41 protein-coding genes, 10 pseudogenes and 1 other annotated feature (2 of these 52 running past the window's edge) are annotated in these 57,671 nt (G+C 59.8%); of the genes and pseudogenes, 41 read left to right on the forward strand and 10 right to left on the reverse strand.

Features of this window, described 5'->3' with window-relative positions:
- The 29 genes and pseudogenes from A2G06_06650 to A2G06_06790 all read left to right on the forward strand — a co-directional run.
- Window positions 1-2,441: the 3' portion of a valine--tRNA ligase gene (locus A2G06_06650; protein ID ANA40045.1), read on the forward strand. It extends 223 nt beyond the left edge of the window; only the last 2,441 of its 2,664 coding nucleotides appear in the window; its start codon lies off the left edge, out of view; it ends in the stop codon at window positions 2,439-2,441.
- Between the two features lie 306 nt (window positions 2,442-2,747).
- Window positions 2,748-5,035: pseudogene (locus A2G06_06655) on the forward strand (diguanylate cyclase).
- A 58-nt stretch (window positions 5,036-5,093) separates the two neighbouring features.
- Window positions 5,094-5,872: pseudogene (locus tag A2G06_06660) on the forward strand (peptidase A24).
- A 12-nt stretch (window positions 5,873-5,884) separates the two neighbouring features.
- Window positions 5,885-7,458, forward strand: a pseudogene (locus A2G06_06665) (two-component sensor histidine kinase).
- A 35-nt stretch (window positions 7,459-7,493) separates the two neighbouring features.
- A complete protein-coding gene (locus A2G06_06670) occupies window positions 7,494-8,861 on the forward strand; it encodes a histidine kinase (GenBank protein ID ANA40046.1) in 1,368 nt (455 codons plus the stop codon).
- A gap of 97 nt (window positions 8,862-8,958) precedes the next feature.
- Entirely contained in the window at window positions 8,959-9,549 is a 591-nt protein-coding gene (locus A2G06_06675; GenBank protein ANA41617.1) for a pilus assembly protein PilE, read from the forward strand.
- A gap of 360 nt (window positions 9,550-9,909) precedes the next feature.
- The gene (locus A2G06_06680) at window positions 9,910-14,889 is read left to right on the forward strand and encodes a hypothetical protein (GenBank protein ANA40047.1); all 4,980 of its coding nucleotides are present in this window, start codon (window positions 9,910-9,912) and stop codon (window positions 14,887-14,889) included.
- A gap of 1 nt (window position 14,890) precedes the next feature.
- Window positions 14,891-15,370 carry a hypothetical protein gene (locus A2G06_06685; protein ANA40048.1) on the forward strand — a complete coding sequence of 160 codons (480 nt, stop codon included), beginning with the start codon at window positions 14,891-14,893 and terminating at the stop codon, window positions 15,368-15,370.
- 34 nt (window positions 15,371-15,404) lie between these two features.
- The gene (locus A2G06_06690) at window positions 15,405-15,734 is read left to right on the forward strand and encodes a hypothetical protein (protein ID ANA40049.1); all 330 of its coding nucleotides are present in this window, start codon (window positions 15,405-15,407) and stop codon (window positions 15,732-15,734) included.
- Between the two features lie 2 nt (window positions 15,735-15,736).
- The gene (locus A2G06_06695; GenBank protein ANA40050.1) at window positions 15,737-16,972 is read left to right on the forward strand and encodes a hypothetical protein; all 1,236 of its coding nucleotides are present in this window, start codon (window positions 15,737-15,739) and stop codon (window positions 16,970-16,972) included.
- Between the two features lie 7 nt (window positions 16,973-16,979).
- The gene (locus A2G06_06700; GenBank protein ID ANA40051.1) at window positions 16,980-17,657 is read left to right on the forward strand and encodes a hypothetical protein; all 678 of its coding nucleotides are present in this window, start codon (window positions 16,980-16,982) and stop codon (window positions 17,655-17,657) included.
- 218 nt (window positions 17,658-17,875) lie between these two features.
- Window positions 17,876-17,971, forward strand: a binding site (cyclic di-GMP riboswitch class I).
- Window positions 17,972-18,217: 246 nt separating this feature from the next.
- Complete coding sequence (locus tag A2G06_06705; GenBank protein ANA40052.1) at window positions 18,218-18,418, forward strand: transcriptional regulator; 201 nt, start codon at window positions 18,218-18,220, stop codon at window positions 18,416-18,418.
- Window positions 18,419-18,438: 20 nt separating this feature from the next.
- Window positions 18,439-19,494 (forward strand): pilus assembly protein PilM, encoded by a 1,056-nt coding sequence (locus A2G06_06710; GenBank protein ID ANA40053.1) that lies wholly within the window; start codon window positions 18,439-18,441, stop codon window positions 19,492-19,494.
- Window positions 19,488-20,063 carry a fimbrial protein gene (locus A2G06_06715; GenBank protein ANA40054.1) on the forward strand — a complete coding sequence of 192 codons (576 nt, stop codon included), beginning with the start codon at window positions 19,488-19,490 and terminating at the stop codon, window positions 20,061-20,063. The genes A2G06_06710 and A2G06_06715 overlap by 7 nt, the downstream gene beginning before the upstream one ends.
- A 37-nt stretch (window positions 20,064-20,100) precedes the next feature.
- Entirely contained in the window at window positions 20,101-20,697 is a 597-nt protein-coding gene (locus A2G06_06720; protein ANA40055.1) for a pilus assembly protein PilO, read from the forward strand.
- The gene (locus A2G06_06725) at window positions 20,681-21,226 is read left to right on the forward strand and encodes a pilus assembly protein PilP (protein ID ANA40056.1); all 546 of its coding nucleotides are present in this window, start codon (window positions 20,681-20,683) and stop codon (window positions 21,224-21,226) included. The genes A2G06_06720 and A2G06_06725 overlap by 17 nt, the downstream gene beginning before the upstream one ends.
- Window positions 21,227-21,235: 9 nt before the next feature.
- A pseudogene (locus A2G06_06730) lies at window positions 21,236-23,922 on the forward strand (pilus assembly protein PilQ).
- Window positions 23,923-24,660: 738 nt separating this feature from the next.
- Window positions 24,661-25,842 (forward strand): chorismate synthase, encoded by a 1,182-nt coding sequence (locus A2G06_06735; protein ID ANA40057.1) that lies wholly within the window; start codon window positions 24,661-24,663, stop codon window positions 25,840-25,842.
- Window positions 25,808-26,353, forward strand: coding sequence for a shikimate kinase (locus A2G06_06740; protein ANA40058.1), 546 nt, complete (start codon window positions 25,808-25,810; stop codon window positions 26,351-26,353). Before A2G06_06735 ends, A2G06_06740 begins: the two co-directional genes overlap by 35 nt.
- Window positions 26,350-27,437, forward strand: a pseudogene (locus A2G06_06745) (3-dehydroquinate synthase). Before A2G06_06740 ends, A2G06_06745 begins: the two are co-directional and overlap by 4 nt.
- Complete coding sequence (locus A2G06_06750) at window positions 27,434-28,555, forward strand: hypothetical protein (protein ANA40059.1); 1,122 nt, start codon at window positions 27,434-27,436, stop codon at window positions 28,553-28,555. Before A2G06_06745 ends, A2G06_06750 begins: the two are co-directional and overlap by 4 nt.
- Window positions 28,534-28,896, forward strand: coding sequence for a GTPase (locus A2G06_06755; GenBank protein ID ANA40060.1), 363 nt, complete (start codon window positions 28,534-28,536; stop codon window positions 28,894-28,896). The genes A2G06_06750 and A2G06_06755 overlap by 22 nt, the downstream gene beginning before the upstream one ends.
- A 29-nt stretch (window positions 28,897-28,925) precedes the next feature.
- Window positions 28,926-29,378 carry a 3-dehydroquinate dehydratase gene (locus A2G06_06760; protein ID ANA40061.1) on the forward strand — a complete coding sequence of 151 codons (453 nt, stop codon included), beginning with the start codon at window positions 28,926-28,928 and terminating at the stop codon, window positions 29,376-29,378.
- Between the two features lie 3 nt (window positions 29,379-29,381).
- Window positions 29,382-30,449, forward strand: a complete 1,068-nt coding sequence (locus tag A2G06_06765; GenBank protein ID ANA40062.1) for an integrase — start codon at window positions 29,382-29,384, stop codon at window positions 30,447-30,449.
- 49 nt (window positions 30,450-30,498) lie between these two features.
- The gene (locus tag A2G06_06770) at window positions 30,499-30,978 is read left to right on the forward strand and encodes an acetyl-CoA carboxylase, biotin carboxyl carrier protein (GenBank protein ANA40063.1); all 480 of its coding nucleotides are present in this window, start codon (window positions 30,499-30,501) and stop codon (window positions 30,976-30,978) included.
- A 30-nt stretch (window positions 30,979-31,008) separates the two neighbouring features.
- Window positions 31,009-32,349 carry an acetyl-CoA carboxylase biotin carboxylase subunit gene (locus tag A2G06_06775; GenBank protein ID ANA40064.1) on the forward strand — a complete coding sequence of 447 codons (1,341 nt, stop codon included), beginning with the start codon at window positions 31,009-31,011 and terminating at the stop codon, window positions 32,347-32,349.
- Between the two features lie 3 nt (window positions 32,350-32,352).
- Window positions 32,353-32,751: a glycine cleavage system protein H gene (locus A2G06_06780; protein ANA40065.1), complete on the forward strand. Its 399-nt coding sequence runs from the start codon at window positions 32,353-32,355 to the stop codon at window positions 32,749-32,751.
- A 78-nt stretch (window positions 32,752-32,829) separates the two neighbouring features.
- On the forward strand, window positions 32,830-33,651 hold the full coding sequence (locus A2G06_06785) for a futalosine synthase (protein ID ANA40066.1): 822 nt from the start codon (window positions 32,830-32,832) through the stop codon (window positions 33,649-33,651).
- Window positions 33,652-33,686: 35 nt separating this feature from the next.
- Window positions 33,687-36,086 carry a diguanylate cyclase gene (locus A2G06_06790; protein ID ANA40067.1) on the forward strand — a complete coding sequence of 800 codons (2,400 nt, stop codon included), beginning with the start codon at window positions 33,687-33,689 and terminating at the stop codon, window positions 36,084-36,086.
- Here the strand turns inward: A2G06_06790 and A2G06_06795 are convergent.
- On the reverse strand, window positions 36,064-36,516 hold the full coding sequence (locus A2G06_06795; protein ID ANA40068.1) for an NUDIX hydrolase: 453 nt from the start codon (window positions 36,514-36,516) through the stop codon (window positions 36,064-36,066). The two genes, A2G06_06790 and A2G06_06795, sit on opposite strands and share 23 nt — an antisense overlap.
- Window positions 36,517-36,587: 71 nt before the next feature.
- A pseudogene (locus A2G06_06800) lies at window positions 36,588-36,877 on the reverse strand (hypothetical protein).
- Window positions 36,878-37,155: 278 nt separating this feature from the next.
- Here A2G06_06800 and A2G06_06805 point away from each other — a divergent pair.
- The 3 genes from A2G06_06805 to A2G06_06815 all read left to right on the forward strand — a co-directional run bounded on the left by A2G06_06805 (window position 37,156) and on the right by A2G06_06815 (window position 40,760).
- Window positions 37,156-38,574 carry a phosphoglucomutase gene (locus A2G06_06805; GenBank protein ANA40069.1) on the forward strand — a complete coding sequence of 473 codons (1,419 nt, stop codon included), beginning with the start codon at window positions 37,156-37,158 and terminating at the stop codon, window positions 38,572-38,574.
- A 156-nt stretch (window positions 38,575-38,730) separates the two neighbouring features.
- Window positions 38,731-39,588 (forward strand): iron-sulfur cluster assembly scaffold protein NifU, encoded by an 858-nt coding sequence (locus tag A2G06_06810; GenBank protein ID ANA40070.1) that lies wholly within the window; start codon window positions 38,731-38,733, stop codon window positions 39,586-39,588.
- Window positions 39,585-40,760, forward strand: coding sequence for a cysteine desulfurase NifS (locus tag A2G06_06815; GenBank protein ANA40071.1), 1,176 nt, complete (start codon window positions 39,585-39,587; stop codon window positions 40,758-40,760). The genes A2G06_06810 and A2G06_06815 overlap by 4 nt, the downstream gene beginning before the upstream one ends.
- Before the next feature lie 123 nt (window positions 40,761-40,883).
- Here A2G06_06815 and A2G06_06820 read toward each other — a convergent pair whose 3' ends face one another.
- The 6 genes and pseudogenes from A2G06_06820 to A2G06_06845 all read right to left on the reverse strand — a co-directional run bounded on the left by A2G06_06820 (window position 40,884) and on the right by A2G06_06845 (window position 46,026).
- Window positions 40,884-41,318: a histidine kinase gene (locus tag A2G06_06820; GenBank protein ID ANA40072.1), complete on the reverse strand. Its 435-nt coding sequence runs from the start codon at window positions 41,316-41,318 to the stop codon at window positions 40,884-40,886.
- 24 nt (window positions 41,319-41,342) lie between these two features.
- The gene (gene livF, locus A2G06_06825; protein ID ANA40073.1) at window positions 41,343-42,047 is read right to left on the reverse strand and encodes an ABC transporter ATP-binding protein; all 705 of its coding nucleotides are present in this window, start codon (window positions 42,045-42,047) and stop codon (window positions 41,343-41,345) included.
- A gap of 27 nt (window positions 42,048-42,074) precedes the next feature.
- Window positions 42,075-42,794: an ABC transporter ATP-binding protein gene (locus A2G06_06830; GenBank protein ANA40074.1), complete on the reverse strand. Its 720-nt coding sequence runs from the start codon at window positions 42,792-42,794 to the stop codon at window positions 42,075-42,077.
- Window positions 42,795-42,804: 10 nt separating this feature from the next.
- Window positions 42,805-43,876 (reverse strand): annotated as a pseudogene (locus A2G06_06835) (branched-chain amino acid ABC transporter permease).
- 15 nt (window positions 43,877-43,891) lie between these two features.
- Window positions 43,892-44,757: pseudogene (locus tag A2G06_06840) on the reverse strand (branched-chain amino acid ABC transporter permease).
- A 111-nt stretch (window positions 44,758-44,868) separates the two neighbouring features.
- A complete protein-coding gene (locus tag A2G06_06845; protein ID ANA40075.1) occupies window positions 44,869-46,026 on the reverse strand; it encodes a branched-chain amino acid ABC transporter substrate-binding protein in 1,158 nt (385 codons plus the stop codon).
- Between the two features lie 399 nt (window positions 46,027-46,425).
- Here A2G06_06845 and A2G06_06850 point away from each other — a divergent pair, with 399 nt between their 5' ends.
- The 8 genes and pseudogenes from A2G06_06850 (at window position 46,426) to A2G06_06885 (ending at window position 55,500) form a co-directional block, all read left to right on the forward strand.
- Complete coding sequence (locus A2G06_06850; GenBank protein ANA40076.1) at window positions 46,426-48,264, forward strand: 3-octaprenyl-4-hydroxybenzoate carboxy-lyase; 1,839 nt, start codon at window positions 46,426-46,428, stop codon at window positions 48,262-48,264.
- A 37-nt stretch (window positions 48,265-48,301) separates the two neighbouring features.
- Complete coding sequence (locus tag A2G06_06855; GenBank protein ID ANA40077.1) at window positions 48,302-48,766, forward strand: hypothetical protein; 465 nt, start codon at window positions 48,302-48,304, stop codon at window positions 48,764-48,766.
- 178 nt (window positions 48,767-48,944) lie between these two features.
- Window positions 48,945-50,048: a pyridine nucleotide-disulfide oxidoreductase gene (locus tag A2G06_06860; protein ID ANA40078.1), complete on the forward strand. Its 1,104-nt coding sequence runs from the start codon at window positions 48,945-48,947 to the stop codon at window positions 50,046-50,048.
- On the forward strand, window positions 50,048-51,868 hold the full coding sequence (locus A2G06_06865) for a DNA mismatch repair protein MutL (protein ANA40079.1): 1,821 nt from the start codon (window positions 50,048-50,050) through the stop codon (window positions 51,866-51,868). The genes A2G06_06860 and A2G06_06865 overlap by 1 nt, the downstream gene beginning before the upstream one ends.
- Before the next feature lie 8 nt (window positions 51,869-51,876).
- Window positions 51,877-52,812, forward strand: a complete 936-nt coding sequence (locus A2G06_06870) for a tRNA (adenosine(37)-N6)-dimethylallyltransferase MiaA (protein ID ANA41618.1) — start codon at window positions 51,877-51,879, stop codon at window positions 52,810-52,812.
- Between the two features lie 12 nt (window positions 52,813-52,824).
- On the forward strand, window positions 52,825-53,049 hold the full coding sequence (locus tag A2G06_06875; GenBank protein ID ANA40080.1) for an RNA-binding protein hfq: 225 nt from the start codon (window positions 52,825-52,827) through the stop codon (window positions 53,047-53,049).
- Window positions 53,050-53,090: 41 nt separating this feature from the next.
- Window positions 53,091-54,203, forward strand: coding sequence for an AI-2E family transporter (locus A2G06_06880; GenBank protein ID ANA40081.1), 1,113 nt, complete (start codon window positions 53,091-53,093; stop codon window positions 54,201-54,203).
- Window positions 54,200-55,500, forward strand: a pseudogene (locus tag A2G06_06885) (FeS-binding protein). Before A2G06_06880 ends, A2G06_06885 begins: the two are co-directional and overlap by 4 nt.
- Before the next feature lie 92 nt (window positions 55,501-55,592).
- Here the strand turns inward: A2G06_06885 and A2G06_06890 are convergent.
- Window positions 55,593-56,624, reverse strand: a complete 1,032-nt coding sequence (locus tag A2G06_06890) for a cytochrome C (protein ANA40082.1) — start codon at window positions 56,622-56,624, stop codon at window positions 55,593-55,595.
- Between the two features lie 169 nt (window positions 56,625-56,793).
- On the opposite strand from A2G06_06890, the pseudogene A2G06_06895 reads away from it, so the two are divergent.
- Window positions 56,794-57,440, forward strand: a pseudogene (locus A2G06_06895) (hypothetical protein).
- An 86-nt stretch (window positions 57,441-57,526) separates the two neighbouring features.
- Here the strand turns inward: A2G06_06895 and A2G06_06900 are convergent.
- Window positions 57,527-57,671: the 3' portion of a PEP-CTERM sorting domain-containing protein gene (locus A2G06_06900; protein ANA40083.1), read on the reverse strand. 467 nt of this gene lie beyond the right edge of the window; the window shows 145 of its 612 coding nt (coding positions 468-612); the start codon falls outside the window, past its right edge; its stop codon occupies window positions 57,527-57,529.

A 57,671-nucleotide genomic window follows, 5' to 3' on the forward strand; every position in this document is an offset into this window, starting at 1 on the left:
GCTACGAGGTCCTCTGGATGCCCGGCACCGACCATGCGGGCATTGCGACCCAGAACGTGGTGGAACGCCAACTGGCGGGCGAGGGGACGAGCCGCCACGAGTTGGGGCGCGAGGCATTCATCGAGCGGGTCTGGAAATGGAAGGCCGAGTCCGGCGGCCAGATCATCGGCCAGTTGAAGCGGCTCGGCGCATCCTGCGACTGGGGGCGCGAGCGCTTCACCATGGACGAAGGGCTTTCCCGCGCTGTGCGCGAGGTCTTTGTCCGTCTTTACGAGGAAGGGTTGATCTACCGGGACAACCGTCTCATCAACTGGTGTCCCCGCTGTCACACGGCCCTGTCAGACATCGAGGTGGAGCACGAGGACAAGGCGGGAAATCTCTGGCACATCCGCTATCCCGTGGTTGGCGAGCCCGGCCGCTTCGTGGTGGTGGCCACGACCCGTCCCGAAACCATGCTCGGCGATACCGCCGTGGCGGTTCACCCCGAGGATGAGCGCTATGCCGACCTCGTCGGCAAAAAGGTGCTGCTCCCCCTCGTGAACCGGGAAATACCGGTGGTGGCCGACGAGTACGTGGATCGGGAGTTTGGTACCGGCGTGGTAAAGATCACCCCGGCCCACGATTTCAACGATTTCGAGGTGGGGCGCCGTCACAATCTGGACCTGCTCAACGTCTTCGACGAATCGGCCGTGGTTAATGCCGCCGGGCACCAGTACGAGGGGATGGAGCGTTTCGCCGCCAGAAAGCGGGTGGTGGAAGACCTGGAAGCGCTGGGGCTTCTGGAGAAGATCGACGATCATGCCCACGCGGTGGGGGGCTGCTATCGCTGTAAGACGGTGGTGGAGCCGTACCTGTCCCTCCAGTGGTACGTGAAGGTCGGTCCCCTGGCCGAACGGGCCCTGGCCGCGGTGAAGGACGGGCGGACCCGGATCGTTCCCCAGCAGTGGGAGAACACCTATTACGACTGGATGGAGAATATCAAGGACTGGTGCATCTCGCGCCAGATCTGGTGGGGGCACCGGATTCCGGCCTGGTATTGCGACCACTGCGGCGAAACCACGGTGGCCAAAATCGATCCGACAGTCTGCGCCGCGTGCGGCAGCGACGAGATCCGTCAGGAAACCGACGTGCTCGACACCTGGTTCTCCTCTGCCCTGTGGCCCTTTTCGACCATGGGCTGGCCGGACCGGACGCCGGAGCTTGCGGCGTTCTATCCCACCTCGTGCCTGGTGACCGGTTTCGACATCCTCTTCTTCTGGGTGGCGCGGATGATGATGATGGGGCTTCACTTCATGGACGAGGTGCCCTTCAGCGACGTATACATCCATGCCCTGGTGCGCGATGCCCAGGGCCAGAAGATGAGCAAGTCCAAGGGAAATGTCATCGACCCCCTGGTGGTCATCGACCAGTACGGCACCGACGCCTTCCGGTTCACCCTGGCGGCCTTTGCCGCCCAAGGGCGCGACATCAAGCTGGCCGAGGAGCGGATTGCCGGCTACCGGAATTTCGTGAACAAGATCTGGAACGCCTCCCGGTTCGCCCTCATGAACCTGGAGGGGTTCGAGCCCGATACGGTGGACCCGGCGACACTCGACCTGTCCAATGCGGATCGCTGGATTCTGCATCGGCTCAACGCTGCCGCCGCCGAAACCGCCGAGGCGCTGGAGGCATACCGCTTCAACGATGCGGCCGGAACCCTCTACCGGTTCACCTGGAGCGAATTCTGCGACTGGTACATTGAGCTGGCAAAGGACGATCTCTACCGGGGCGACGACGCACGCAAGGAAACGGCGCGGTATATCCTCTGGCTCGTGCTGGAAAATCTCCTGCGGCTGCTGCATCCCTTCATGCCCTTCATTACCGAAGAGATCTGGCAAACACTGCCGGGCGCACGTCCCGCACCGAGCATCATGGTGGCCGGCTATCCGCGTCCCGCGCCCGAGCGCGACTTCCCCGAAGGCGCCGCAGAGATGGAGCTGGTCATGGAGGTGATCCGCGGCATCCGGAACATCCGGGGCGAGATGGATGTGGCTCCGTCGCGGGAGATAGCCGCCATCCTCTCCTGCGGTTCCGTTGAGAGCCTGCATCTGCTCAAACGCAACGAGGTCTACGTCATGAGTCTCGCGCGCCTCTCCGACCTGGCCATGGGGCAGGGGCTCGAACGGCCCGCCGACGCAGCGGTTCAGGTGGCCGGAGACGTGGAGATCGCGGTTCCCCTCAAAGGGCTCGTTGACGTTGAGGAAGAGGAAAAGCGTCTCCTCAAGGAGATCGGCAAGCTCGACAAGGAAATCGAGATGTTCGGCCGGAAGCTTGAGAACCCCTCCTTTGTGGAGCGGGCGCCGGCGGACGTGGTGGCCAAGGAGCGGGAAAAGCTGGCCGAGGTGACCCAGAAGAAGGATGTGCTCCTGGCCAGTCTCGAAAAAATACGAAAACTGGCCTGAAGTTACGCTATAACGCCGCCGGGTCCGTTGGTGACCGGCGGCGTTTTTCATGGGGTGCCTTTTCGCCGCGTGGGACAGTTGCCGGCGCGGGTCAAGATGGTGACATGCGTTGTCAATAATCTCGTGGAGATCGCGGGTGCCGGTTACCCCATAGCCGTGGCAAACATGCCGATGTCACGGATTATTTGTTCCGTTCGTTGTGTCGCTCCTGTTTTTGGATGGAATTTTGCATTTATTTAAGCTTTTATGGTTGCGGCCCCGTGCGCATGACCGACAGAACAAAGTCAGGATAATCTTCCGGGTCCCATGGCGAATCTCAAGCGATATAACGACGGCCTGTTCAAGCTTGACCTCTGGATCAGGCGACTGCTGACCATTGGTGAGTCGGGCGCGCTCTACACGGCCCTCTGCGATGGTGTCTGCGATATCGTCGGAGCCGGGACCGCTGTGTTTACCACCATCGACATCCAGGCCGGCACCCTGACCTACATGGCCGCGTCCGGGGGCTGGAATGCCATGGTGAAAGGGCTGGCGGTCCCCATGAAGAGCGGGAATCTGTGTGCATCGGTGGCCGCCTGCGGTACTCCCCTGCGGATCGACCGGATATCCTCCCGCGCTGACTCCTGCGAACTCCTGCAGGTGATGGACATGGATGCGGCGCTGCTGGTCCCCGTCCTTGAGGAAGGGAGAGTGACGGCCTGTCTGTCCGCGTTCCGGGTAGGCAATCCCTTTGATCAGATCGACGAGCAGCTTCTGCAGCAGTATGCCCACACCGCAGCCATGGTACTGCGCACCGTTCACCTCATGGTCGACCTGCGGCGCCATGCCGCCATGCTCGAAGAGGAGAACGATGAGCGGACCAGGGCCGAGCAGAAGCTGGCCGAGACCAACGTCTTCCTCAATTCCGTGGTTGACGGTGTGGCCGAGCCCATGGTGGTGGTCGGGCTCGATCGCCGTGTCATCATGACGAACCGGGCGGCTCGCGACTTTTTCCAGATAGCCGAGGCCGGCAGTGACGAGGCCTGCCATCGGCTCATTCACCATCGCGATACCCCCTGCGTCAGAGACGAGGGGATGCGATGCCCCCTGCTCGATGTGCGGACGGCGAAGCGTCCGGTCATCGCAACCCAGGAGCATCGGGACCGGAGCGGGGACAAGCGCGTGGTGGAGGTCATGACGTCCCCGCTGCTCGGCAGCGATGGCACAGCCATCGGGATCATCGAGGCGTTCCGGGATATCACGGATCGTCGCCAGGCCGAGGAAACCATCCGGCAGATGGCGTACTACGACTCACTCACCGGGCTGCCCAACCGCAGGCTCTTCAACGACCGGCTCCGCCAGTCCCTTGCCCTTGCCCAGCGGAGCAAGCGTCTTCTGGCAGTGCTGTTTCTCGACCTGGACCGGTTCAAGCTGATCAACGATACCCTCGGGCATGCGGTGGGAGACAAGCTTCTCATGCAGGTGGCCAAGCGCCTCAAGGGGGTCTGCCGCCGCGACGGCGACACCGTGGCCCGGCAGGGCGGCGACGAATTCATCATCAATCTGTCGGTCATTTCCGACGTGAAAGATGCCCTGAAAGTGGCCCAGAAGATCATAGACAGCCTGCGGACCCCCTTCGTGATCGATGGACACGAGTTGTTCATCACCACGAGCATCGGTATCAGCGTGTTTCCCTATGACGGCCGCACGAGCGACGCTTTGGTGAAGAACGCCGATTTTGCCATGTACCGGGCCAAGGAGCAGGGGCGAAACAACTGCCAGCTCTACACCCCCGAGATGAACAGCAAGGCATTCGAGCGGCTTTCCCTTGAAAACGATCTGCGCAAGGGGCTTGAGCGGGAAGAGCTGGTTCTCTACTATCAACCCAAGGTCAACGTTGACGACGGCAAATCTCCTGCATGGAGGCCCTGGTCCGCTGGCAGCACCCCACCCTGGGGCTCGTGCCGCCGGCGCGCTTCATTCCCCTGGCGGAAGAAACGGGGCTCATCGTTCCCCTGGGCGAATGGGTGTTGAGGACCGCGTGCCGCCAGAACCGGGAATGGCAGAAGGCCGGCTACCCACCCATGCAGGTGGCGGTCAACATCTCTCCCCGCCAGCTCCAGCAGGGAAGCTTGGTGGAGGTGGTGGAGCGGGCCCTCTCCGACTCGGGGCTCGCCCCCCGGTGGCTCGTTCTGGAAGTGACGGAGAGCATCATGATGGACGGTACCGAAAGCACCTTGGCCACCTTCCGCGTGCTGGAGCGAATGGGAATCCATATCGCCATTGATGATTTCGGTACTGGATATTCATCCCTGCACTATCTGAAAAAGTTTCCGATCCATGCCCTGAAGATCGACCGTTCGTTCATTCGCGACATCACAACGAACCCTGACGACGAGGCAATTACCAGCGCGGTGATCACCATGGCAAAGGGGCTCAATCTGAAAGTGGTTGCCGAAGGTGTTGAAACCGTGGAGCAACTGGAAGTGCTGCGGGCGCTGCAGTGCACCCACATGCAGGGACATCTCTTCAGCCGCCCCGCGCCGGCGGAGCAGTTCGCGCCGGTCTTCGGCCGGGCTGCGGGCGCCTACCTCGGTTTTGGAACCTGGTGTTGACGGGGCCGGGCGGGAACAGGGCGACAAGGCCCAGGCAGGCTGTGTTACCGGTTAATCTATGACCTTGCCAATTGTGTTCTATATCTTTTCCTTTGTCCTCGGGGCAGTGGTCGGCTCATTCCTGAACGTCTGCATCTATCGGCTGCCAACGGGTGAGTCGGTGGTGTTCCCCCCTTCCCGCTGTACCTCCTGCGGGACGCGGATTCGTCCCTGGGACAACATCCCGCTTCTGAGCTGGCTCATCCTGCGCGGATCATGCCGCGCCTGCGGTGCGAAGATATCGGCCCGCTATCCCCTGGTGGAACTCATCAACGGCCTGCTCTGCCTTGCCCTGTTCCTCAAGTTCGGGCCGACCCTGACCTTTGCGGCCCTCTTCGTATTCTGCTCCGCCCTGGTGGCGATCACCTTCATCGACCTCGACCATCAGATCATCCCCGATGTCATCAGCCTGCCCGGAATCGTCCTCGGCTTTGCCCTGTCATTTGTCCTTCCCTGGCTCGGCTGGCTCAACTCTCTCATCGGCATCGTGGCGGGGGGCGGGAGCCTCTTGCTGGTGGCCTGGCTCTACGAGCGGCTGACGGGCAAGGAGGGAATGGCGGCGGAGATATCAAGCTCCTTGCCATGATGGGGGCCTTTCTCGGCTGGCGGGCAGTGCCGTTCATCATTTTTGCCAGTTCTCTGGTGGGCTCGATCATCGGGCTCACCGTCATGATGCTCCAGAAAAAAGACAGCAAGCTTGCCATCCCGTTCGGCCCGTTTCTGGCGCTGGGGGCACTTCTCTACATCTTTTTCGGCAAGGCGATCATTCTCTGGTACCTGAGCATCGGCGCCCGGTAGCGAGGTGCACCCGTGAGGCGTCTGCGCTTCAGTCTCAGCTTTCTGATCCTCTCTTCCCTTACGTTCCTCCTGGTTCTCACCTGGCTCCTCCTGAGCCTGATCTCCTTCAAAACCGCCGAAAGCGACCTTCTCCGCCAGAAAAGCGACAAGGCGCGCATCCTGCTCGCTTCCTTTACGGCGCTGGTTCCACCGTCGCTGGACGGGATCGGTCCTTCGGCGGCCGGCGTGCTTGCCCGCCAGTTGGCGGGTGAGCCGGAATTCACGGCCCTGACCGTCGTGCGGGGTGATGGAACGCCGGTGTTCGGCCTGGGGAGCGGTTCACCCGTTGACGAGCGCTTGGCGGCCTGTCTTCGCGACGGCGCCGAATCGGCCTGGTTCCCTGCGGGGGAAGGCGTTCTCATCCGCTATGCCCCGATCGTCAGTGACGGGGCGACCGTTGGCGCGGCCAGGCTCATCCTTTCCCTGGCAGGGGAGCGGCAGATGCTCGCCCATTCGCGTCACCTGTTCCTCGCCTACTTCGCCCTCGATTTCCTTCTCCTCCTGGCTGTGGGGTCACTGCTGCTTTCCCGCTTTATCATCATTCCCATGCGCAAGCTCCTGGCCGCAACGGAGCGGATCGGCGCCGGCGACTATCACCATAAGGCCGTGGCTCCGGGGAGCCGTGAGATAGCCGAACTGGCCGATTCATTCAATCAGATGGTGGACGCCTGCGGGTCAAGGACGAAGAGGCGGCGCGCCACGTGGCGTCGCTGGAGCGGGCCAACCGGGAGCTCAAGGAGGCCCGCGAGGAAACCCTCAGATCCGAAAAAATGGCGTCGGTGGGAATGCTGGCCGCAGGAACGGCCCACGAGATCGGCACCCCGCTGGCAGCCATCATGGGGTACGTATCGCTCTTGCGGGATGATGAATCCCTTGATCCGGAAAGGGCCGACTATCTTCGCCGGATCCTACAGGAGGCCGAACGGATCGACCGGATCGTCCACGACCTGCTCGATTATGCCCGCCCCGCGCCCCTTGCCGCCGAAGAGGTTGACGTGGCCTGCCTGGTGTCTGAAACTGTGGAGATGGTGAGTCGGCAGGGGGCCCTTAAGCGGGTGCAGGTGCACATCGGGGCAGGCGAGGAAAACGCAGCGGCCGTGACCGACCCCCATCAGCTCCAGCAGGTTCTGATCAACCTGCTGATCAATGCCCGCGACGCCATGCCCGCTGGTGGACGCCTGGATGTCACCGTGTCGTCCGGAATGTTCACGCCGCCGGCGGGGCTCACCGATAACGGTCCCTGGACTGTCATGGCCGGACGGCGCAAGGACGACTTCGGCGGGGTGTTCCGCACGCCGTTTGCCGGGGACGGAAGCGAGGCGCCGTGCATCCGGATTGCCGTGACCGACACCGGATCCGGGATCGCACCCGAGCACCTGGAGAGGATCTTTGATCCCTTTTTCACCACCAAGGAGCCGGGCAAGGGGACTGGGCTGGGCCTGTCCATCTCGGCCAGGATCATCGACTCCCTGGGTGGGAGAATGACCGTCGAAAGCACGGTAGGGGAGGGGACGCGGTTCGAGGTATGGCTTCCGGTCTCGAAATGAAATGAAATCCACTGGGTTATGGACAGGGGCATGAAATGAAAAAGCGGATACTGGTCGTCGATGACGAAGAAAACATGCGGCACATGCTGTGCGCCATGCTCCGCAAACAGGGCTACGAGGCCGTGGAGGCCACCGATGGCGAAGCGGCCCTGGCCCAGGCATCTGCTGCTGCCTACGACTTCATCCTCTGCGACATCCGGATGCCGGTCATGGACGGCGTTGGGTTCCTGCGGGCCTTTCAGCAGGCCGGACTCCCCGGCACCGTTATCATGATGTCCGCCTACGGTACCGTGGATGCGGCCATTGCCTGCATGAAGGAGGGGGCCTACGATTACGTTTCGAAACCCTTTAAAAATGATGAGATCCTCCTGGTCCTCAGGAAGGCGGAGGAGCGCGAGCGCCTCAAGAGTGAAAACCGGCGGCTGCGGGAAGTGGTCGGGCGGGAGTATTCGTTCGGCAGCATTGTGAGTCGCAACCCGCGCATGCGCGAGATCTTCAACCTTATCCGCAAGGTGTGCGACGTGCGGACCACCGTCCTCATCCTCGGCGAGTCGGGAACGGGCAAGGAACTGGTGGCCCGGGCCATCCACCACAACGGCAGCCGCAGCGACAGACCCTTTGTGGCGGTCAACTGCGGGGCCATCCCCGAAAGCCTTCTGGAGTCGGAACTGTTCGGTCACGTGCGCGGTGCCTTTACCGACGCATCGTCGGACCGGGCCGGACTTTTCGAGGAGGCCAACGGCGGGACGCTCTTTCTCGACGAGATCGGTGAAATGCCCCTGGCGCTCCAGGTGAAGCTTCTGCGCGTGCTGCAGGAGGGTGAGGTTCGACGGGTGGGCGGGGCCAAGGCCCTGCGCGTCGATGTCCGGATCCTTTCCGCCACTTCCCGGGATCTGGCCCGGGATGCCGCGGAGGGACGCTTTCGCGAGGATCTCTTTTTTCGCCTCAACGTGTTCAGCATTACCCTGCCTCCCCTGAGGGAGCGGTTGGAAGACATTCCGCTGCTCGTGAACCACTTCCTGCACAAGTATGGCGAGTCTTTCGGCAGGTCCGGAATGGTCGTGTCGCCGGACGCCATGAAGCTGCTTGCCGCCTATGGCTGGCCCGGCAATGTGCGTGAACTGGAAAACTGCATCGAGCGCGCATTCATTCTCAGCGAAGGAGAAATCCTCGATAGTGGAAGCCTGCCCGATGTCGTGCGGGGGGACTCGGCTGGAACTCCTTCGGGGTTCCGTCTCCCCGAGGACACCCTTTCCATCAAACAGGCCGAAGAGTATCTAGAGCGGGAATTCATCCGCAGGGCCCTGGCCAAGACCGGCGGGAACCGGACCCAAGCCGCGCGCTTGCTGGAAATCAGCCATCGGGCGTTGCTCTATAAGCTTAAGGAGTTTGGTATCGAGTAAAGTAAAAAATATTAATAAAATGTTGTAAATGTAAGAGGGCTGTGCAATTATTGCAAAGTCCTTTTTTTGTCACAAGGAGGTGACCGGGATGAGCGGGATGGTTAACCGCACCATTCTGCCCCCAGGGAAGGGGGATAGGGGGGCGGGTGGTTTCACGCTGCTCGAACTGCTCGCGGTGGTGGCGATCATCTGTGTCCTGAGCGTGATTGCCGTTCCCGCGTTCAGCAGCCTGTACGCCGACTGCTGCCTCAAGGCGGCGGTCTGGGAGATCAAGGATCTGTTCAAGGATGCCAAGCTGTTGAGTATCCAGGGCAAGTCGTGCTGCATCGAATTCGATCCCCCCCGCGGGCGGGCGATGCTTTACTCCGGCAGGGGGGAGGATGGACAGTGGGGTACCGGCGATGAGCAGTTTGTCAGAGAGGTTCGCCTCTCCGACAAAGGGGGCGGCCTCAGCTTCGGTTACGGAGAGCGGGGGCCTGTCCTCAAGCCCAACAAACTCACCGCAACCGATGACGGAGTTGCATTCACAGGCAACCGGTTTTACAGCGCTGAAGGGGTTGTCGGTACGGGCGGCGGCATCTATATCCAATCCGCCACGTCCGGCAGTGCCGTGGCAATGATCTTCAATACGTCTGATTTTTCCTGCAAGCTGTACCACTGGGACGGGTCGGAGTGGATCAGGAAGTGACATAAATCGTGTACCGGGAACACTGGGGCTATGCAAAAATTGCATAGCCTTTTGTGTTATTATGGAATCTGTTGGGTAATAGCATGTAATTGCTGATGCTTGGTGGCATTGTTTCTTGGCGCGCTCCTTGCTAATATGATCGATGGATCGTTGCGGCTAGCCCGTCCTGCCGGGAACGGGGGGGGTGAATTGCTACTGCTCGAGAGGTCGAATATGCGCTTTAGTTTCAAGAACCAGGGGACTGTCCGGACTATCTTCGGGGCAGCATTTCTGTTTATGGCGCCGGTTGTCGCCAATGCTGCGTCGATGGGAGATTACTGCGTCCAACCGGCGTTCATAGCCGCCACTGTTCCGCCGCAAGTGCTGTTCAGCATGGGGAAAGACCACAAGTACTACTTCCCCGCATTCAATGACGCCTCTGACGTGGATGGCGACGGCAAACTTGACACTACCTATGACCACAGCATCACATACTATGGATACTTTGATCCCTACAAGTGTTACACCTATATGACCTCCGGGGGCGAAGCAAATACGTTTATTGCCACCGGCGACACCTATGATCCGGTAAATCAGTCTGTTGATGCAAAGTACTGCACAGGTACTAATGCCGGCAAATGGAGTGGAAATTTTCTGAATTGGCTCACCATGTCGCGGGCCGACATCATCAAAAGAGTCCTTTACGGTGGTTACCGTACCACTGACAATTCATCTTCGACTTCAGCAGTCATTTCAGGCGAGAATATTCCCCAGGATGGCCATAGCTGGGCTAAGGAGTATGTTGGAAGCGACGCCACGAAGCTTTTTCCTGGTGCCGTCACCAACAACCGCGCCCTTTTCTGCGTTACCAGCAACGGTGCCTCCTCGAAACCGGTGTCTCAACTGCGTGTCATCCCCGATGTTACGGCGGTGACCGGCGTGACAGTGTCAGGGGGGCTCCGTGCATGGCATTGGGTGAACGTTGAGGGAAACGGCAACATATGTTCGGTGTCAGCCATAGACAAAAATGGTGACGGTGTGGCTGACAGCCATGCCAGCCTCGTCCCCACCAGCCAGCGCTTCGACATCAACGTCAAGGCATGCGGTGATCTGCTCGGCTACGAACTGGCTTCGGGTAAATGCGCCGCTTATGGCTCTAATTACAAACCAGTGGGTGTTCTGCAGTCCTATGGTGAGCGCAAGGCTCCCGGAGCAGGCAAGGTCTGTTCAAAGGACATGGCAACGCCCTGCAGTTCCAACAGCCAATGCTCTTCCATCAACAAGGGGGCATGCATTGATCAGGTGAATATGTACTTCGGGCTCATGACGGGTTCGTTCAAAAACCCGAAGGCAGGAGGAGTCCTCCGCAAAAACATCTGGAGCTTCCTGAACGAGGTGAACTCCTCTGCGGGTAACTTCCAGACTTCTAATACCGACCAGAAGGGACTCATCATACAGTCCATCGAGAGCATGAAATGTCCAACTACCTATCCTATTTCCCAGCGATGGGGGAATCCGACGGGCGAGATTCTGTATGAGGGACTCCGTTATCTGAAGGGGTTGCAATCCCCGACGCCTCAGTACGTAGCCGGCATAAGCGACGGTAGCGACGACGGGCTGAGCCTCACCATGCCCGCGTGGGATGCCCCGGAAGCAATATTCCCCATCTGCTCGCAGCGGTTCATTCTCCACTTAAGCGACATTTACAACAGCTTCGATACGGACCAGATACCGGGGACAGCTTTTTCCTCTTTCTCAAACAGCGCGGGCAATCTGCCCAACTTCGATCTCGGGGCCCTTGCCGACAGAATATTCGTCAATGAAAACAAGCCCTCCACGTCAATCACCGCCATGGTGGGGCAGAGTGGGACTACGGCGGGTGCGAATACCGATGGCACCTGTTCCGAAAAGACACTCACCGGTTTCGCCTCTGTCCGCGGGATCTGTCCTTCGGAACCGGACCTCGAGGGGGGGTATTCCCCTGCAGCAGTTGCACTTTACGGGCACAACAACATGAATGTAGCAACCTTCGCGGTTGGCTTCAATTCGCTTGTCCCCGAAATCACAGTGAAGACGTTATCGGGCTCCTTTGCAACGATAGTCCCCTATGGTAAGTCCGTCTCCACCGACAGCAGCCTGGGATGGAGTTGCTCTACCGCGAACTTCACATTTGCAGTCGACGCTTCGGCAAACGGAAAAGGGGTTGTTATTACCCCCAAAAACACCACTGGCAAATGTCCGACTCTTCAGATGGTCCGCACTTACGTGGTTGATACCCCGCTGTATCACTCGGGAACCAGTGATCTGAAATACATCAAGTTCAAGTCGAGCTTCGATGACGTAGGTGGCGGCGACTTTGACATGGACGTGCTTGCCGACTACACCATCTGCGCCGGGTCGATCAACACATCCGATCCCCTTTACACCAGTGGGAAATGCCCGTCGCTCTCCAGCGATCAGGTATCGATCAAGGTTGAACGGGTTTACTCCCAGGCCGGCAATGCAGCGGCATTCGGTTTCACTGTCGCGGGTGCAGGTTCGGCAAACGGGACCTACCTCATCGCGGAGCATACGGGGAGCAATCGGCCATGGGGGGCGGGCATCTCAACCACAAGTGCCACGCGAATCTTCACGGCTAGTGGCGAAAGTGGGAAACTCCCCGAAAATCCGCTCATGCTTGCCGCCAAATATGGCGGATTCAAGGATTCCGACGGGGATGGCCTTCCTTATATGGACGCAACCTGCGGTACCGCCAATCCGAATCCACGCTGTGCCGAGTGGGACGAAAAGGGCGACGGACTTCCCGATACCTATTTTCCGGTCAATAATCCCAACGAAATGGAGAGAAAGCTCAAGGAGGCCTTTGACGCCATCCTCGCACGTACTGCATCGGGGACAGCCGCTTCGATTCTCTCCAACAGCGAAGGAAGCGGTGCCAATATACTCCAGGCCATATTCTTCCCCAAGAAGATCTACGAAAATCAGACTGAAATATCCTGGTCCGGAGAGATGTACAATCTCTGGTACTATATAGATCCCCGCATATCGGGGAGCACCATTCGGGAGGACGACGACTATGTTCCTGCCTCGTCGCCTCCTCCTGACAATGACCACGTTCTCAATATAGGAACGGCGAACGTGATCAAACTCGCCTTTAACAGCGCCGCCAACCAGACGCTCATGACGAGGATCAGGCCCGATGGCTCACAGGAAACAGTGTCCCCCGACGATCCCGAATTCGGCCTCAAAAGTATCTGGAGCGCAGGAAAGCTGCTGTGGGGACGTTCTGCCGCAAGCCGGAAAATCTATACGCAACTTGCAGGCACGCTGGTGGATTTCACGGCCCTTACTACGGCTTCGGCCTCCACGCAGCAGTATCTTCAGGCATCAAGCCAGGCCGAGGCCAATAATATCATCAGCTTCGTCAAGGGGGACGAGCCTGCGGGGTACCGTAAGCGTAGCGTAACGATCGGAGGAGCCACGAACGTCTGGAAACTTGGAGATATCGTTTCTTCCACGCCACGCCTGCAGTCGACACAGCCGATCGGCAGCTACCAGCTTTCGTCTCCTCTGGGCTATGACGATTTAACGTACAAGAGCTTCACGGAAACAACCGGATACCAGAATCGGGGCATGGTCTATGCCGGGGCCAATGACGGAATGCTTCATGCTTTCAAGCTCGGCAAATTGACCGTAAAAGGCCCTGGCATTACCGGCAATATCAAGGCAACTCTCTCGGGCAACAAGCTGGGAGAGGAACAGTGGACGTTCATTCCGCGCAATGTGCTGCCCTACCTCAAGTATCTCGGTGACGTCAATTACAAGGAAAACAATCATATCTACTATGTGGATGGTACGACCCAGATCTTCGATGTAAGCACCGGCATCCCCGCTGGCTGCACGGAATCCAATTACTGGCAGTGCCCAAAGGCGAGCGACGGGTCGAGCTGGAGAACCTACCTTGTCGGCGGAATGGGGATCGGAGGCGCCTCACGGAAACTCGGCGATGCCGCATGCACTGATAAGACCGCTGCCGGCACATGCGTTAAGACACCGATTCTCGATCCGGCGGACAACACCAAGGGGCTCGGATTTTCGTCGTATTACTCTCTTGATGTGACAGGCCAGTACTTCGGCACCGACCCGAACACCAACACCCTTCAGAATCAGCCGAGCCTCAAATGGGAGTTCAATAGTCCGCAACTCGGGTTCACTACCACCGGGCCGGCGATCGTTCGCCTCAATGCCCGGACCTATGATGCGGCAAAGGGAAAATATGTATCGGATCGGACTAAGAACGGTCGGTGGCTGGTCGTATTCGGCTCAGGCCCCACCGGTCCCATCGATACGACGCTCAGGCAGTTCAAGGGAAAATCCGACCAGAACCTCAGGCTCTTTGTGTACGACCTCGAAAGGGGGTCCACGGCGGGCAATTACTGGGTCATCGATACCGGCATCACCGAGGCGTTTGCCGGATCCCTCAACAGCGCAGTGGTCGATACGGACCGTCCAAACAAAAATGCCGATGGGTATTATCAGGACGATGCCCTGTATGTCGGATACGTGCAGAAAGCGTCCGACGGTAGCTGGACCAACGGTGGAGTGCTTCGGGTGATCATTCCCGACAGTGTCAGCCCCGATGACGTCGGCTTCAACCCCTCGACCCAGTGGAAGGTGTCGAAGGTTATCGACGGAATCGGTCCCGTAACGTCATCGGTGGCAAAGCTGCAGGGCAAGAATCTCTATCTCTTTTTCGGCACGGGACGTTACTTCTTCAACGGGGACGATGCCAACGCCACGACCCGCCGCCTGTTCATGGTAAAAGAACCCTGCTACAAGGCCACGGTGATCCATGACGACAACACCAAGACTGTCTTTGATATCGACGATTCATCCAGTTCCACCTGTGCGGCCGCTCCCCTCACGCTCTCTGATCTGACCGACCGGACGGCTGGCACGGCAAACGAATCTGTCGACAAAGGCTGGTACATCACTCTTGATCAGGGGGAGAGAGTCATTACGGACCCTGTCGCTACCGTTAACGGATCGATTTTCTACACTACATTCGTGCCCGAGCCGGATATCTGCAAGTTCGGCGGGACCTCCTACCTGTGGGCAGTGAAGTTCGATTCAGGATACCAGCTTGATGAAAGCGCCAAGGTTGGGAAAGTGCTCATTCAGGCTTCAACCGGGGGGTTTGAGGAGGTAGATCTGGCAACCGCGATGGCAGGGACGAACAGCAAGCAGGGACGGCGCATGAATGAGGGGATTATCGGCAAGCCGGCTTCCGATGCACCGCCGATCATTTCCAAGGCGGGGCTCAAGCCGGTCAAGAAAATACTCCATATCAAGGAGCGGTGATATGAGACAAGGGGGCTTCTCCCTTGTTGAACTGGTGGTTGTCATGGGGATCGCAATGGTTCTGATCGCTATCGGCACCCTTCAGTTCAATGAATACAGTCGTAAAAACGCCATCGAGAGTCAGGCGAAAAAGCTCCAGGCCGATCTCCTCAGGACAAAGGCAGATGCCCTTCTCCAAAGAAGAGACCGGGCAGTGACATTTTCTTCGTCCCAGTATTCCATCTACTCATCCTCCGTTACAACGGTAGGCCCGGTGCAACAGGTCGCGGTGAAAAATGCCATTTCGTCTGATATCGCCGGACAGCTAGTGTTCGAGAAGTCAGGGCTGGTTACCGATCCGTCCATGGCCAACAGAGCAATCTGTGTGGGGCCGAGCGGTAATCGGGCAGCAGTCGATAGCGTGGTCATCACGGATACGCAAATACGGATTGGGAAATGGAGTGCCGGCAACTGTGAAATGGCAAACATTACGCTCAAATGATAGCGGCTTCACGCTCCTTGAAGTGCTTGTCGCCATGGTCATCATGGTGGTTGGGCTGTTGGGGCTCCTTCAGGCGGTGAATGTCTCGATGGAGCATAATCTTCGGAACATGGCGCGTGATGAGGCATCCAGAATTGCGGACGAACGAATGAATTCGCTGCTTGCCCGTCCCTTCGACAAAATTTCCTCAACTTACTCGCCGGAATTCGTCCCGAGCAGGATTCGCGGCGTCAGCAAAAACTACACCGTAGAGAAGAAAAGCACAGAGGTCGGGGGATCATCGCTCCAATTGGAAGTGCTGGTTTCGTGGGCCTATAAAGGAACGACCCAACAACAGGAACTCGTCTCCCTCAAGACGCGCTGAACATGGAAGGACGTCAGATGTTGAAAGAGCGGGGTTTCTCACTTGTCGAGCTGATAGTGGTCATGGCTATTTTTATGGTCGTCATCATCATCAGTGGTAATGCATTCGAGCGTATTCTTCTCCATTCGGGGCAACTCGGCAAGTCAGCCCAGTCGGAAATCGAGGGGGTCATCGGGCTCGAAATCTTCAGGAGGGACATCGAAGTGGCGGGATTCGGCCTTCCTTGGTCTTTCCAGGACGCGCCAACGGCCTATGAAGAGGTGAGTGTCGATCCTGATGAAATAATAAAAGATTTTGATCCCGCAACTCTTAACGACATCCCTCCGGCTTTACCCAGGGCAGTGGTCGACGCTACGATTCCCGGCGCAAACAAGATCATTGACGGAAGTTCCGACACGAATTCCGGTACCGATTATCTTGTCATCAAGTCAGCCGCCCTGTCCGCTCCTCCCGATGCCGGAAGGTTCTCCTACGTAAACTACTCGGGCAACGAACTCTCAAACAGGAGTTATCTCGTGGACCGGAACGGTCCGGATGATGTGAAGGATGGCGACCGAGTCATCAGCATCCTGTCGACATTTTCCGCTGAAAGGGGTGACAACAGGCAACTGTTGATGAATGGAGCATCTTTTTTCTACACGGTCAACGGAAGTGAGCCGGTACATAGCGCATTCAAGCCTTCGGGCGAAGATGAGAGGGTCGATGTCTACAGCATAGACAGTTCGAGCGATCTCAGGATGCCTTACAACCGGGCTGACTATTATGTGAAAAAGCCGGCAACAGGAGTGCCCCCCCGTTGCAACCCCGGCACGGGAGTACTGTTCAAGTCTCGTGTCGCCCAGGGCGCGGCTTCCGGCAATACCGGCTACGAACACTATGCTCTGCTTGACTGTGTGGGAGACCTTCAAGTCGTTTTCGAGCTGGATACATCCGGCGCATCCCACAGCGGCGCCCGATCGATCCGGGCAACCCTGGCAGGTCTGTCCGCCCAGGAGATCCGCGAACAGCTTCGGACGGTAACCGTGTATATTCTCACGCATGAAGGAAAAAAAGACCCGTCCTTTTCGTACCCTGTAAATGATCCCAGCGAGGTGGTGGTCGTTTCAGACCCACATGTAAAGAGCGCCGGTCGCATCTGGAAGCAGGCCGACATGCTCAACGCGTTTGGAACTGACTGGCGGAACTACCGCTGGAAGGTTTACGCAGTCAGCGTAACCCCTAGAAATCTCCTCCAATGAGCATCGGGTGGATCCTATGAAAATTCTTGACAATGAACGAGGGGTGGCTCTGGTAACCTCGCTTCTGCTTACGCTGATCTCGCTGGGAGTCGTCCTGACGCTGCTATATCTCGTTCTGCAGGGGACAAAAATGTCCGCGGCGAGAAAGACCTATGCCAACTCACTGGAAGCGAGCTACGGCGGGGTCGAAGTGGTTACCAAGGAAGTGATTCCCTATCTGTTCGCCAATATCAGTTCCTCGACGAAAATGACTGATCTCCAGTCGTCCTTTGGGGGCAACAGTCTCACTTTCTACGTGTCTGACGCATGCATCAAGCAGAAACTCGCACTACCGGCCGAGTTGTGGTCGGCCTGCTCCGATGCCCAGAGATCTCAGTCAACTGACACCATTAAAAGTGCACCCGACTTGGGCTTCAAGCTCAGAGGAACATCCGGCAAAGCAGGGTTTAACGTGTATTCCAAAATTGTCGATACATCGCCCGGCAATTCAGATCCGTCATCGCAGACATCGGGAGAGGCTGAATGGTTCCTTGCTGCCTCGGGCGCCGCCTATAACCCCGTTGTTGCCGGCAGCGGCGGTGTAAAGGTTAAACATATTCCAGGGGTGTACAAACTTGAGGTCCAGGGAGAACGTGAAACATCTTCGCAGGAAAAGGCGACCCTGTCCGTACTCTATGCGTATTAACCCATGTCGGCTGACAATTTATGGCACTTGAGGTGCCGATAGTGTCAATTGGCTGACAATAACGGGTGAGGGGAGTCTGGCAATACATCGTCACGGCCGGTCAATGTTCATGATATCGCCCTGTTATGAGTTGTGAGGTCTGCCGGGTTCATTGTGGAATCCATATTGCATTTTTGCTGCTAAATCGTGCCTATTGTTACTGGTAGGCCTTCATATGATATCGATAATACTAAACCATCCGCGAGGATGGGGCGGAAAGCTACGGGGTGGGGCGGAAAGCTACAGGGTCTCACTGAGACAGCCGGGTTGCCGAAATATCACCACCGTGATAGTCGGCCCCGGCTTTTCTTTTGCCCGGGTCCGATGGCGGAGCGGGACACCAACGCATGACCACCATGAAATTATCCTCAAGTTTTCCTGTGTTGACACCGATAGTTACACTATTGGCGTCAATTTCGCATAAAAGGTTTCAATTTGTTTCAAGTGTAACTAATAGCTTGACTTTCGATTCAATTCCGGTAGATTTCGCGTTGAATCATATAATTATTCGGGATAATGCAATGAAATACCGAAACAACGTGAAGAAGATCAGGGAAGAACGGCTCATGAGCAAGGCTGAACTGGCTCGGCTTGCGGGCGTCTCCCCGGCAACCATAGAGAGAATCGAGCGCGGCGAGGAATGCCGCATGGAAACCAAGAGAAAGATCCTGCTTGCTCTTGGTTTTTCGTTGTCCGAAAAGGACGCGGTGTTTATCGACTGATCTCGGACGGGATGGGGCGTATGCTTTTCTCCAAAAAGAAAGAAATCGTCGGCATCGACATCGGCTCCAGCTCTGTGAAGCTCGTTCAGCTCAAGGAGCAGAAGGGGGGGTGGCAACTGGTCAATGTCGGCATCCAGCCCTTGCCTCCCGAGGCCATTGTCGATAATACCCTCATGGACAGCTCGTCCGTTATCGAAGCGGTCAAGGGGCTCATGAAGGGACTTTCCGTCAAGGTCAAGGATGTGGCCTGCTCCATTTCCGGGAACACGGTCATCATCCGCAAGATCAAGCTTCCGGCCATGACCCCCGAAGAGCTGGAAGACCAGATTCAATGGGAAGCGGAACAATACATCCCCTTCGACATCAACGATGTGAACATTGATTTCCAGATCCTGGAACCCGACGAGGACGATCCCTCCCGCATGAACGTCCTGCTCGTGGCCAGCAAAAAGGAAATTATCAACGATTATGTCAACGTCTTTGCCGAGACGGGTCTCAGGCTCGTGATCGTCGATGTGGATTCCTTCGCGGTCCAGAACGCTTTTGAACTCAATTACGAAACCGATCCCGAAGAGGTGGTTGCGCTCATCAATGTCGGTGCCAGCATTCTGAATCTCAATGTCGTCAGGGGGGGAAGCTCCCTTTTTACCCGCGATGTGCAGGTGGGAGGGAATCTCTTCACCGAGGAGATCCAGAAGCAGTTCGCCTTGAGCAGCGAGGAGGCAGAACAGGTGAAAGTCACCGGCGAGTACCCCGACAAGGCCAAGCTGAAGGATGTCATCGCCCGCGTCAACGAAACCCTGGCCGTGGAGATGCGCCGTTCGCTCGATTTTTACAACACAACCGCGAACGAGGGAAGAATCGCCAGGGTGTACCTGAGTGGAGGGGCAGCCAAAAGCTCCATGCTTGCCGAAGCCGTGCAGAACAAGTTGGGCGTTCCGGTCGAGATGCTGGACCCGCTCGCGAAAATCACCTGCAGCGAGAAAGAGTTCGACCCCGAGTACCTTCGGGAGATCGGGCCGCTCGTGACGGTTGCCGTGGGGCTGGCCACGAGGAGGGTGGGTGACAAATGGTAAGGATCAACCTGCTTCCGGTCAGAACGTCCAAAAAGAAGGAAACTGCCAGGCAGCAGATGGCGATTCTGCTTGTTTCGGTGCTGGTGGTCCTCGGCGTGGGGCTCGGCCTGTTCGGCTACGCCCAGGCAAAGATCAAGACGGCAAAGAGCGATATTTCCGGTGCGGAAAGCGAATTGCAGCGGCTCAAGGGGAAAATCGGCGAGCTCGAGAATATCAAGAAGCTGAAAGATGATGTCACAAAGAAGCTTGACGTGCTCGCCCAGTTGCGCAAGGAAAAAACCGGCCCCGTGCGCCGTCTGGCTACCCTCAGCGATGCGACGCCGGAGAAACTCTGGCTCACCAAGTATTCCGAGAACGGACCGAACGTCAGCATCGGCGGCATCGCCGTGGACGAGGATCTGATCGCCGCCTTCATGCGCAATCTCCAGCAAACGGATGACTACACAAACGTCGAGCTGGTCGTGTCCGAGCAGACCGAAGTCGGCGGTGTGAAGGCGAAACGGTTCGAGCTCACCTGTGCCATCAAGGCGCTGAAAAAAGAAGAGCCCGCGCCGGCTAAGAAAAAATAAGGCCATAGGCCCCGGAAAACATTCTCAAGGACTCCCAATGGACGCGAGAATAGAAAAACTGCTCAAGCTCCCCAACAGACAGAAGATTGCTCTCCTGGCGGCAATTCTTGCGATAGAAGGGGCTGCCCTGTATTGGGGGCTGTACGCTCCTCGCCAGAAGGAACTTGCGGACCTGCGCGGGAAGCTTGAGAAGCTCCAGCACGAGGTCCAGGAAAAGACCCGGATCGCCAACAACCTTCCCAAGCTGAAAAAGGAGTATCAGCAATTGCAGAAGGACTTGGAGAGCGCGCTTACCGAGTTGCCCAACCAGAAGGAGATACCCTCGCTGCTCACGGGAATCACCAGCGTAGGTAAAGGGGCGGGCCTCGATTTTCTCCTCTTCAGGCCAAAGGGCGAAGAACCCAAGGACTTCTATGCCGAAGTGCCGGTTGATATCTCGGTATCGGGCTCGTTCTACGGAGTGGCGAATTTCTTTACCGCCGTCGGCAACCTGCCGAGGATCGTCAACATAACGAACGTATCGTTCACCGACATCAAGCCCATGGGCGGCAAGACCACCGTCAAGGTCAACTGCCTGGCCACGACCTTCCGCTTCATCGAAAAGAAAGAGACCAAGGATGACAAGAAGAAATAGCCTATCGATTCTTGCCGTTTTGGTGGCTCTCACCTTTGTCTCGGCTGGCTGCGGAAAGAAGGAGCAAGCGCCTCCTCCGACTCCTCCCCCAAAGGCCTCCCCTGCACCCCAGGCACAGCCTCCGATCCAGGGCCGAACCACCTCCGCCGCGATTGTCCCTGCGACGGGCCTTGCCCAGTACGACTTCACCAGCCGCCGTGACCCGTTCAAACCCTTTCTCCAGGCCAAGGCTCCCGGAAAATCCCCGGCCGTGCGGGGACCGGCCGCCGGTCTGCTGCCGATCCAGAGCTACAACGTGGAGCAGTTCAGGATTACGGGCATCATCGTCGGGCTCAGGGAAAGCAAGGCGCTCATCGTTGATCCGGCCGGCAAGGGCTATGTGGTGAAAGAGGGCATGAGCATCGGCGCCAATAACGGTGTGATTACGAAAATCGCGCCTTCGTATCTGGAAGTGAGCGAGCGATATACCGATGATTTCGGCAAGGTGAGGAAGCGGACGGTCAAGCTTTCTCTGGCGAAGAAACAGTAAGGAGTCCCCATGAGAATCCAGACGACACTCTCCCGGAAACTCGTCCTGATGTCACTGCTGGCCGTGTTCTGCGGATGCGCTGAGGTTCACTCCAGCGTGAAGGGCGACGCCATGGCCGAGCAGGTCAAGGGGGGCGTCCTGCGCGAGATCAAGGTGGCGGAAACGGGTGAGGGCGCCCGGATCGTGCTGTCAGCCGACCGGCCCTTGGCCTACACGTTCTACAAGACGGCTGATCCGCCCAAGGCGGTCATCGACTTGGCCCGTACCGAACCGGGCGCCATTGCGTCGCCGATGGAGGTGAACTCCGATACCATCCGGCGCATTGAGACGGTGCGGTACGGAGAAGGCGCCACGGCCATGACCCGCGTGGAGGTATATCTCACACGCGACACCGAGGTGAACGCGGCCATCGATGCCAGCGACAAAGGAATGCTTGCCCTTGCCGTGGCACGTCCTGCCGTGGCCGGTGCGCCCGCTGCCGCCGAAGCCGCGCCGGTTGCTGCCCAGGCCCGGGAAGCGTTGCCGGTTCCCCGGTGACGGCCGACCCAGTCCCGGCAGTAGTTCAGGCGCCCGTTGCCGCGAAGCCTCAGGCTCCGATAGCTCCTGTCCTTTCCTCGCAGACCGGTTCCCCCGTTATCAAGGCCATCGAATCGCAGAATGGCTACCTGCTGATTGAAACAACCGGAGAAATAAGGGACTTCAAGTCCTTCCGCCTTGCCAAACCCGATCGGCTCGTGGTGGATATCGCGGACGCCAAGCTCGGAGTGAACTCAAAGGTCATCCCGCTGAACGCCTTAGGCATAGGCACGGCCCGCATTGGCGCCTATCCCGACAAGGTCAGGATTGTACTTGACGCCGCAGGAGGCACTCTTCCTCCCTTTGGCGTGACAAAGGGGGCGGCCGGCCTGGTGGTTGCACCGGCTGACAGGGTTGTTGAAGCACCGCGTGCTGCCGCCCCTGCGCAGCCTTCCGCCTCAGTATCCCAGGCGCGGCAGCCGGAGCCGGTCAAGCCCGCCGAACCGTCAAGGGGTTCAGCCCCTGCGGTTGAGTCCATTGATTTCAAGGTGATTGATGGGACCTCGCGCATCACAGTTGCCGTCACCGGCGCCTGTGCCAACGACAAGCCGGCGAAAACCGCCGACGGCTTCAGCGTGACGCTCAGAAACTGCGTCCTTCCCAGGAAGCTGCAACGTCATCTCGATACGGGCGCTTTTGCCAGTGTCGTTCAGAAGGTTACTCCCTACCAGGTGAAGACCAAGGGGCACAGTGACGTAAAGATTCAAGTTCTGCTCCGCCAGCCCGCATCCTACGATGTCAGGCGTGAAGGGGACCTGCTGCAGATGAATATCAGGAACCCCGAAGGCTTCGAGCCTCCGGTGGCGGATGTGCCTGCCTCTCCCGCGCTTCAGGATGGCAAGGCCCAGGCTGCTGTCCGGCAGACCCCCAGGGAGTCCGATCCGCTTGCCGGCGTCGCCCCGTCGGGCGGAACAAAGAAGGTGTATACCGGGCGCCGCGTGACGCTTGAATTTTCCGATGCCGATATCCGCAAGATATTCCAGCTCATCGCCGAGGTGAGCAATCTCAACTTCCTCGTGGGCGACGACGTTTCCGGCACCATCAGCCTTAAGCTGGTCAACGTTCCCTGGGACCAGGCCCTTGATGTCATTCTTGAGAACAAGGGCCTGGGGATGCAGCGGGACGGCAACATCGTCCAAATCCGCCCCAAGTCCAAGATCCAGACCCTGGCTGACGAAGAGCAGGCCCTGAAGCGGGCCAGGGAACGGGGCATGGAACTGAAGACGGAAGTCTTCGACATCAACTTCGCCACAGTGGGGGATATCGTATCCCAGTTCAACACCGTCAAGAGTGAGCGGGGAACCATCAGCCAGGATGCGCGGACCAACCGGGTGATCGTGAAGGATATCGAGCCGGCTCTGGCTGAAATGCGTGCCTTGCTCAAAAATCTGGATTTGCCTGAAAAGCAGGTGCTCATCGAAGCGCGTATCGTGGAAGCAACCTCCACCTTCACCCGCGACCTGGGTGTCCAGTGGGGGCTCCATTACAAGGATGGGTCAGCCTCGATTCTCAATGTCAATGCCATGGATGCCGGATTCGGCGGCATCGTGACACCGCCGCCAGCAAGCGGTTTTCCTACAGCCACGTCTTCCGGCGGTGCGGTAGGCATTTCCTTCGGCAAGCTCACCAACAACTTCCAGGTTGATCTTCGTTTGTCGGCCGCTGCCGTTGCCGGTCTCGTCAAAATCGTGTCGACACCGAAGGTGGTTACTCTCAACAACAAAGCAGCGAAGATTTCCCAGGGCCAGTCTATCCCGTATCAGACAACATCCGCAGAAGGAACCAAGACCGAGTTCGTCGAAGCAGCGCTCACTCTCGAGGTAACTCCGCATATCACCGCCGACGGCAGTATCTCCATGAAGATCAAAGCGTCCAACAACTCAGCCGGCACGGGATCACCTCCCCCCATTAACAAGAAGGAAGCAACCACGGAGCTTTTGGTTAAGAACAGTGAAACCACGGTCATTGGCGGCATTTACGTGGACAGTGACACGGATGAAAACCGCGGCGTGCCGTTCCTGATGGACATTCCCCTGCTTGGCTGGCTCTTCAAGTCAAACACGAAGAATAAAACCAAGACGGAATTGCTGATATTCATAACGCCGAAAATCGTATCCTAACCTATTGTGGAGGAAGGCATGATATTAAAGAAACTGAGCGGTCTTCTCTTGATTGCAGGGCTATTGATTGGCGGATGTGGCGGAAGCGGTGGCGATGACCTTGTCGGAGGCCTGACTCTCAATGCCTCAACTAATGATTTAACGGCAGGTAACTACCAGGTAACTGCAACGGCAAAGTATACGCACCCTTCAAAGGACCCTCTCGGTACCGAAATTGCCTTCAATACGAGGGTGTATACCAATATCTCTACTCTTGCGACATATAGTGCAACATATAAGGTAAACTCTTCCGGTGAGGTCGGGGTTGTTTATCCGGTTGTTCGACAGAGAAGCACACCAATATTCTATGACATCAATGCCAGTACTGGAGATTTGAACCAATTTAAAACTGTTTCCGTGCCAGCAGTAAGTTCACTGGCTGTTAATCCGACGGCATTGTCATTCGCCGACACAGATACGGTGGGAACAGCTAAAACCCTTGCTTTAAGCGGCGGCGTCACTCCATTCTCGGTCTCCTCCACTACTGCCGATGTGGAGGCGAGTGTCTCTGACAGGACTGTCACCGTCATATTGATGGCAAATCCAGTTGGACCTCAAACTGCAACGCTAACAATTACCGATGCCCTCGGTACTAGGCTTATGGTGCCAATTGGCTATTGATTGCCGCTGATTAATCATGATGAAGGATAAAGAAATGCCAGGGGGGTCCCCTGGCATTTCTTTGCCTGAGAGGTATTCATGCTACGTTACCTGACAGCCGGTGAATCCCACGGCCCGCAACTTACGGCAATCATCGAGGGGTTGCCGGCAGGACTGAACATTACCGAAGAGTCGATCAACCGCGATCTTGCCAGGCGCCAGTGCGGCTACGGCCGCGGCGGCAGGATGAAAATCGAGCGGGACGAGGTTCAGATTCTCTCCGGCGTGCGCTGGGGGGAGACCATCGGGTCACCGGTGACGCTCTGCATCATCAACCGCGATTGGATCAACTGGCAGGAGAAGATGTCTCCCAACGCACGGCACCGGGACGAGAAAATCCGCGTGACCCGCTCCCGTCCCGGCCATGCGGACCTGCCGGGAGCCATGAAATACGATCACCGGGACGTCCGCAATATCCTGGAGCGCTCCAGTGCCCGCGAGACGGCGGCGAGGGTGGCGGTTGGTGCTGTTGCCAAGGCGTTTCTCGCCTCGTTCGATATTGAAGTGAACGGCTTTGTTTCAGAGGTGGGGGGGATACGCGCCGAGCGTGGCGCTCTTCCGCTGGAGCGGATGAAAGAGTTGTCAGCCGCGTCCGAACTCTTTACCTATGATGCCGAGGCCGAAGAGCGGATGAAGGCCTTTATCGATGGCGCACGTGAGGCTGGCGACACGGTGGGCGGGGTGGTGGAGGTCATCGCCTCCGGCCTGCCCGTGGGGCTCGGCAGCCACGTGCAGTGGGATCGCAAGCTTGACGCCCGCCTGGCCATGGCGGTCATGAGCATTCAGGCCATAAAAGGGGTGGAGATCGGGCTCGGTTTCGATGCCGCCCGCCGCCCCGGTTCCCAGGTCCATGACGAAATCTACTATGACCCCGCGAGAATAGGCCGGGGCGAGCTTTCGGGCTTTTACCGCAAGGGCAATAATGCCGGCGGCATTGAAGGCGGTATCACAAATGGCGAGGATATCGTCATCCGTGCTGCCATGAAGCCGATCCCCACCCTCTATCGGCCGCTCCGCTCCGTCGACATGCAGACCAAAGAGCCCTTCGAGGCCACGGTGGAGCGTTCCGATGCCTGCGCCGTTCCCGCAGCGGCGGTGGTGGCAGAGGCGGTTGTGGCCCTTGAATTGGCCAATGCCATGCTGGAGAAGTTCGGCGGTGATTCGCTCGGGGAAGTACGGCGCAACTATGAGGGGTATCTGGAGTATCTCCGTGCCTTCTGACGGGCGCAACGTGGTCCTGACCGGTTTCATGGGGACCGGCAAGAGCACGGTGGGAAAGCTCCTGGCAAAGCGCCTCGGTTACTGCTTCAGCGATCTGGACGCGCTGATCGTGGGTCGGGCCGGCATCTCCATCAACGAGATATTCGAGCGTTATGGGGAACAACGGTTTCGCGAGCTGGAAACGGAAGCGATCCGTTTCCTTTGCGGCGTTTCCGGCCGGGTGGTGGCCACCGGGGGAGGGGCGGTTATTGCGCCCCGTAACAGAGAGTTGCTCCGCAAGGCGGGCCTTGTGGTGAATCTCACGGCCTCGCTTGAGGTGATCCTGTGTCGGTTGAAGGGGGATCGGGAGCGACCGCTGCTGAAGAGCAACAACACTCCGGAGGCCCTGGCCGCGCTCATGGCAGGTCGTGAGGACGCTTACGCCGATGCGGACTTGAGGATTGACACTGCCGGCAAAAGCGTGGAAGATGTGGTCACCGAAATCGCCACCTTTGTCCGGGAGCATCAATGACCATCGAGACGCTGAGAGTAGAACTCGGTGAACGGAGCTACGACATCCGCGTCGGCTCGGCGATCATCGGCACGATCGGCGCCGTGTGTCGTGACGCTGTGGCCGGCAGGCGCGTGGCTGTCGTGACCAATACTACCGTTGGTCCCCTCTATGCGGGCGGCGTGGCCGATTCGCTGACTGCCGCCGGTTTTAACGTGCTGCGCATTGAGATCCCCGATGGAGAAGAGCATAAGACCTCGGCCACCCTCAATCGCGTCTATGACAGACTCGTCAACGGCGGATTGACGCGGGACTCCCTTGTTGTCGCCCTGGGCGGAGGGGTGGTTGGAGACCTGGCCGGTTATGCCGCGGCAACATATCTGCGCGGCATCCCCTTCGTGCAGGTTCCGACCACGCTCCTCGCCCAGGTGGACAGCAGTGTGGGGGGCAAGACCGGCATCAACCATCCGCTGGGCAAGAACCTGATCGGTGCCTTCCACCAGCCCAGGGCGGTCCTCATCGACGTGGACACCCTTGCCACTCTTCCCCGGCGCGAGTATCTCGGCGGGCTTGCCGAAGTCATCAAGTATGGCGTGGTGCTCGATGGTGAGTTCTTCGCCTTTCTCGAACAGAATGTGAGCGCTCTTCTCGGGCGCGACCGGCAGACGCTGGTCCGGGCCATAACGCGTTGCTGCGCGCTGAAGGCCTGGGTCGTGGAGCAGGATGAGCGTGAGGCCGGCCTTCGGGCGGTTCTCAACTACGGGCACACGTTCGGCCACGCCGTGGAGGCGTTGACGGGCTATACTGCCGTGCTCCACGGGGAGGCGGTCGCCATCGGTATGGTGCGGGCCGCTGTCCTGGCAGAGGCCCGGGGATACTCCTCGGCCGGCGATACCCGGCGGATTCGCGCACTGGTGGAGGCGGTGGGGCTGCGACCGGGCTTCCGTCGTTTGACGCAGACAGCTATCGCGACGTACTCCTGCGCGATAAAAAGGCCCGGGATCGGGGGCTGGACTTCGTTCTCAACCGGGGAATCGGCAGCCACGAAATCGTCAGGATCGAAAACCTGTCTGAAGTATTCGGCATCTGCGGCGTGGGGGAATGACCATGGAACACGGAACCGAATCGTTCTGGACCGATATCAAGCGCTATGAGGATATCCTGGCCAAGGATCCCGGGTCGTACTGCTTTGCGCCTCTTTCAGAGTTGTATCGCAAAGTGGGGCTCCTGGACGACGCCATCATGACGGCCCGCACGGGGATCGGGCAGCATCCGGAGTATGTCGGGGGGTACATGGCCCTCGGACGCGCCTGCTTCGAGAAGGGTGAGCGGACGGAGAGCAGGACGGCCCTGGAGAAGGTCGTACGGGTCACGCCGGATAATCTCCTGGCCCAAAAGCTTCTCAGCCAGATCTATGGTGATGCCGGGGAAACCGATCTCGCCCGCCGGTGCCTGGAGATCATCCTTTCCCTCAATCCCGATGATCTGGAAAGCAGGCTCATGCTCGACGCCATGTGCCGGCAACCCTTTGAGAGCTCTGGCTATGCCGACGACCTCTTCGACGGTGCGGGCGCCGATGTGGAAGATGAATCGTTGCTGGAAGAGATCGAGATTATCGAAGAACTGGTTGACGAGGGGGTCGACGGGGAAGAGGTTGCAGCCGTTGCAGAGCGCACACCGCCTCCGCCGCTCGCGGAGGAGTCGTTCGCGGGCCTTCTTCTCGATGAAGAGCCCGCAGCGAATGCTGGCGTCCCGGGTCTGCACGATGTCCTGAGTACCGGCACCATCGCGGATCTCTACATAGCACAGGGGTTCCCCAAGAAGGCGCTCGTCATCTACCGTGAGCTGCTGGATGCCGACCCCCTCAATGAGGCGCTCCGCAACCGGATGGTGGACCTCAAGAGGCGCATCGATGAGGACGAGGCCCGCGCCCGCGAATCTGTCCTGATGGAGGGTGGTCCCTCCGTGGCCATGGCTGCCGGCGACGCGGAATTCGGCGAAGACGTGGCCGCGGGCACAGGTGCTTTCGAGAGTGAGGCGGTTTTCGGCTCTGCCGGCGAGTCGGCACCCCAGGTTGATACTCCCCTTGAGGACGCTGCAGTGACCAGGTCGTCGGCCAGCGTTGCAGGGGGGGATGGGGCCGCGGCCCATGTAGTCTCTGTGCTCGAAGGGTGGCTCGATTCCATTCGGAGGATACGCCAATGCCGTTCAGTGCCGCACTGAAGCAGATCGTCGACGGGGTCGAGGGAGGGCTGGGCGCGGCCATCATGGGCTACGACGGTATCCATATCGACGAGTATCTCAGGGAAGATCCCCCCATGGACCTCCATCTCCTGGCCGTTGAGTACGCCACCGTGCTCAAGGAGGTCAAAAGGACGGTCGATGTGCTCGGGACCGGCGACATGGAGGAGGTTTCCGTCGCTACCGAGCGGTCGCGGGTCATTGTCCGGGTCATAAACGACGATGCGTTTTTGGTCCTGACTCTCGAGCGGGACGGCAACTACGGCAAAGGGCGCTACCTGTTGCGCCTTGCCGCCCCGAAACTGCGCGAACTGCTGTCGTAAGCCAGCCTCTCCGGAAAAGGAGCACATGCATGCGCATTCTCGTGGTGCACGGCCCGAACCTGAATCTGCTGGGAACCCGCGAACCGGGCATCTACGGCACGTTAACCCTTGATCGGATCAATGAGTCTCTGGTAGCCTTGGCCGATGAGCTGGGGTGTACACTCTCCTTGTTCCAGTCCAACAGCGAAGGGGCGCTGGTCGATGCCATCCAGGCCGCGGCGGGAACCTGTGCCGGCATTCTCATCAACCCGGCCGCATATACCCACACCAGCGTTGCCATTCGCGACGCCCTCACCGCAGTGGCGTTGCCGGTGGTTGAGGTGCATCTTTCAAATATCCATCGCCGGGAGGAATTCCGGACCCACAGTTTCGTCGCACCCGTTGCCGTGGGGCAGATCACGGGGTTCGGCGCGGACAGCTACCTGCTCGGGTTGCGCGCCCTTTTTACCCACATTGAAAAAGGGATTGTCACCAAGGGTTGAAACATGTTACAAAACAGGCTCAATAAGGCCCGGAGTCATGCTGAAAAACACGATGTTGATGCCATCGTGTTTTTTAACATGAGTAACGTTCGGTACCTTTCCGGATTCACCGGAAGCGATGGTGCAGTGGTCCTCGGGAGGGAGGCGTGCTGGTTCCTCACCGATTCACGCTACACCACCCAGGCGTCCCGTCAGGTTGCCGGGTTCCCGACGGTCGAATATCGCATCAAACTCGACGGGATCGCTGAGCTGGCGCGGGAACAGGGATTCCGCCGGATCGGGTTTGAGTCTGAACACACGACGGTTGCCGTGTACGAGTCCCTGCGGCAGAAACTCCCCGAGACCGAACTGGTGCCCATCGGTGATGAGCTTGCCCAGCTCCGGCTGATCAAGGACCCCTCGGAATGTGAGATCTTGTCCCGTGTCGCCCGGTTGGCCTCCGAGGCCCTGCTGTCAGTCCTGCCGTTGGTGAAGCCGGGCGCCGTGGAGCGCGAACTGGCCCTTGAGCTCGAATTCGCCATGCGCCGCGCCGGTGCGGAGAATTCATCCTTTGATTTCATCGTGGCTTCCGGCGAACGGGGAGCCCTTCCCCACGGACGTGCCAGCGACAAGGCACTGGCTGCGGGAGAACTGGTTACCATCGATTTCGGCGCACGGTACGAAGGCTACTGTTCGGACGAAACCGTGACCGTTGCCGTGGGCGCCCCCGATGAGCGCCAGCGCCAGGTCTACGGCATTGTCAAGGAAGCTCACGATCGGGCGATTGCCGCGGTCAGGCCCGGCACCGAATTGCGGGAAGTCGATCGGATCGCCCGCGGATATATTGAAGAACAGGGCTACGGCGCCTTTTTCGGCCATGGCCTCGGCCACGGCGTCGGCCTTGACGTCCATGAGAGGCCGGTCGTTTCCCCCCGGAGCGAGGGTGTAGCGGCTGCCGGCATGGTTTTCACCATCGAGCCGGGCATCTACATTCCCGGCTGGGGTGGCGTGCGGATCGAAGACACGGTCATCGTTACCGAGCATGGTTGCCGTCCTATTACCATGGTTCCCAAGGAACTCATGATTTTGTAACGCCGTTGGCACGTCCCGGCGGCGATACCCGTCAAAGGAGATACGATACATGGATATCAAGGATCTGAAGTCACTCATAAAAATGGTTACCGAAACCGACATCACCGAGTTCGAGCTGGAGGGAGCCGAGGAGAAGATTCACATCAAGCGCGGCTGTACTCCCCAGGTGGTCCAGTATCAGGCCCCCGCGCCCATGATGGCCATTCCCCAGCCTGTTGCCGCACCGGTTGCCGCTGCTGCGCCCGCCCCGGTTGCAGCTCCTGCTGCCCCCGCTCCCGCCGTGGCGGCCGGCAAGGAGGTAGCCTCTCCCATCGTCGGTACCTTCTATCGTGCCCCGGCCCCTGATGCGGCCCCTTACGTGGAAGTCGGCCAAGTGGTGGAAAAGGGGCAGGTCCTCTGCATCGTTGAGGCCATGAAGCTCATGAACGAAATCGAGGCCGAGTTCCGCTGCAAGATCGTCCAAATATGCAAAGAGAACGCCCAGCCGGTGGAGTTCGGGGAGCCCCTCTTCATCGTGGAGCCGATGTAGCTCGTCCCGGCCGTCATTGGAGAAATCTACATGTTTCATAAAGTTCTGATTGCAAATCGCGGCGAAATCGCCCTGAGGGTCATCCGGGCCTGCAAGGAGCTGGGAATCAAGACTGTTGCCGTCTACTCGACAGCGGACAAGGATTCGCTCCACGTGAAGCTCGCGGATGAGAGCGTCTGCATCGGCCCCGCGCCGAGCCTGCAAAGCTATCTCAATATCAACGCCATTATTTCGGCTGCCGAGTTGACCGATGCCGAGGCGATCCACCCCGGCTACGGCTTTCTTTCGGAAAATGCCGCCTTTGCCGAGATCTGCGAAAACTGCGGCATAACCTTCATTGGCCCTTCCTCGCAGAGCATGCGCATCATGGGCGACAAGATCAGCGCCCGGCAGGCGGTGATCAAGGAGGATGTACCGATCCTGCCCGGCACCAAGGAGGGGGTTAACGACGTCAACGAGGCGGTGAAGATCGCCAAGAAAATCGGCTTCCCCGTCATCATCAAGGCGACTGCCGGCGGCGGCGGCCGGGGGATGAAGATCGTACACTCCCCGGCGGCCCTCCCCAATGCCTTTGCCACGGCCCGCGCCGAGGCCCAGGCCGGTTTCGGCAACCCCGAGGTCTACATCGAGAAGTACTGTGAGAAGCCGCGTCACGTCGAGATACAGGTCATGGCCGACAAGCACGGCAACGTGATCCACCTGGGTGAGCGGGATTGCTCCATCCAGCGCCGTCACCAGAAGATCATCGAGGAGTCGCCCTGCCCGGTCATGACTCCTGCACTCCGCAAGGCCATGGGTGATGCGGCTGTTCGCGCGTCCAAGGCCGTGGGGTACGACAGTGTCGGCACCGTTGAGTTCCTGGTGGACAAGGACCTCAACTTCTATTTCATGGAGATGAATACCCGGGTGCAGGTGGAGCATCCGGTGACCGAAATGGTGACCGGCATCGACATCGTCCGGGAGCAGATCCGTTCCGCGGCCGGTCTCAAGCTCCGTTACAAGCAGAGCGACGTGAAGCTGCACGGCCACGCCATCGAGTGCAGGATCAATGCCGAGGATCCGGTGAAGTTCACCCCGTCGCCGGGCAAGATCGTCGGCTACCATACCCCGGGCGGCCTGGGGGTGCGGATCGATTCCTTTGTCTATGATCAGTATTCCGTGGTTCCCCATTATGACTCGCTCATCGCGAAGCTGATCGTCCACGCCGAAACCCGGGAGGATGCCATCCGCCGCATGGCCCGGGCCCTTGACGAGTACATCATTGAGGGCATCAAGACCACGATCCCTTTCCACAAGAGGATTATGGACAACAAAGACTTCATGGAGGGGAACGTCGACACCGGCTTCCTCGAGCGAATCGTGCTGGAGTAGGGCATGGATTTTCCTGAAGAGCTCAAGTACAGCAAGGAACACGTCTGGGTCAGGGAAGAGGGGGATCGGGCGGTCATCGGGCTGACCGATTACGCCCAGGATGCCCTGGGCACCGTCAGTGCCATAGAACTGCCCACGGTGGGAGATGAACTGGAGCAGGAGGATTCCTTTGGTTCCCTTGAGGCACGTAAGACCGCGTCGGAGCTTTACGCCCCCATCAGCGGGACGGTGCTGGAGGTAAACGAGGAACTGGACGCTGCCCCGGAGATCGTCAACGACGACCCCTATGACGGGGGGTGGATTGCAGTGGTCTCACTCGATGACCCTGAAGAGCTCAAGTCGCTCCTGTCGGCGGAGGATTACGCAGAGTACGTGAGCCAGGCCGACGAAGACGAAGAATAACCAACAGCGGCGTTTCAGCCGCTGGCAAAGGCGAGATACCCATCTCGCCTTTGTTTTTGACCAGAACCGGAGCACGCAATGCCACTGACACTCGGCCATATTGTCTATGCCAACTGTACGCCCATTTTCACTGCTCTGCGGGGCCTCGGCCACTCTCCCGATTACCGGATCGTGACGGGGGTGCCTGCCCAGCTCAACCGACTTCTCGCCCATGGCGGGATCGACGTCTGCCCCTCGTCATCCATCGAATACGCCACCCATCCCGACCGCTACGTGATCCTGCCCGACCTTTCCATCAGCGCGGTGGGGCCGGTCAAGAGCGTCATGCTCTTTTCCCGCGTACCCATCGAGCAACTGGATGGCGCCACCATTGCCATGACCACGGAGTCCGACACATCGGTCAATCTTTTAAAGATAATCCTGGGCCTGTTCCACCGGTTCACCAATCGGTTCCAGCGGACCGACCTCCCGCTGAAGGAGGCGCTGGAAGCCCATCCAGGTCTGCTGCTCATCGGCGACAAGGCCCTTCGGGCGGTTCTCGACGGCACTGCCCCCCACGTCTATGACCTGGGTGAGCTGTGGTACCGGTTCACGGGACTTCCGTTCGTGTTTGCCCTCTGGCTGGTCCGCCGTGAAGCTGCGGAGTCGCAGCGGGATGAGGTGGTCCGGCTGGGCGCCGACCTGCTCGCGGCAAAACTGATCTCCTACGAGTCCTATCCCGCCATTGCGGCAGAGGCGCCGGAACGCAACTGGATCGGCGAGGAGCAGCTTGTCGACTACTGGCGAACCATTTCCTACGATCTGACGCCCGCTCACCTGGACGGGCTGCGTCTCTTCTTTCGCCATGCGGCTGAACTCGGTTCCATTGCATCGGCTCCGGAAATTCGTCTGTTTTCTTGAGGATAGTTGGCATATGAATTGCTGAATAAATATTCATGACTCAGACTTCATTGACCGGCTCCCGTTGGCTCGATTCGGTGGCCAGGCGACTCAAACATCTGCGCGAAGGGCTCAAGTCTCCGGAATCCGGGCGTTTAGAAGAATACAAGGCACGCGCTCTTCTCGTGGTCAAGTGCCGTTGGCTGCTCCTGGCGCTTGTGGGCACCTACTGCCTCGTTGCGGGAAGTACGTATTATGTCAGTCGTATCGGTCTCTTTTTGTCACCGTCTCAGGTGATGTTCCTCGTGATCACCGCTTCGTCGGTGGTTGCCTACAATCTTCTGCTTCATCTCTTTCACCAGCGGATCATCTGGTGCTTCAGATTCATCAACATCATTCAGATTCTCCTCGACCTGTTCCTGGTAACGGTTCTCATTCACCTCAGCGGCGGTGCCTCCAGTTGGTTCTGGCCGGTCTATCTCATTGTTACCATCGAAGCCGCATTCCTGATTGAGGGAAAGCGTGAAGTCTGGCTCGTGGGGGCGTTCGGCGGCATTCTCTACGGGGCATTGCTTGGTCTGGAGCATGCCGGCGTCATCCCGAACGTCCCCATGCCCTTCGTGGAACCGGGGCTCCAGCGGGATCCTCACTACCTTCTTCTGGTCTGGCTCTGGGTGTCGCTACTCAACGCGGCTGCAGCCGTCATCGGCTCCTACTTCATGTCAGTGATCGAGCGCGAGTCGGAAGCGACGAGGCAGAGCGAAGAGCGGCTCATGGGCTTCCTCGATACGGCCAACGATCTGATCCTGAGCTTTTCTCCCGAAGGCCGGCTTCTCTATGTGAACGAGGCGTGGCAGCAGGTTCTCGGCTATACGGCAGAGGAGGCGAAGAAACTTTCCTTCTTCGGCATCATTCATCCCGACAGCCGTGAGCGATGCAATGCGGAGCTGGAGCGGATCCTCGCCGGCGATGTGCTCAGTCCGCTTGAAGCAACGCTGGTTGCCAAGGGAGGGCGATCCATCATTGTCGAGGGCAGCCTGACCTGTGGTGTCGATGGTGAAGGCTCCACCGCCGTGTGGGGCATCTGCCGGGACATCACCGAGCGCAAGCAGGTGGAGGAACAGCTCTACCGCCTCGCCCATCACGATACCCTGACCGGGCTCCCCAACCGCATCCTCTTCCTGGACCGCCTTCAGCAGGCAAAGGCCCATGCCAATCGATACCGGCGTCATGTGGCGCTCATGTTTCTCGACCTGGACCGTTTCAAGATCATTAACGACACCCTTGGTCATCCGGTGGGCGACAAGCTTCTTCAGGAGGTGGCGAAGCGCCTTGTGGACTGCGTGCGGGAGGTTGATACCGTGGCGCGCATCGGCGGTGACGAGTTTACCGTCGTGCTCGTGAACATCGACTCCGACGAGGACGTGAAGCGGGTAGCCAAGAAAATACTCAAGTCCCTGTCCGTCCCGTTCATGGTGGACAGCTTCGAGCTCTACATCACCACGAGCATCGGCATTGCCCTGTATCCCGGCGACGATGACAATCTGGACAATCTGGTCAAGAAGGCCGACATCGCCATGTACCATGCAAAGGGTGAGGGGAGAAACACCTTCAAGTTCTACGTCCCCAAGATGGACGCCAACGCGGACAAGCGGCTGCTTCTTGAAACCAGTCTGCGCAAGGCGCTGGATAATGAAGAATTCCGGGTCTACTATCAGCCCAAAGTCGACATCCTGACCAAAAGGATCACCGCCATGGAGGCCCTGCTGCGCTGGCAGCATCCGACGCTCGGCCTTGTGGCCCCGTCGGAATTCATCCCCCTGGCCGAGGAGACGGGGCTCATCGTTCCCATCGGCGAATGGGTGCTGCGCGCCGCCTGTCTCCAGAACCGCAAGTGGCTCGAGATGGGGCTGCCGCCCATGAGGGTGGCGGTCAACCTGTCCGGCTACCAGTTCCAGCAGCCTAACCTGTTGGACATTATTCGCGCCGTGCTGGCTGATACCCGTCTTGATCCCGGGCTTCTGGAGCTGGAGATAACCGAGAGCGTCATCATGCAGAACCCTGACTTTGCCGTGGCGGTCCTGGCAGAGATCAGGGAGCTGGGCATCCATATCTCCATTGACGATTTCGGCACCGGCTACTCGTCTCTGGCCCACCTGAAGCGTTTCTCCATCAGTACCCTGAAGATCGACAAGTCATTCGTGCGCGACGTGGAGATCAATTCAGCCGATGCCGCCATTGCCACGGCGATCATTGCCATGGGGAACAGCCTCAACCTTAAGGTTATCGCCGAGGGAGTGGAAACCGAGGGGCAGTTGTCGTTTCTGTCCGAAAACAAGTGCGACGAGGTTCAGGGGTTTCTGTTCAGCACACCCATGCCTTCGGAGGATGTGGCCGATTTTCTTCGGGGCAGGACCAACCTGGTGGCGCCTGTCAGTCTGAAATCAGACCCGTAACGAGCAGGTAGTCGTCGAGGATCTTTCGATGATCGAAACAGAGCGTGGCGGGGAGTTTGTTTGATGGGAAAACCGCGAGCCCGGCCGCGTCGTCGCCCGCCCGGGGCGTGCCCTGTGCGGAGGCGATGAAAACGGTGGATATGGTGTGCCGGCGGGCGTCGCGCCGGGGGTCGGAATAGCACCCCAGGAGCCTGAGGCCTGAGATGCGGAGAGAGGTCTCCTCCCATGCCTCGCGGACAGCCGCGGCCTCAAGGGTCTCCCCGCAGTCCACGAATCCTCCCGGCAGTGCCCATCCCAGTGGTTCGTTTTTTCGTTCAATGAGGACAATGCCATCGGGCGTTTCGATGATGATGTCGACCGTGGGGACGGGATTACGGTATGCGCGGACTTTTGCCCCGCAACGGGGACAGGAGAGGTACTCGAAGGGCATGGCGTCCTCCGGGGAAATGAAAAGGGGAGGAATCGCTTCCTCCCCCTTCGGTGCCGTTGCGTCCGTCCGGCTTACTTCTTCTTGCCGCCGGAGGCCTTCTTGGAGGCCTTGAGCGGGTTGATCCTGAGGTCATCGCCCTTTATCTCGACCTTCGCATGGGTGGCGAAGTTACAGATGCCGCCCACCCACTTTTTGCCCGGAGCCGGTAGGCACTGCAGACCTTGCCGATGGTCCCCTCGACGATCCGTTCGCACCCTTCGCAGTTCTCAACCACGTTTTGGCAGGAACCGCCGGTGAAGATGCAACCTTGTTTTCCCCAAAAGGTACACTCGGTACCGGGAAGTACCGTTTGACACAGCATCCTGAATCCTCCTAAGTGTTTTTTCCGTAAACCCGTGTAGTATCAAATCTAGCAATTTCAAAAGAATAAAGTCAACGGAAAAATCCCGCTGCCACAGGGATTGCGAAGCCTTTCGGGGCGTGCGTCAGGCGGCCGTGCCCGTGGGACGCATCTGAAAATCTCCGTGGCCATCCTGGCCGCGGGGTTGACTCCCCACAGGGTATGTATTACCCTTTGGAGGCCGGTAAATCAAGGCCTCCACGGCTCGGTGGCGGCCATGCTCCCAGGGGAGGGACTTCATGCATCGCATTACCTTCGGCACTTCCGGTTGGCGCGGCATTCTCTGCGAGGATTTCACCTTCGAGAACGTGAAGGTGGTGACTCAGGCCATTGCCGACCATGTGAAAGCAGTAGGCGAACAGGACAAGGGGATCATCGTCGCCTATGACACCCGATTCATGGGAGAGCGTTTCGCCAAGGAAACGGTCCGCGTCCTGGCCGGTGCCGGCATCAAGGCCTATTTCTGCCGGCGCGACACGCCGACGCCGGTCATTTCCTTCGAGATCCTGCGCCGCGGGACTGCGGGGGCGGTCAATTTTACCGCAAGCCATAACCCGCCCGAATACAACGGGATCAAGTTTTCTCCGTCCTGGGGCGGGCCGGCGTTGCCTGAGACCACCGGCGACATCGAGCGGCGGGCCAACGAAATGATGGGTGAGGTCTGTTACCGTGAGATGGCCCTTGACGAGGCGGTAAGGGCGGGGCTGCTGGAGGAGATCGATCCCCGGGAGGAGTACCTGAAGGCCCTGGAGTCCAAGGTCGACTTCGACGCCATCGGCCGTCTCGGTTCCGTTGCCGTGAACGCCCTCTACGGGACCGGCCGGGGGTATCTGGATGAGCCTCTGATGGCGCGAGGCGTGGGCGTAAAGGCGATCAACATGCATCGCGACCCCTATTTCGGGGGGTTTCCGCCCGAACCATCCGAGAAGTATATCCAGGATTTTATCCGACTCGTGAAGGATGATCCGGCCGTAGGGCTGGGGATCGCCACTGACGGCGATGCTGACCGCTTCGGTATCGTGGATGGCGATGGCACCTTTATCGAGCCGAACTACATCATTGCGCTGCTGTTCGACTATCTGGTCCGGGTGAGGAAGATGACCGGCGCGGTGGCCCGCAGCGTGGCAACGTCCCACCTCGTGGACGCGGTGGCAAAGAAGCACGGCATCGAAGTCATCGAGACGCCGGTGGGCTTCAAGTATATTGGCGAGCTGATCAGCCAGGACCGGATCATTATCGGTGGAGAAGAGAGCGCCGGCCTTTCCATCAAGGGCCACGTTCCCGAGAAGGATGGCATTCTCGCCTGTTTCCTGGTGGCAGAAATGGTCGCCCGGGAGGGGTTGTCCGTGAAAGCATTGCTGGCAAGGCTCTATGAGGAGGTCGGGACCTTTGTGACAAAACGGGAGAACATTACCCTTTCTCCTGCCGTGGAAGAGGGCTACGCTGAAAAGCAGCGCCAGGCGCCCGATTCCTTTGCCGGTCTGAAGGTGACGCAAAAGGTTGCCGTGGACGGCAGCAAGTTCATCCTTGAGGACGGCAGTTGGCTGCTGTTCCGCAAATCAGGGACCGAGCCGGTGGTTCGCCTGTACGGCGAGGCGTCCAGCGAGGAGAAGCTCGTGGCGGTCATGGCTGCCGGGAAACAGTTCATCCTCGGCTAAAACGCTGACGAACAGACAAACGGACGGTGCAACGGCGCCCATCCGCCCCAGGCGGCGGGGCGCCTTTTATCTTTGTCGGGTGAAAACGGAGTATTGAATACCTGACAATTTTGCTATAGTATTATCAAGCGATGACTACAATCCGAGGAGGAATCCATGTGGGATTACACTGAGAAGGTTCGGGAGCACTTCCTGAATCCCAGAAACGTTGGAGAGATACCCGATGCGGATGCGGTGGGCGAGGTGGGAAGCCTTGCCTGCGGTGATGCGCTCAAGCTCTATATCAAACTTGACGAGGCCAAGGAGAAGATCGTCGACGCAAAGTTCCAGACCTTTGGTTGTGCCAGCGCCATTGCATCGTCGTCGGCCCTGACCGAAATCATCAAGGGCAAGACCCTTGACGAGGCCCTGGCGACCACCAACCAGGAGATCGCCGAATTTCTGGGAGGGCTTCCCGAGGAGAAGATGCACTGTTCGGTCATGGGGCAGGAGGCCCTTGAGGTGGCAATCGCCAAATACCGAGGCGGTCCGGTGCCGACTCACCATGACCACGGTCACGAAGAGGCCGGGGGCGAGATCGTCTGCAAGTGCTTCGGCCTGACCGATGTCTTCCTGCGCAAGGTGATCGAGACCAACAAGCTGACCACCGCCGAGCAGGTGACCCATTTCACCAAGGCCGGCGGAGCATGCGGCGGTTGTATCCCGAGAATCAAGGAGATCATCAACGAGGTTCTGGGCGCCAAGCCGGCGGAAGAGCACAGACGGCCCGAAAAGTTGACCAACCTCCGCAAGATGCAGCTTATCCAGGAGACCCTGGAGAAGGAGATCCGACCCCAGCTCTGGGCCGACGGCGGAGATCTTGAGCTGATAGACATTGCCGGCAGCGAAGTGCAGATTGCATTCCGCAAGGCGTGCGCCGGGTGCGCCGCTTCGGGCAATACCGCCAAGTTCGTGGAGATGAAGCTGCGCGAGCTTGTGGCCGAGGACATCACTGTCACGGAGGTGGAGGGATGAAGGAGATCTACCTGGACAACAACGCCACCACCAAAGTGGACGAGGCTGTTTTCGAGGAGATGCGTCCCTATTTCTGTGACCTCTACGGCAACCCCAGCTCCATGCACTATTTCGGCGGCCAGGTCCAGAGGAAGGTGGACGAGGCCCGGAACCGGGTCGCTGCGCTCCTGGGCGCCCTGCCCGAAGAGATCATCTTCACGGCCTGCGGTACCGAGAGCGACAACGCGGCCATCCGTTCGGCCCTTGAGGTCTTTCCGGAGCGCCGTCACATCATTACCACCCGGGTGGAGCATCCGGCGGTCCTGACCCTCTGCCGTAACCTGTCCAAGCGGGGGTACCGGGTCACCGAACTGGGTGTTGACGGGGAAGGCCGGCTGGACCTGGATGAACTGCGGAGCGTGATTGACGAGGATACCGCCGTGGTATCGGTCATGTGGGCCAATAACGAAACGGGCGTGATCTTCCCGGTTGAGGAGATCAGCGGGATCGTCAAGGAGAAAGGAAAGGGTGCGCTGTTCCATACCGACGCGGTTCAGGCCGTGGGGAAAATCCCCATCAACATGGCCACGTCGTGCATCGACATGCTTTCCATTTCGGGACACAAGCTCCATGCCCCCAAAGGCACGGGGGTTCTTTATCTGCGCAAAGGGGTACCGTTCAGGCCGTTCATGGTTGGCGGGCACCAGGAGCACAGCCGCCGGGCCGGCACCGAAAACACCGCAGGCATCATCGCCCTCGGCAAGGCATGCGAGCTGGCAGGCCACTGGATGGAAGACGAAAATACGCGGGTCAGGGCCCTGCGCGACCGGCTCCAGGCCGCGCTGCTCGACCTGATTCCCCGGGCCAGGATCAACGGGGGCGAAGCAGAACGGCTCCCCAATACCCTCTCCATTGCCTTCGAGTTCGTGGAAGGGGAGGCGATCCTCATGCTGATGTCCGAGAAGGGGATCTGCGCATCGTCGGGGAGCGCCTGCACCTCCGGCTCCCTTGAGCCGTCCCACGTGCTGCGGGCCATGGGGGTTCCGTTCACCTGCGCCCACGGTTCCATCCGGTTCTCGTTATCTCGTTTCACCACCGACGGAGAGATCGACACCATAATCCGCGAGTTGCCGCCCATCATCCGGCGGTTGCGGGAAATGTCGCCCTTTGGCCGGGAGTTTCTCAACGCCTGATCCGTCCGGCACGTTGCAGCAGGAAAGAGAAAGGGGGACCGTCACTGACGTGTCCCCCTTTCTCTTTTTCAGACAGTTTGTGCATTGGCCGGGCAGCCCGGGCAGTGAGCCCAGGGCGCCGACTTATTTCTTGCAGGCATCCGGGTCCTTGCAGACCTCGATCAGGGCCTCAAGGGCGTTGGTGACGGTGAGGATTCCGACCAGCCGGTCGTCGTCGTCCACCACCAGGACGCCATTGAGCTTGCGATCGTGGAGAAGCTGGGCCGCCGCGGTCAGGTCGGTATCGGGTTTTACCTTGTACGGTTTCGGATTCATGGCCTCGGTGACCGGCGTCTTGGAAAGGATGTAGTGGACCTCCCAGGTGTCCAGCGACGTGGCCTTGGACGGTCTGAAATCCGCCACCATCTTTTCGGTGAGGATTCCCACGATCGTTTCCTTGTCCATTACCGGCACCCGGCGGATGTTCTTTTCCTTCATCAGATGGATCGCCTCGATGACCGTGGCGTCCTTTTCGATGGTGACGGGGTTCTTCGTCATCCAGGTTCCTACTTTAGTCATGTCAGTATCCTCCTCTGGTTGCCTCTACATTCCCAGGAATGCTTTTTTCACATGTTCGTCGTTCAGGAGGGCCTCGCCGGTGCCGGAGAGGACAACCCTGCCGGTCTCCAGGACATAGGCCCTGTGGGCGATCCTGAGCGACTGGAAGACGTTCTGCTCCACGAGGAGGATGGTGACCCCCTGCTTGTTGATCTCGGTGATGATCTCGAAGATGAACTTGACCAGGAGCGGTGCGAGACCGAGGGACGGCTCGTCCAGGAGCAGAAGCTTCGGGTTCGTCATCAGCCCCCGGGCAATGGCGAGCATCTGCTGCTCGCCGCCGCTCATGGTGCCGCCCAACTGTTTCGCCCGCTCCTTGAGCCGGGGGAAGAGGCCGAAGACCCGGTCCACGTTGGCCTCCCGGTCGCCGCGGGTGCTCTTGAGATAGGAGCCCATGCGCAGGTTTTCGAGAACCGTCATTTCCGGGAAGATCTTCCGTCCCTCGGGTACCTGGACGATCCCCTGTTCCACCACCTCGTGGGATTCCAGTTTGGTGAGGTCGGTGCCGTTGAAGGTGAGGGTGCCCGAGTCGGGTTTCACGAGCCGTGAAATGTTCTTGAGGGTGGTGGACTTGCCGGCGCCGTTGGAGCCGACAACAGTGACGATTTCACCTTCCTTGACCTCCAGGTCGATGTCCCAGAGGACCTTGAGGTCACCGTAGCTGAAATTGAGTTTTTCTATCGTGAGCATGGCATATCCTTTGTCGGAACAGTGAAATCAGTGCTCGGAGCCCAGGTAGGCCTCAACCACCGCCTGGTTATTGACGATCTCCTCCGGCGTTCCTTCGGCCAGCTTTTCGCCTGAGTTGAGGACCACGATGCGCTCGGAGATCCTCATGATCGCCTTCATGTCGTGCTCGATGACCATCTGGGTGATCCCGCCGCGTTTCTTGATGTCGAGGATCAACTGGATGATTTCCTCGCTCTCGGCCGGGTTCAGTCCTCCCATGACCTCGTCAAGGAGCAGCATTTTGGGCTGGGTGGCGAGAACGCGGGCCACCTCCAGCTTTTTCCGCTCGCCGATGGGGAGCCCGCCGGCAAGGAAGTCGGACTTGTGATCCAGTCCCACGACCTTGAGCTGCTCGTGGGCAATCTCGCGGGCAACCTTGAGGGAGCCGGTCCGGCAGAGGGCGCCGACCATGACGTTGTCGAGCACCGAGAGCTTGGCCAGGGGCCGGACTTTCTGCCAGGTGCGGACCATGCCGAGCTTGCAGACCCTGTCGGGTTCCATGCCGTTGATCTTCCTGCCGTCGAAGATCACGTCGCCCCGCGACGGGGGGTAATAGCCGGTAATGCAGTTGAACAGGGTGGTCTTGCCGGCGCCATTGGGGCCGATCAGCCCCATGATCATCCCTTCCTCCATGGAGAAGGAGACGTCCGAATTGGCGGCGAGACCGCCGAAGAATTTGCTGACGTGCTTTATTTCCAGTATCGCCATGGGATTGACCTCACATCGCCTTTTTCTTGGTGAGTTTCTTGACGTAGCCCAGGACGCCGTCGGGCATGAAGAGGATGACCACCACCACCAGGATGCCGTAGATCAGGGCATGGGCGTGGGCCAGGTGCTCCTTGAGGAGGATGCCGAAGCCGGACTCCTCGCTGGCCAGGCCGATTTTGAAGATCCCCTGGGCGATCAGGTTGCTGCGCAGGGCCTCCGACAGGGGAACCAGCACCAGAGATCCCACCACCGGCCCCCAGATGGTGCCGATGCCGCCGATGATGCAGATGAGGACGATCTGCACCGAGATGTCCAGGGCGAGCACCGTGGGGGATCGATGAAGCCGATGTAAATGGCGTAGAAGCTGCCGGCCAGCGACGTGAATGCTGCCGAGATGGCCAGGGCGATGTTCTTGTAGATGGAAAGGTTGATCCCGAGAGAATGGGCCGCATCCTGGTCCTCGCGGATGGCCTGGAAGTAGTAGCCGAGCTTGGAGTGCTGCACCAGGTAGGTGACTGCGATGGTCAGGATGGCGATCACCAGGCCGATGTAATAGAAGGGGACCTTGGAGAGAAAGTCGGTGATTACTGTTTCCCCCAGGGTGAAGGGGGGGATGTCCGTGGCCAGGATCCCCTCGGCCCCGTTGGTCAGATTTTTCAGGTTCATGGCGCAGAGGCGCATGATCTCGGCCACGGCAATGGACGCGAGAACAAAGTAGGGTCCCCGGAGCCGGAAGCAGATGCTGCCGATGATCAGGGAAACCACCAGTGCCACGATGATGCCGGCGATCATCCGTACCAGGGGGGGATCTCCTTGAACTGCATCAGGATCATGGTGGTATAGGCGCCGGCCCCGAAGTAGGCGGCGTGGCCCACCGAGTACTGTCCCGCGTAGCCGCCGACGATGTTCCAGCTCTCCCCCATGATGGTGCTGAGGAAGAAGAGGATCATGATGTGGAGGGCGTAGGGGCTCTCCACTGCCTTGGGAAAGAGGAAGAGGCCCGCGAGAATGACCACCCCGAGGATGATCGACACCGGCGAGGCTCCGCGCGTATTGGTTATCAGAGCATTGATCTGTCTCATGTCAGTCGGACCCCGCTACATTTTGGATTTGCCGAGCAGACCCGCCGGCTTGAAGAGCAGCACCAGGAGGAAGAGGACGAACACGACCACGTCCTTCCAGCCGGATGAGATGTAGACGGCTCCCAGGGACTCCGCCACCCCGATGATGACGCCGCCTATGGTAGCTCCCACGATGCTCCCCATGCCGCCGAGAACCGTGATGACGAACGCCTTGAGGGTGAAGGTGCTCCCGATCTGCGGGAAGATGTAGTAGGTGGGGGACACGAGCGCGCCGGCCGTGCCGGCCAGGGCCGCTCCCATGCCGAAGGCCAGGATCGACATCCGCTTCACGTTGATCCCCATGAGCTGGGCCGCCTCCCGGTCCTGGGCCGTGGCCCGGATCGCCTGGCCCGTATCGGTCCTCATCAGGAACCAGTAGAGAAGCAGCGTTATCGCCGCGGTGATCAGGAAGGAGATGGCCAGCGGCCACGAGATGGAGATGGCGCCGATATTGAAGCTGCTCGACGAATAGGGTGTGGTCAGTATCTTGTAGTCTGACGTATAGATGAACATCATCGTGTTGCTCATGATCAGTCCCAGGCCGATGGTGAGCAGGATCTGGTTCTGGGGCAGGGCACCGAGCACGCGGTTGATGAATGTTTTCTGGAGAAAGGCTCCGAAGAGGAACATGAGCGGGATGGTGAAGGCGATGGAGGCGAACGGATCGACCCCCGCCAGGGTAAAGAAGTTATAGGTCAGGTACATGCCGATCATCATGATGTCGCCGTGGGCGAAGTTGATGACCCGCATGACACCGAAGATGATGGTGAGCCCTATGCCGATCAGGCATAGACGCCGCCGATCAGGATACCGCTGATGAGCGATTGGAGGAAAATGGTCATGGATAGCTCCGGGTAAAAAATCTGGTTCACGCATCAAGGGCCAAGGGACGGAACGATGGAAAACCTCCATTCCGGCCCTTGACCCTTGACCTGCCTCAGTGGTCCTTCAGACTATTTCCAGCCGGGGAACGGATACACGGCCTTCTTGGTGGCGAACTTGGCCGGGTAGACCGTCTCGTACTTGCCGTTCAGGATCTGCTGAACCAGCATCTGGTGGTTGTTCTGGTTGGTGAAGCCGGCGTAGTCCTCGAACTTGACATCACCCATGATGCCGTTCCACTTGCCGGCCTTGAGCCCGGCGCGGGTCTTTTCCCGGTCGCCGTTGGCAGCGGCCGCGGTCTGGGCCATGATCATCATGGCTTCGTAGGCGCAGGCGGCGTGGTAGGTGGGTTCCTTGCCGAACTTGGCCTTGTAGCGCTTGGCAAAGTCCGCGGCTCCCGGCCAGTTCACGTCGTCGGTCCACTGGGTGCAGGAGAGCACATAGTTGGAGATAGCCTTCTCGTTGGCAAACTGTGACGTGGTGAAGCCGGCGCCGCCACCCAGGAATGCCTGGGGCTTGAGGCCGATTTCACGGGACTGGCGCATGAGGAGGATGGCGTCGGCCACGTAGGAAACCATGAAGACCAAGTCGGGGTTCTTTGCCTTGACCTTTGTCAGGGTGGAGCGGTAGTCGGGAGACCCCTTGGAATAGGACTCGTCGGCAACGATCTGGATACCCTTCTTGGCCACATACTCTTTGGCGGCCTTGACCGTGGATGTGCCGAAATCGGTGTTCTCATAGATGAAGGCGATGGTTTTCGGCTTGCCGAGACCGGTGGCCGCGTCGATGAGGCTCGCCGCATACTGGTCGGCCGGGGCATTCAGGCGGTAGACCCACTTGAGGCCCTGGCGGGTGATCTCCTCCTTGGCGGCCGCAGGCACGAGCAGCGGCACTTTGTAGCGCTCGGCAAGCTTCGACACGGCATTGGAGCAGGCGGAGGTGTAGGGGCCGACCACGCCGGCCACGCCGTCGCGGGTGGCGAGCTTTTCCATGGCGCTCATGGCGATCTGGGGCTTGCCGGTGTCGTCTTCCCAGACGAGATCGGCGTTGATTCCTTTCTTTTTCAGGTCCTCCTGGGCCAGCTTGATGCCGTTGGTCAGGTTCTCGCCGATGGGGGCCTCGGGGCCGGTCATGGAGTTGATGACCCCGATCTTTACGTTGGCTGCCATGGCAAGGCCGGGAATGGCCAATGCGGCTGCCAGCACGCATGAGACAAGCTTCTTCATCATGTTCTGCCTCCTTGTGTGGGTAGTGACTGACACTATGTTATAATAACACTCCAAAAAAACATTTCCAGATCAGGCCGTTAGGGTGCCTGATCGATAAGCTGGCACTCAGCGCGGCATTTCGTAAATGTGAGATGGTGTTTTATTTTAAGCAACTACAATGCCACTCCGTAAACGTTTTGTAACCTATCGATTTGTCGTTGCCGGTCCTGGTGCAAACATTCTTTTGCCAATCATAACGGATGGCGAGTGGCTGAAATTGGCCACCAGCAAGTGGCGAAAATTGGCCAATTACCACCATCCCGTTGACTTGGATGCATGGCCTCGCTAGAGTGCGAGCATATACACTTTCACCAGTCTGCCGCCAAGACTGCGCGAGCAACGGGGAGGAATCGCCGGAACATGGGTTATCGCAATCTGCAGGAATGTGTGAAGGAACTGGAACGGACCGGCCAGTTGATCAGGATCGACGTGGAAACCGATCCGTACCTCGAAATCGGCGCCATCCAGCGCCGCGTCTACCATGCGGAGGGGCCGGCCCTCCTGTTCACGCGGGCGAAGGGGTGCCGCTTTCCCCTGTTGGGGAACCTGTTCGGCACCATGGACCGCACTACCTTCATCTTCCGAGACACCCTGCGCGTCATTGAGCGTCTCGTGGCTCTCAAGATCAATCCCACGGCACTCCTGCGGGATCCCGTGGGGCACCTCGGCATTCCCCGGGCGGCGCTTCACCTTCTGCCGCGCCAGGTATCGGACGGGCCGATTCTCGCCAATCACGCAACCATCGATCAACTTCCTCCTTTGGTTTCCTGGCCCAAGGACGGCGGGCCTTTTGTGACGCTGCCCCAGGTCTATTCCGAAAGCCCGGGCCGGCCCGGATTCCGCTTCTCCAACCTGGGAATGTACCGCGTTCAACTTTCGGGGAACGAGTATGCGCCGAACCAGGAGGTCGGAATCCACTACCAGATCCATCGGGGGATCGGCGTCCACCATGCCGAGGCGATCGCCCGGGGTGAGCCCCTGAAGGTGAGCGTCTTCGTGGGCGGGGCACCCTCCATGGCCGTGGCGGCGGTCATGCCGCTCCCCGAGGGGCTGCCGGAACTTTCCTTTGCCGGGCTCCTGGCCGGACGCCGCATCGACATGATCTGCCGCCCCGACCGCCTTCCCCTTCCGGCTGAGGCGGATTTCGTCATCACCGGCACCATCGACCCGAACCGGACGCTCCCCGAGGGTCCCTTCGGCGATCACCTGGGGTATTACAGCCTCGCCCATCCGTTCCCGGTCCTCACGGTCGAGAACGTGTACCATCGTGCCGACGCCATCTGGCCCTTCACCACCGTCGGCCGCCCTCCCCAGGAGGACACCACCTTCGGCGCCTTTATCCATGAACTGACCGGCGCCCTGATCCCCGAGGTGCTTCCCGGGGTGAAGGCGGTTCATGCCGTGGACGCGGCCGGGGTCCATCCCCTGCTGCTGGCCGTGGGCTCAGAACGCTACGTTCCCTATGAAGAGGAACGCACCCCCCGGGAGCTTCTCACCATTGCCAGCGCCATCCTGGGCAACGGCCAGCTCTCCCTGGCCAAGTACCTCTTCATCGCCCCCCATGAGGACGAGCCCCCCGACATCCACGACATCGACGGTTTTATCCGCTTTGCCCTGGAGCGGGCCGACTGGCGGCGCGACCTTCACTTCCATACCCGCACCACCATCGACACGCTCGACTATTCGGGCACGGGCCTGAACGAGGGGTCAAAGGTCATCGTCGCGGCGGCAGGTCCACCAAGGCGTGAACTGCCCGGCGAGCTACCTGTCGGGCTGCGCCTTCCCGACGGGTTTAGCGCGCCCCGGGTCTGCTTCCCCGGCGTTCTGGCGGTGCAGGGCCCCGCCTTCCCCGGCTACCGCGACTGCGTTACCCCGGACATGGAGCGCTTCTGCGCGGGCATCTCCGTCGACGATCCCCTCAACCGCTTTCCCCTGGTGGTCATCGTGGACGACAGCGATTTTGCCGCCCGGACCCTCAATAATTTCCTCTGGGTCACCTTTACCCGCTCCAATCCCGCAGCGGACATCCACGGCATCGGCGCCTCGGTCCGCTGCAAGCACTGGGGGTGCGACGGCGCACTGGTCATCGATGCCCGCACCAAGCCGCACCATGCGCCGCCCCTGGAGGATGTCCCCGAGATTGAACGGCGGGTCGATGAGCTTGGTGCCCCCGGAGGTCCGTTGCACGGCATCATCTGAGCAGCGTTCGATGGCTGCCCATGGCGGGAGGTGTTTCGTGGCACGATACCTCTGCATGGCGATTCTCTTCCTTCTGCTGGGTCCGGGGCGCTCGATGGCCTTCACGGCCCATCAGGTGACGACCGAGGCCCGAATCGCGTTTGAGCAGATTCTCGATCTGTGGCGGGCGGAGGATCTGGAGCGGCTGTACGGGCGCCTCGATCATCCGGTGGCATGGGGATGGGACTACTTTGCCGAGCGCATGGTCTACGCTTCCCGGGTCCCGGCCTGCTGCTGGGAAAAGCTCCAGGATGTATCCGTAGCGGCCCGTGATGCCGACCATGTGGTCATCAATGCCACGGTCGGCTTCGAGGTGGAAGGGGTCGGGACCAGGTTCGTCACCCGCGATTTTCACCTGCGACGGATCGACGGCATCTGGAAGCTCCCCATGAAGGACGTCCTCACCCTTTCCGAATATAATTTTCAGCGCATCCCCAGGAAAATCTACTGGCGGACACCCTGAGCCGCTGTCTGAACAGCCGGAAGCGCATCCGGGCGGACGAAGGCGGAAGCCGTCCCTTGCCGCCCAATTCAGTCGATTGACGCGGCAGCCAAAACGGGGTATCGTCAAAAGTCCTCGGGGAGTTCCCCCGGGGGTTTTTGCTTTTGGCCGAGGGCGCATCCTGGCCGGTGGAGGTGCAATGGAACAGCAGATGTATGACGTCCTCATCGTGGGGGGCGGTCCGGCAGGGATCGCCTGCGCCTACCTGTGTCACAGAAACGATCTCTCCTATCTCCTCATCGAACAGGGAAAGAGTGTTTTTCAGGGAATCGCCAACACCTACCCCGAAGGGAAGAACGTCTACCCGTCTCGGCCCAAGGAGAGCCCCGAACCGTTCCTGGTGGAAGAGCTCCGCCCGCCCGACAAGCCGGTGGCCGTGGAAAAGTACATCCAGTACGTGCAGCACTTTGTCCAGCACGAGAACCTGAATATCCGGGCCGAGGTCCAGTTCGAGGATCTTAAAGACGCCCGCGATCACCTCATCGTCCAGACCTCTGTGGGGAATTTCACCGCCCGCAAGGTGGTCCTGGCCTTCGGCAGCAGCATTCCCCGCGAACTTTCCGTCTACGGCGACGCCAAGATGGTGGCCAAGACCCTGGATGACCCGAAAAAGTACGTGGGGGCCCGGACCCTGGTCATCGGCGGCGGCAACACGGCGGCGGACGTGATCATCTCCATCCTCAGGGCCAAGCGCGAGGCCGGGGACACCCAGTCGGTCTACTGGGCCCATGTGGCGGAAAAATTCGACGTGAACAAGGAGACCGCCCAGCGCCTGGGGGAGGAGATCCTCCTGGGTGGCAACATCAGGCTGCTTCCCGGTGCCATCCCCCGCATCGGCGAGGTGGACCAGGAGGGGGTCGACCGGCTCGTAATCCGGGTGAACGAGTTCACCCAGCCCGACGGCATCGAGATCTACCATGCCATGAGCTTCCCCATGAAGAGCGTCATTGCCTGCATCGGCTCCCAGGGACCGCTTCCCATCTTCGACAAGATCGGGGTCCAGACCATTGCCTGCGCCGAAGGAGTCTGCACCGTGGCCAAAGAGGGGGACCGGCTCATCCTGCTCAACGCCGAGTTCGAGTCGACCCGCAAGGGGGTCTACGTCATCGGCGGCGCCATCTCACCCTCGTTCATGAAGATCAGCGGCGGCAGCATCCAGGAGCAGAAGCATCCCAACCTGATCTACACCGCCATCAACGACGCCTTCCACGTGGTGGAGGCCGTCAAGAGGAAGCTTGCCTGATGCCCCACCGGATCAGGATACTGTCCGAGATACTCACCAACAAGATCGCTGCCGGCGAGGTGGTGGAACGCCCCGCGTCGGTGGTGAAGGAACTGGTGGAGAACGCCCTGGATGCCGGCTGCGGCGAGATCATCGTGGAGATCGAGGGGGGAGGGCGGCGCCTCATCCGGATCACCGACGACGGCTGCGGCATGTCGCGGGAAGACGCCCTCATGGCCCTGGAGCGCCACGCCACCAGCAAGATCGCCACGGATGACGACCTGTTCTCCCTGGCCACGCTCGGCTTCCGCGGAGAGGCGCTCCCCTCCGTGGCCTCGGTCTCCCGCTTCACCCTCGCCACCCGCGAGCGGGGGAGCATCGAAGGAACCGAGATCTACGCCGAAGGGGGAAAGATCCGCGAGGTGAAGGCCTGCGGCATGGCCGAGGGGAGCGTGGTCTCGGTCCGCAATCTCTTCTTCAATACCCCGGCCCGTCTCAAGTTCATGAAGAGTGTCGAGACCGAGGGGGGCCACGTGGCAGATCTGGTCACCCGGCTGGCCCTTTCCCGCCCAGAGGTTCGCTTTACCTGCGTGAGCGACGGCAAGACACTGTTCCGGGCCCTGGACGGCACCCTGAGGGACCGGGTGGCCGCACTTCTGGGCAAGACCGTGGCTGCGGCCCTCCACCCCGTTGAGCTGGCCACCGAGGGGGTGCGGGTGACCGGACTCGTGGCCCGCCCGGATGTGAGCCGTTCCGCGGCATCGCACCTCTACACCTACATCAATGGTCGCTTCATCCGCGACCGCGTCGTGCAGCACGCCGTGCTCCAGGCCTATCGCAACTTCCTGGAGCGGGGCCGCTACCCGGTGGTGGTTCTCTTTATCGAGGTGTCTCCCGGCGAAGTGGACGTGAACGTCCACCCCACCAAGCACGAGGTCCGCTTCAGGCAGCAGGGGATCGTGCACGATGTGATCCAGGGCGCCGTGGAGGAGACGCTCCGGCTCACGCCCTGGATCCGCCGCTCCGAGTCACCCGTTGTTGCGCCGCCGGCGGCGCCCCGGCCTCAGCAATCCGTTCAGGGCACGGGTGCGCGTCAGGTGGAGGAGGTGCGGGAACTTCTGGAAAACTACCGACCCGCCGTGGCTCCCCATCGGCCGCTTTTTACGCCGCAACCCGCACCGCAGCAGGATCGGGAGCCGCCTTTGCCCGATTCCGGCAGCCGGCTGCCGGACGACACGGCCGTGCGTCGTCACCGGGGCTATTTCTCTTCCCTGGCCGTCATCGGCCAGTACAATGCATCCTACATCCTGTGCCAGGATGGCACAGACATGGTCATCATCGACCAGCATGCGGCCCACGAGCGGGTCGCCTTCGAACGCCTCAAGACGCAGTTCGCTGCCGGCGGGGTCGAGGGGCAGGGGCTTCTTTTCCCCGAAACCGTGGAGCTGTCTCACCGGGAATCGGCGGTGGTGCGGGAACACGGCGGCGGCCTGGGGCGGCTCGGTTTCGATCTGGAGGATTTCGGCGGCACCACCTGGATCGTAAAGGGGATTCCGCGCCTGCTGGCAGGCACCGACTACCTGCGTCTGCTGCGCGACACCCTTGAGGAGCTCCAGTCCCTCGGGGCCAGTCGCAGCATCGCCGATGCCGTGGAGGATATCCTGGCCCGCGTCGCCTGCCACAGCGTTGTGCGGGGCGAGCATCCCCTGACCACCGGCGAGATCGAGGCCCTCTTCGCCCAGATGGACGCAACCGACTTTTCCACCAACTGCCCCCATGGCAGGCCCGTTCTCCAGCGGCTCACCCTGGGGGAGGTGGAGAAGATGTTCAAGAGAGTGTGACCGCTATCATGGGCAATCAGGCCGGGTCAAAGGCACAACTCGTCATAATCCAGGGCCCGACTGCGTCGGGCAAGTCAGAGCTTGCGGTGCGGTTGGCGGAAGCCTGCGGCGGGGAAGTGGTGAATGCCGACTCCATGCAGGTCTACCGGGGGATGGACATCGGCACGGCAAAGCCGTCTCCTGGGCTCGTGGCCCGGGTCCCCCACCATCTCTACGATATCGTCGACCCGGACGTGAACTTCACCGCAGCCGACTATCGCCGGGAGGCGGGACGGGTCATCACCGAGATCCACGGCCGGGGAAGGCACCCCATTCTTGTGGGTGGGACGGGGCTCTACATCAGGACCCTTAGTGGCGGGCTCGCCCCATCGCCCGGCGGTGACGATGCGATCCGGGCCGAGTTGGAGGAAGATGCCCGGCGTGAAGGGGTGGCTGTCCTCCACGACCGGCTGGCCCGGGTGGACCCGGCCGCGGCGGCGCGACTCCACCCCAATGATCGGGTCCGGATCGTCAGGGCGCTGGAGGTGTTCCTGATGACCGGGAAGCCGCTTTCTGAGTTCCAGGAGGAGCACCGTTTCGCCGATGAGCCGTATGATTGCCTGAAATTCGGCATTTCCGTGGAGCGTGATGTCCTTTACCGGCGCATCAACGAGCGGGTGGACCGGATGTTCGCGGAAGGCTTTGTGGATGAGGTGAGCGGTCTGCTGAAAGCAGGCTATTCACCGGACCTCAAGGCCATGGGGGCCATCGGCTACAAGGAGGTCTGCGCGTATCTGGCCGGAACCTGTTCGCTGAACGAGGCGCGGGAGTTCGTGCAACGGAATACCCGCCGCTATGCAAAAAGACAATTGACGTGGTTTCGCAAGGATTCTGCAATAAAGTGGGTTGAATATCCGGCCAATTTTGATAGTATCTCTACCATTGTAATGAAATTTTTTGGATGAAGGAGCGGCACCATGGCGAAAGCACCATTCAATATTCAGGACCAGTACCTCAACCAGTCGCGCAAGGAGCGAATCAAGGTCGCCGTGCGGCTCATGTCGGGCGAAAAGCTTGAGGGATACATCAAGTCGTTCGACAATTTTTCAGTGCTCATGGAGATTCAGGGTGACATGCTCATCTACAAGCACGCCATTTCCTCCATCACCTCAGTGGACGGCCACTTCAGGCTGCATCAGTAGCACACCGACACCGTCCGCCGGTTCGGGATACCACGGTCCCCGTGGCCTCCCGAACCGGCCATTCTCATCTTCCCCTGGTCGATCCCTTGAAAGAAAAGCTACCCTACATCCTGTGCGGGCTCCTGGCCCTGGCGGGTGTCCTCCTCGTCTGGACCCTGGGCTCGACCTTTCTGCCAGTGCTCCTGGCCCTGATTCTGGCCTACGTGCTGAATCCTCTGGTGACCTGGCTGGAGGCCCGGCGGATCCCGCGCATGGCGGCTGTGCTGCTGGTGATGACCCTCATCGTCGTGGTCACGGCCGGCGCCGCCACGTTCTTCGCCGTCTCCATCCAGAAGGAGGTGGCCCGGGTCGAGATCAACCTGCCCGCCTACGCCAACCGGCTCTACGACCTCATCCCCGGCCGGGCCAAGGCCTATCTTGAGATCGAGACCCCCGACAAGCTCTACGCGCGCATCGATGGCCTTGTGGACGAGTTGCGCGGTGCCTCGCTCGACCTGGTCAAGGAAGCCCTCGGCGTGGTCCAGCGCGCCTTTTCATCGACCCTCGGCTTTCTCCTGACAGTGGCGGGCTATTTCATCACCCCGGTCTATCTCTACTATTTCCTGGCCGACCTGCCCCGGCTCAGGGAAGGGCTCATGGCCCTCATCCCGGTCCGCGCCCGCGACCGGGCCGCCATGCTGGGCACAGAGATCGACGGCGTCCTGTCGGGATTCGTGCGCGGGCAACTGGCGGTCTGTGCCATTCTGGCAGTGCTCTACAGCATCGGTCTGGTCATGATCGGCATTGACCTCGCCATCGTCATCGGCAGCCTGTCGGGGTTCCTCTTCATCATTCCCTACGTGGGGACCGTCTTCGGCATCGTGGTTTCCATGACCATGGCGTTCCTCAAATTCCACGACATGCTCCATCCTCTCCTCTGCCTCGGCTGGTTCGCCATTGTCCAGGCCATCGAGGGGGCGCTCATCACACCGGCCGTGGTTGGCAACAGCGTGGGGCTCCATCCGGTGGCGGCTATCCTCGCCCTCTTCATCGGCGGCCAGTGGTTCGGCATCTTCGGCATGCTCCTGGCGGTCCCCGTGGCTGCTGTCATCAAGGTGCTGCTCCGGCATGGCGTTGAGTGGTACCGGGCCACTCCGTTCTTCGAGCGGCCATGAGCAGGGGGCTCCTGATCCAGAGCGTCGTCCCCGGCAGCATTGCCTCGGAGCTGGAGATTGAGCCGGGCGACCGTCTTGCTGCCGTTAACGGCCACCCTCTGCGCGACGTCGTTGACTACAATTTTCACGCAGACGGCGAAGAGCTTCTCCTGGAGATCATAAAATCTTCCGGCGAGGTGTGGGATGTGGAGGTCGAACGGGACGACGACGAACCGCTGGGTCTCGTCTTTGCCGCGCCAGCGCCTGCCCGTTGCGGCAACAGGTGCGTGTTCTGTTTCGTTCACCAGTTGCCGAAGGGGCTTCGTCGACCGCTCTATGTGAAAGACGAGGACTACCGGCTTTCCTTTCTCTACGGCAACTACGTCACCCTTTCGAACATCGGCGAGGAAGACCTGCAGCGCATCATCGAGCAGCGCCTCTCCCCCCTCTATATTTCCGTGCATGCCACCGATCCGGCCCTGCGTGTGCGTCTCCTGGGCAGAAAAGGCATCATCCCCATCCTCGACATCATGACCCGGCTCGCCGAAGCCCGCATCACCATGCATGCCCAGGTGGTCCTCTGCCCCGGCTGGAACGACGGCGATGCCCTCCAGCGGACCGTTGCCGACCTGGCAGCCCTGTATCCCCAGGTCGCCTCATTGGCCATCGTGCCGGTGGGGCTCACCCGGCACCGGGACCGCCTGCCCCTGCTGGAGCCGGTCAGCGCCGACTATGCGCGCGACTTCATCGACGAATGGCTGCTTGAGGCACGGAGCTCGCCGATGCCTTTGGCGAACCGTTCCTGTTCCTGGCGGACGAGTTTTTCATCAAGGCCGACGCCCCCTTTCCTCCTCTGGACTTTTACGGCGATTTCCCCCAGATCGAGAACGGAGTCGGGATGATTCCCCTCTTCATGGATGAGGCGGATCGGGTGCTGCGCCGCGCCCGCCGCATGAAACCCCGTACTCTCACGGTTGTCACCGGCCATTCACCCTATCGCTACCTGGCCGATTTTCTCGCCAGGCTCTCCGCCCGAACCGGCGTCACTTTTCAGCCGGTGGCGATTCCCAATCGGCTGTTCGGCGAATCGGTCACGGTTACCGGTCTTGTTGCCGGCCGCGATATTCTGGCCGAACTGGCCGGGAGGAATCTGGGCGATGGGGTCCTGATCCCCGACGTGATGCTGAAGGAGGGGGAAGGAGTGTTTCTGGACGACCTGACCATTGGCGAGTTGAAACAGGGGCTCGGCGTTGCGGTTGTTGTGGTTCCGTCCTCGCCGGAGGGGATCATGGAAGGGGTGAGAATGATTCGCCCCTGACCCAGAAGGCAGGCAGATGGCTGTGGAAAGGAAAAAGGCGGGCGCCGGAGCGGCCCGCCTTTTTCTCGTGCAAAAGCCGTAAACCGGCTGCGTTACATGTTGTGGCACTTCACACAGTCATCGGCCACGCTGAAGGCATCCTTGCCGTTATGGCAGACACCGCACGATTTGCCCTTCTCCATGTCGGCCATGGTCGCCGGCGCAGAGCCCTTGCGGTATTTGAAGACCTTGGTGTGGCAGTCGGCGCACTTGAACATGCTCAGGTGAATTTCGTGGTCAAAGTAGGCTTCACCCACGCTGGTCTTGTAAGTGAGTTTGGCCGGCCTCAGACCCGGATGGCACTTGCCGCAGTCGCCGGCGGAAGAGAAAGCGTCCTTGCCGTTGTGGCAGGCGCCGCAGGACTTGCCCTTGTCCATGTCGGCCATGGTGAAGCGCTTGGCGCCGGCCTTATAGGCGAAGAGCTTGGTGTGGCACTCATTGCACTTGTACATGCCCAGGTGGAATTCGTGGCTGAAGGCCGCGTCCGCCACGCCCTTCATTTTGAAGTTAACCACTTTCGGCGGGGTCATCCCCTTGTGGCACTTGCCGCAGTTGCCGGCCACGGTGAACGCCATCTTGTCGTTGTGACAGGCCCCGCACGATTTGCCCTTTTCCATCTGGGCCATGGTCACGTTGCGACCGCCGGTGATGTCGCGGTTCGAGTGGCAGGTCCGGCACTTTCCTTCCAGCATGGGAACGTGGACTTCGTGGCTGAACACCGCTTCTCCGGCACCCTTCATCCGGTAGGTCACGGGGCGGGCCGTACCTTTGTGGCAGCGCACGCACTGGGAGTCGTCCGCTACGCTGAAGGCTTTCATGCCCGTATGGCAGGCCCCGCAGGATTTGCCCTTCTCCATGTCGAGCATGGTAAAGCGCTTCGGCTTCTTAAGGTCAAAGAGGGCGATGTGACAAATCCGACAGTTGTTGTTATACTTTTTCAGGTGTATGTCATGACTGAAAATGACCGGCGCGGCGTTCTTCAGCTTGAACGGAATGTCCTTGGTTTCCTTGGCCAATGCCACAACCGCCACAAGCAGAACCAGCGACACGATACCCGTCACGACCCCGTTGAGACGCATTTTCATGATAAACTCCTAATATGGTGAATTTGTTGAATAAAAGCCCTTTAAACGCCGTACTATACATGCCGGGGGAGAGGGCGTCAATGCGAAATGTTGCATGAAGTGCCTCTTTTTTATGGCTTGTTTGCCACGCACGCAGAACTTCCGTTTGTCAGTTCATAGAGGAGACACCGTGATCCGCACATGCACCGGACTCGCCGTAATTGCCGTATTGTCGTTGCCTGGCGCCGCTTCGGCGGAAACGTACCAGTGGACCGATGATGCGGGCGTTGTCCACTTCACCGACAACCTGGAACGGATACCGCCCAAGTATCTCAAACGGGTGAAGGAACTCCCTTCCGTCAGGGGAGAGACGCCTTCATCGCCTGCCATGGAACCCCCTGCCGCTCCGGCGGAGGTCAAGCCCGCTCCCACACCGCAGCCGCCGCTTCTCTACGGCGGACTCGACGAACAGGGCTGGCGCTCGCGCTTCAGTTCCCTGCGGGAAGAACTCGATGTGATAGAGAAGAGCCTCCCCAAGAAAAGGAGGAATTGAACCAACTCCACCGCCGTTGGGTTATCAGCATGGGCAGAAATCCGAGCCAGGGGGAACTGAAGGATTTTGCCGAAAAACAGGCCGAGGGCTCCGCCACCGTCGAGGACAACCCCTATGTCAACAAGAGCGCGCTCAGCACGCCGGGGCGCCATCGTGAAGCTTACTATGCCAAGCTCCAGGAGGTTCGCCGGGAAGAGGCACGAGGCGAAGAGATCAAGAAACAGCTTGAGGATCTGGAACTCGAAGCCTCGCGGGCGGGAGTGCCGTTCGAGTGGCGGAGATGATGCCTGGCAGGATGGAACGCGGACAAGAAAAGGGGGAGCTCACGGGCTCCCCCTTTCCGTACCTGTGCATCCGGCGAAACTGCGGGTTATGCTCTCTTACGTCTGATATACAGGCCGACGCCAACCAGGCCGGCGCCGAGCAGCATGATGGTTCCCGGTTCGGGCACGGGGGCGGCGATTGTTTCGAAGGTGTAGTCCTGGCCGGGCAGCGGAACTATTGCGCCGATATTG

Origin of the sequence: Geobacter anodireducens (assembly GCA_001628815.1) — a bacterium.
GTDB classification, from domain to species: domain Bacteria; phylum Desulfobacterota; class Desulfuromonadia; order Geobacterales; family Geobacteraceae; genus Geobacter; species Geobacter anodireducens.

Bases quoted from the DNA above. Each gene is read 5' to 3' on its own strand.
- A2G06_06705 (ANA40052.1), top strand. From the start codon at position 18,218: ATGAAATACCGAAACAACGTGAAGAAGATCAGGGAAGAACGGCTCATG.
- A2G06_06670 (ANA40046.1), top strand. From the start codon at position 7,494: ATGAAAAAGCGGATACTGGTCGTCGATGACGAAGAAAACATGCGGCAC.
- A2G06_06765 (ANA40062.1), top strand. From the start codon at position 29,382: ATGTTACAAAACAGGCTCAATAAGGCCCGGAGTCATGCTGAAAAACAC.
- A2G06_06750 (ANA40059.1), top strand. From the start codon at position 27,434: ATGACCATGGAACACGGAACCGAATCGTTCTGGACCGATATCAAGCGC.
- A2G06_06685 (ANA40048.1), top strand. From the start codon at position 14,891: ATGAGACAAGGGGGCTTCTCCCTTGTTGAACTGGTGGTTGTCATGGGG.
- A2G06_06815 (ANA40071.1), top strand. From the start codon at position 39,585: ATGAAGGAGATCTACCTGGACAACAACGCCACCACCAAAGTGGACGAG.
- A2G06_06830 (ANA40074.1), bottom strand. From the start codon at position 42,794: ATGGCGATACTGGAAATAAAGCACGTCAGCAAATTCTTCGGCGGTCTC.
- A2G06_06870 (ANA41618.1), top strand. From the start codon at position 51,877: ATGGGCAATCAGGCCGGGTCAAAGGCACAACTCGTCATAATCCAGGGC.
- A2G06_06725 (ANA40056.1), top strand. From the start codon at position 20,681: ATGACAAGAAGAAATAGCCTATCGATTCTTGCCGTTTTGGTGGCTCTC.
- A2G06_06780 (ANA40065.1), top strand. From the start codon at position 32,353: ATGGATTTTCCTGAAGAGCTCAAGTACAGCAAGGAACACGTCTGGGTC.
- A2G06_06690 (ANA40049.1), top strand. From the start codon at position 15,405: ATGGTCATCATGGTGGTTGGGCTGTTGGGGCTCCTTCAGGCGGTGAAT.
- A2G06_06865 (ANA40079.1), top strand. From the start codon at position 50,048: ATGCCCCACCGGATCAGGATACTGTCCGAGATACTCACCAACAAGATC.
- A2G06_06755 (ANA40060.1), top strand. From the start codon at position 28,534: ATGCCGTTCAGTGCCGCACTGAAGCAGATCGTCGACGGGGTCGAGGGA.
- A2G06_06770 (ANA40063.1), top strand. From the start codon at position 30,499: ATGGATATCAAGGATCTGAAGTCACTCATAAAAATGGTTACCGAAACC.
- A2G06_06850 (ANA40076.1), top strand. From the start codon at position 46,426: ATGGGTTATCGCAATCTGCAGGAATGTGTGAAGGAACTGGAACGGACC.
- A2G06_06845 (ANA40075.1), bottom strand. From the start codon at position 46,026: ATGATGAAGAAGCTTGTCTCATGCGTGCTGGCAGCCGCATTGGCCATT.
- A2G06_06710 (ANA40053.1), top strand. From the start codon at position 18,439: ATGCTTTTCTCCAAAAAGAAAGAAATCGTCGGCATCGACATCGGCTCC.
- A2G06_06785 (ANA40066.1), top strand. From the start codon at position 32,830: ATGCCACTGACACTCGGCCATATTGTCTATGCCAACTGTACGCCCATT.
- A2G06_06760 (ANA40061.1), top strand. From the start codon at position 28,926: ATGCGCATTCTCGTGGTGCACGGCCCGAACCTGAATCTGCTGGGAACC.
- A2G06_06860 (ANA40078.1), top strand. From the start codon at position 48,945: ATGGAACAGCAGATGTATGACGTCCTCATCGTGGGGGGCGGTCCGGCA.
- A2G06_06715 (ANA40054.1), top strand. From the start codon at position 19,488: ATGGTAAGGATCAACCTGCTTCCGGTCAGAACGTCCAAAAAGAAGGAA.
- A2G06_06890 (ANA40082.1), bottom strand. From the start codon at position 56,624: ATGAAAATGCGTCTCAACGGGGTCGTGACGGGTATCGTGTCGCTGGTT.
- A2G06_06820 (ANA40072.1), bottom strand. From the start codon at position 41,318: ATGACTAAAGTAGGAACCTGGATGACGAAGAACCCCGTCACCATCGAA.
- A2G06_06735 (ANA40057.1), top strand. From the start codon at position 24,661: ATGCTACGTTACCTGACAGCCGGTGAATCCCACGGCCCGCAACTTACG.
- A2G06_06810 (ANA40070.1), top strand. From the start codon at position 38,731: ATGTGGGATTACACTGAGAAGGTTCGGGAGCACTTCCTGAATCCCAGA.
- A2G06_06720 (ANA40055.1), top strand. From the start codon at position 20,101: ATGGACGCGAGAATAGAAAAACTGCTCAAGCTCCCCAACAGACAGAAG.
- livF (ANA40073.1), bottom strand. From the start codon at position 42,047: ATGCTCACGATAGAAAAACTCAATTTCAGCTACGGTGACCTCAAGGTC.
- A2G06_06675 (ANA41617.1), top strand. From the start codon at position 8,959: ATGGTTAACCGCACCATTCTGCCCCCAGGGAAGGGGGATAGGGGGGCG.
- A2G06_06790 (ANA40067.1), top strand. From the start codon at position 33,687: ATGACTCAGACTTCATTGACCGGCTCCCGTTGGCTCGATTCGGTGGCC.
- A2G06_06775 (ANA40064.1), top strand. From the start codon at position 31,009: ATGTTTCATAAAGTTCTGATTGCAAATCGCGGCGAAATCGCCCTGAGG.
- A2G06_06805 (ANA40069.1), top strand. From the start codon at position 37,156: ATGCATCGCATTACCTTCGGCACTTCCGGTTGGCGCGGCATTCTCTGC.
- A2G06_06740 (ANA40058.1), top strand. From the start codon at position 25,808: ATGAGGGGTATCTGGAGTATCTCCGTGCCTTCTGACGGGCGCAACGTG.
- A2G06_06795 (ANA40068.1), bottom strand. From the start codon at position 36,516: ATGCCCTTCGAGTACCTCTCCTGTCCCCGTTGCGGGGCAAAAGTCCGC.
- A2G06_06875 (ANA40080.1), top strand. From the start codon at position 52,825: ATGGCGAAAGCACCATTCAATATTCAGGACCAGTACCTCAACCAGTCG.
- A2G06_06695 (ANA40050.1), top strand. From the start codon at position 15,737: ATGGAAGGACGTCAGATGTTGAAAGAGCGGGGTTTCTCACTTGTCGAG.